Genomic DNA, 56264 nt, shown 5'->3' on the forward strand with positions numbered 1-56264 from the left:
GCGTACTCCAGGCAGGCCCGCCACAGGTCCCGACGGTCGAAATCCGGCCAGAGAACGTCCTGGAAGACCATCTCGGCGTACGCGCTCTGCCAGATCAGGTAGTTCGAGGTGCGCTGCTCGCCGCTGGGGCGCACGAAGAGGTCCACGTCCGGCATGTCCGGGTAGTAGGTGTACTTCGCGAAGGTCTTCTCGTTGACCTTGGACGGGTCGAGCTTCCCGGCCGCCACGTCCTGGGCGATGCGCTGCGCGGCGTCCGCGATCTCGGCGCGGCCGCCGTAGTTGACGCAGAAGTACAGCGTCATCGCGTCGTTGTCCTTGGTCTGCTCCTGGGCGACCTGGAGCTCCTGGACGACGGACTTCCACAGCTTGGGCATGCGGCCCACCCAGCGGATGCGGATGCCGAGCTCGTCCATCTCGTCACGGCGGCGGCGGATCACGTCGCGGTTGAAGTTCATCAGGAACTTCACCTCGTCCGGCGAGCGCTTCCAGTTCTCCGTGGAGAAGGCGTACAGCGAGAGGTTCTTCACGCCCATCTCGATACAGCCCTTGAGAACGTCCATGACGACGCCCTCACCGACCTTGTGGCCCTCGGTGCGCGGCAGACCCCGCTCCTTGGCCCAGCGGCCGTTGCCGTCCATCACGACGGCGACGTGCTCGGGCACCAGCTCGCGGGGGATCTTCGGGGGCGTCGCGCCCGAAAGGTGCGGCTCGGGGGTCTTGTACGTGCGCCGGTTACGGCCGCCGAGGATCCCGCGTACTGCCATGAGCTTCTCAGTCTCCCTGTGTCACTCGGACCCACCGGCGATTGGGGGGTGGGTCCTGTCCACGCACCGCGTCGTCTGCCCGACGCACCACGTCACTTCTCCACGTACCGCAGCGAGCGCAGTCCGCGCTCCAGATGCCAGTGCAGATAGGCGGACACCAGTCCGCTCCCCTCCCTGACATGGCGTGCCTCGCACGCGTCCGCCGTCGCCCAGTCGCCGCTGAGCAGCGCGCTCAGCAGGGCCAGGGCCTGTGCCGAGGGTACGACGCTGCCGGGGACCCGGCAGTCACCGCATATGACGCCCCCCGCCGCGACGGAGAAGAACCGGTTCGGACCGGGCATTCCGCACTTGGCGCAGTCCTCGAAGCTGGGCGCGTACCCGTTGACCGCGAGCGAGCGCAGCAGGAACGCGTCCAGGATCAGGTGGGGGGCGTGCTCGCCCCGGGCGAGGGTGCGCAGGCCGCCGACGAGCAGCAGATACTGCTGGACGGCCGGTTCGCCCTCGTGGTCGGTGAACCGCTCGGCGGTCTCCAGCATCGCGGTGCCCGCCGTGTAGCGGGCGTAGTCGGCGACGATCCCGCCGCCGTACGGGGCGATCGTCTCGCTCTGGGTGCAGAGCGGCAGCCCGCGGCCGACCAGCTCGCTGCCGCGCGCGAAGAACTGCACGTCGACATGGGAGAAGGGCTCCAGGCGGGCGCCGAACTTGGACTTGGTGCGGCGCACCCCGCGGGCGACGGCCCGCACCCGGCCGTGGCCGCGGGTCAGGATCGTGATGATCCGGTCGGCCTCGCCCAGTTTCTGCGTACGCAGCACGATGCCGTCGTCCCGGAACAAGCTCATGGCCCCATTGTCGCCCACCGGGGGCCCGCGGCGGGGGCCGTCCGCCCGGCACGGTGTTACGAGGGCGTACGGGCGGCCGCCGCCAGCAGGCGGGCGGTGTCCTCGGCGGGGAGCTGGAGGGCGCTGCCGACCGTGGTCAGCACCTGGCGCTCGGCGGCGCAGTAGGGTCCGTCGGCCAGGGCGATCCTGGCTCCCTGGAGGAGGACGGACTCGCGGCCGGCGGTGGCCAGGTGCGGGGCGAGCGGGGCCAGCACCTCGTGCAGCTCGATGGCGAGGGTCGGGCCGCAGGCCTCGGCGGCCGGGTCGGAGCCGGAGCCCCGCCCGGTGTCGGCGGCCAGCACCTCGGCCACGGTGAACAGCTGCTCCTGGGTGCAGTCGTCGAGCCCGGCGTCGCGCACGGTGGCGACGGCGGCCTCCAGGACCGTGCGGGAGGTGGTGCCCCCGGCGGCGAGGACGGCCAGGGTGACGGTGTGGACGGCCTCGCGGAGCATCGCCGAGAACCGGGTGGTGGTGGGGTGCTCCAGGGCCTCGGGGGCGTGGTGGGCGAGGCAGGCGGTGCACTCGACGACCGGCTCGGTCTCGCCCCGGCGGGCCAGGGGGACGCCGAGGACGGTGAGGCGGCGGCGGCCGGTGAGCCGGCGGTAGTTGCGGTCTCCCCCGCAGCCGGGGCAGAAGAAGGCGCCGTCGCCGACGGCGTCCCAGGTGGTGCGAACGCCGCAGAGGACCGGCCTCAGAGCGCGTTGTCCTTTGGCTGACCGCACGTCGCACACCTCCGTAACGCTCCGGCAACATTGCCGTGTGTTGGACGTGATGTTAGCCACATGCGTGATGTGACGTCAGCCTCTGGGACGTCACAACCCTCGGACATGGCCGAACCCCGACCACCCGGAGCGGGCGGTCGGGGTCCGTCAATGCTGTCGTACGAGGTCGAACCGGACGTCCGTACGGAGAGGGAACGCGACGGTCCAGGAGGCCGAGGAGGTCCCGGACGGGTCAGCGGGCCGCGCGGTTGACCGCGGAGACGACCGCCTTGAGCGAGGCGCGGGTGGTGTTGGCGTCGATGCCGATGCCCCACAGGACCTTGCCGTCGATCGCGCACTCGATGTACGAGGCGGCCTGGGCACTGGCGCCCTCGCTCATCGTGTGCTCGGTGTAGTCCAGCAGCCGGGCGTCGATGCCGATGGCCTGCAGCGCTTCGAAGAACGCGGAGATCGGGCCGTTGCCCGTGCCGCTCAGCACGGTGTCCGTGCCGTCGACGGTGGCGTCGACCGTCAGGGTGTCCTTGCCCTCGGTGTCGGTGGTGGTCCGGCCGGAGCGGATCTGTACGCGGCCCCATCGAGCCGCGGCGTCGTCCCCGTTCGGCAGGTACTCGTCCTGGAAGGTGGTCCAGATCTGGGCCGGGGTGACCTCGCCGCCCTCGGCGTCGGTCTTGGCCTGAATGATCCGGGAGAACTCGATCTGCATCCGGCGCGGCAGGTCCAGCTTGTGGTCGTTCTTCAGGACATAGGCGATGCCGCCCTTGCCGGACTGCGAGTTGACCCGGATGACGGCCTCGTAGGAGCGGCCGACGTCCTTCGGGTCGATCGGCAGGTACGGCACGGCCCACTCGATGTCGTCGACGGTCTTCCCCTGGGCGGCCGCGTCGGCCTCCATGGCGTCGAAGCCCTTCTTGATGGCGTCCTGGTGGGAGCCGGAGAAGGCGGTGTAGACCAGATCGCCCGCGTACGGGTGGCGCGGGTGGATCTCCATCTGGTTGCAGTACTCGCTGGTGCGGCGGATCTCGTCGATCTGCGAGAAGTCGATCTGCGGGTCGACGCCCTGGGAGAACAGGTTCATGCCCAGGGTGACCAGGTCGACGTTGCCGGTGCGCTCGCCCTGGCCGAACAGGCAGCCCTCGATGCGGTCGGCGCCGGCCATGATGGCCAGCTCGGCGGCGGCGACGGCGGTGCCCCGGTCGTTGTGCGGGTGGACCGACAGGCAGACGAACTCGCGGCGGGACAGGTTGCGGGACATCCACTCGAAGCGGTCCGCGTGGGTGGAGGGCGTCGAACGCTCCACGGTGGCGGGCAGGTTGAGGATGATCTCGCGCCCCTCCTCCGGCTGCCAGACGTCGCAGACGGCCTCGCAGACCTCCAGGGCGAAGTCCAGCTCGGTGTCGGTGAAGATCTCCGGGCTGTACTGGTAGCCGAAGGTCGTCTCCGGGCCCAGGATCTTCTCGGCGTACTCCATGACCAGCCGGGTGCCGTCCACCGCGATCTGCTTGACCTCGTCGCGCGAGCCGCGGAAGACGACGCGGCGGAAGGTGGGAGCGGTGGCGTTGTACAGGTGGACGGTGGCCCGGTGCGCGCCGGCCAGCGACTCCACGGTGCGCTCGATCAGCTCCTCGCGGGCCTGCGTCAGGACGGAGATCGTCACGTCCTCGGGGATCGCGCCCTCTTCGATGATGGAGCGGACGAAGTTGAAGTCGGTCTCGCCGGAGGAGGGGAAGCCGACCTCGATCTCCTTGTAGCCCATCGCGACCAGCAGGTCGAACATCTCGCGCTTGCGGGCCGGGGACATCGGGTCGATCAGGGCCTGGTTGCCGTCGCGCAGATCGGTGGACAGCCAGCGGGGCGCCACGGTGATGCGGTTGTCGGGCCAGGTGCGGTCGGCGATGTCGACGGCCTCGTAGCCGCCGTACTTGTGGACCGGCATCCCGGACGGCTTCTGCAGGTGCGTCGCATTGGTGATCGGGGTGGGACGGCCGACAGAATCACGGGCGGGATTCACGGTGTTGCCGGCAGGATTCACGGTGGTCATGGCGTAGGGCTCCTCGGTCCAGCGGGGGTCGGCCGACTGTGTCGCTGCAGCACCAGACTCCGCGGGGAGGGGGTCGGCCTACGACTACAGGCCCTCGCCGCGGCAGCTAAGGAGAAGCAGCCCGAAACGCATGATGCGGCGAGCGTAACCGAGTGTGGCCCGTGGTGTCGGTCCGTATCAGTATGCGGGACCGGGCATCGATGAGGAGTAAACGGTGACTCATCACTCCATTTCATCAATCGTCGTCGCAACCAGTGACAGAGCGGTGACGGAGTGCCACAGTCGTTTCATGCACCTTCGAACCGACGGCGAGCCCCGCCCCGTCTTCTGCACCATCGTTCCGCCCCACGTCCTCGATCACCTGTCCCGGTCGGCCGACGCCCGGCTCGCGGATCCGGCCCGCCGCACCCTGGAGGCCGACGGGCTGCGCCGCGACCGCCGTCGGCTGACGGCGCTCGCCGCCGCCCCGGCCGCGCCCGGCGTGGGAGCGGTCCCCACCAAGCCGCACCGCACCCTGTACGACTGCGAGAACCGCACCGGGCTGCCCGGCCGCCAGGTCCGCGCCGAGGGCGACAAGCCCACTTCCGACGCCAGCGTCAACCGCGCGTACGCCGGGCTCGGCGCCACCTTCGAGCTGCTGCTCTCGGCGTACGGGCGCAGCTCGATCGACGGCAAGGGCCTGCCGCTGACCGGCTCCGTGCACTACGGCGAGGAGTACAACAACGCGTTCTTCGACGGCGAGCAGATGGTCTTCGGGGACGGCGACGGCGAGATCTTCCTCGACTTCACCGTCGCGGTCGACGTGATCGCCCACGAGCTGGCCCACGGCCTGACGCAGTACACCGCCAACCTCCGCTACGAGGGTCAGTCCGGCGCGCTCAACGAGTCCGTGTCCGACGTCTTCGGCTCGCTGGTCAAGCAGTACTCACTGGGCCAGAGCGCCGAGCAGGCCGACTGGCTGATCGGGGCCGGGCTGCTGGCGCCCCGGGTCAGCGGGGACGCGCTGCGCTCGATGAAGGCCCCGGGCACGGCGTACGACGACGACGTCCTCGGCAGGGACCCACAGCCGGGCTCCATGGACGACTACATCGAGACGGACCAGGACAACGGCGGGGTCCACCTCAACTCCGGCATCCCCAACCGCGCGTTCTACCTCCTGGCCACCGCGCTGGGCGGCAACTCCTGGGAGCGGGCCGGGCAGATCTGGTTCGACGTGCTGACCGGCGGCGAGCTGACGGCGAACGCGGACTTCGCGGAGTTCGCCCGGCTGACGGTCGCGGCGGCGGGGAGCCGCTTCGGCGAGCGCGACGAGCGGGAGGCGGTTCTCAAGGCCTGGTCGGAGGTGGGCGTTCCGACCCGGACATGACCCGGCCCGCAGAGGAGGCGGGGTTGAGCGCGCGCAAGGCCCCCGATAGACAGGTCCCATGCGTATTCAGGTCAGCCGGACCGGCGGCTTCGCCGGCATCGCCCGCCGCCGTGAGATCGACACCGAGGGCCGGGCGGACGCCGCGGAGTGGCACGCGCTCGCCGAGGAGGTGCTCGGCTCCGCGCGGGACGCACCGCCGACGGGAGTGCCGGACGGCTTCCGGTACGCGATCACGGTCGGGGACCGCACCGGGTACTGCGCTGACCCCGATCTGACCGGGGCGCAGCGCACGCTGATCTCACGCGTCCTCAAGGAGGGCGCGTGAGATCGGCTCCCTTTTCCGGACGCTCCTGGGGGGTGTCTGACGATTCCCCCTAGAAGCCCAGCTTCCGCAGCTGCTTCGGGTCGCGCTGCCAGTCCTTGGCGACCTTCACATGCAGGTCCAGGAAGACCGGTGTGCCGAGCAGGGCCTCGATGTGCTTGCGGGACTTGGTGCCGACGTCCTTCAGCCGCTGGCCCTTCGGGCCGATGATGATGCCCTTCTGGCTGGGGCGCTCGATGTAGACGTTGGCGTGGATGTCCAGCAGCGGCTTGTCCGCCGGGCGGTCCGTGCGCGGCAGCATCTCCTCGACGACGACCGCGATGGAGTGCGGCAGCTCGTCGCGTACGCCCTCCAGCGCGGCCTCGCGGATCAGCTCCGCGACCATGACCATCTCCGGCTCGTCGGTGAGGTCGCCCTCCGGGTAGAGCGGCGGGCTCACGGGGAGCAGCGGGGCGATGAGGTCGGCGAGCAGGGCCACCTGGCCTGCCCCTCGCCCGTCTTCGCCCTTGCCCTTGCCCGAGGGAGTTCGTCCGGCCCCCTGCTCCTCCTTGACCGCCGAGACCGGAATGATCTCGGCCCACTCGAAGCCGAGCTCGTCGGCGAGCGCGGAGACGGCGAGGAGCTGTTCGGCCAGCGCCTTGGACTCGACCAGGTCGGTCTTGGTGATGATGGCGATCTTGGGGGTCTTCTTGATCCCCGCGAGCTCCTTGACGATGTACTTGTCGCCGGGGCCGAGCTTCTGGTCGGCGGGCAGGCAGAAGCCGATGACGTCGACCTCGGCCCAGGTCGTCCGCACGACGTCGTTGAGCCGCTCGCCCAGCAGCGTGCGCGGCTTGTGGAGGCCGGGGGTGTCGACCAGGATCAGCTGCGCGTCGTCACGGTGCACGATGCCGCGCACCGTGTGCCGGGTGGTCTGGGGGCGGTTGGAGGTGATCGCCACCTTCTGACCGACGAGAGCGTTCGTGAGGGTGGACTTGCCTGCGTTGGGGCGGCCCACGAAGCAGGCGAAGCCGGCCCGGTGGGGGGAGGTGGTCTCCGCTTGCGGGGCAGCGGATTCTTGGTTCGGTCGAGCGCTCATGGCGACCATTCTCCCCGATCGCGGCGGCGCCGCCGCACAGTGGTCCGGAGGGACCGGCTCCGGGGCCCGCCACGGACGCCTCAGTCCGTACGCGTACGGCGTCGGCGGGCCCGTGTCCACAGGGCCCCTCCGGCGGCGGCGAGCACGGCGAGCAGCCCGGCCATGAGCCACGGCACGGCCAGGAACGTCACGGCCGCCGACTCCCGGGTGCCCTTCGCGGTGGCGGTGAGTTCGACCTCGGCCCGGTCCAGCTGCGGCGCGCCGTCCCAGGTCTCGGTCAGCCGGACCTGCTGGCGGGGCAGCAGCTCGGCGGGGAGCTTCGTCAGGCCGCGCTCCAGCAGGGTCCGGCCGAAGAGGCCCTCGGCGCGCAGGGCGACGTCGGGGGTGAGGGTGACGTTGCCCCGGTTGTGCAGGGTGTACGAGATGACGGCGCGGCTCCGCCCGGCGCCCGGGACCAGCGGGCGGTCCTGCTCGATCCGGATGTCCTCGACGGAGAGCGCGGGCACGGTGGGCCCGTTCACCCGCAGGTGGATCCGGGCCCCGACGGCCCGGCGGACCCCGACGGCCAGGGCGCCGCGGCGGGCGGTCTCGACGCGTTCGTCCAGGGCGATCAGGGCGCCGGGGTGGTCGCCCGGCTCGGCGTTCTCCGGGACGGTGACGGTCAGGGGCACGGTGACCGAGGCCTTGGGTCCCACGGTGACGGTGTCCCGGTCGGTGCGGGCCCAGGCGCCGATGGAGCGCTGCTTCTCGTTCCGGTCGCGGACCGCGAAGCCGCCGTCGCGCGGGGTGTTGTAGGCGTCGGCCGCGTACAGCCGCAGGGTCAGCGGTTCGGCGGTCTTGTTGGTGACGGTGATCCGGTCGGTGAGCGTGGTGCCGGGGGCGGCGGAGAGGTAGAGGGAGGGGCGCTCGCCGGACGGGCCGGAGGCGGGCCGGACGGACCAGCTGCCGTTGTCGGCCGGGTGGGCGGCGGGCGCGCCGGGGAACAGCAGGAGGGCCCCCGTCAGGAGGAGTGCGGAGAGCTTGCGCATGATGCGGGACCCCCAGGACGTGTCCGGGTGGAGTGGGCCGGCCGGGTGCGCGCCCGGCCCACGGTGGATCAGGAGCGGGACCTCACGACAGGGTGGGGAACCGTGCTCCCGGCAAGGGGAGCGGGACCTCACGGGAGGTGCGGGCCTGTGCTCCCGGACAGCGGAGCGGGACCTCGCCCCGGAGCGAGTACCGGTGCTCCCGGGCAGGCACGGAACCTCACGCGAGGGTGCGGGCCTGCGCTCCCGGGCAGGAGCGGCCAGGAGCGGCGGAACCTCACGTGAGGGTGAGGGTCAGCACTCCCGCGTAGGAACCGGCCCCGGTGAAGGCCGGCACGTCCAGGGAGAGCCCCGCGTCCACGGTGAACTCCCCTCCGGTCGCGGTCCCGTCGGGCGTGGACGCCAGGGTGGCCCCGGTGCTGCCGACCGTTCCGGCGCTGCCCGCCGCGCAGGTGCTCGGGCTGCCGGGTTTCGTGGTGCAGGCCGGGGTCCAGCCGAGGGCGTCGGCGCTGATCCGCGCCCCGCCCGGACCCGTGAAGTCGGTGATCTTGCCGGTCAGGGACCAGCCCGCGGGGCCGCCGCGGAAGTCCTCGACGGTCACCGTGCGCAGATCACCGGTGGAGGCCCCGCCCCGGCCGAAGTCGACCCCCGACAGCTGGACGCTGTCGCCGGCCTGGGTCATGGACAGGGTGCCCGCCCGGACGGTCGTGGTGAGCTGCTGGCCGCCGTCGGGGATCTCACCGCCTCCGGTGACGGTGTACGCCTGGGGGCCCGCGCCCTTCTCGGCGTCCCAGGCCCCGCCCTCGTAGGCGACGATGCCGGTGGTGTCCGGGTCGCTGACGGTGAGCCGGGCGGTGAACGCCCCGGATCCGTCGGCGGTGGTCGAGGCGGTGTCGCCGGTCTGCGCGTCGCCGTCGCGGCCCGCCACGGTGATGCCCGCGCCCGGGGCGAACTCCGTGCCGGTGACGGTGACCTCGTCGCCCTGTTGCCCGGAGGCCGCGGAGAGCTGGATGGCGCGCTCGTTGACCTGGCCGGCGCCGTCGGTGGCGACGACGGTCTCGGACACGGGGGCGGGCGGGTCCGTCACCGTGCAGGGAGTGTCCAGCTCCATGATGTAGCTGGTGTGGATGTTGTAGTCGCCGGGCGACAGGGTGATCTCACCGGGCGCGGTGACGGTGAACGTGCCCGTCATGGAGAACGACGGGAAGGTGCCCTTGCCGGGGACCGGGTCGTTCTCCTTCGGCCCGGCGACGGTGATGTCGCCGCTCTGCGCGCCGCCCAGGGTGACCTTCCCGGTCGGCGTCATGATGTCGGCGGGCAGGTCGAGGTCGACGGGGTTGCTGGCGGCGGGCTCGACCACGGTGTAGGTCACGGCGACGGTGTCGCCGACCTGCGGGGCCGCGTTGTCGACGGTGATCTGTGCGGTCGTGGTGCCGTCGATGGGCGGGATGCCCGCGATGGGCGGCGGGACGCAGTGGGTGGGGAAGTCCACCGCGACGGAGTCCGTCGCGGCGGCCTGCGCCGGACTGCCCAGCAGCCCTCCCCCGGTGACGACGAGTGCGGTGACGGCCAGGGCGGCGGCCAGGCGGCGCCGCGGTTCGGTGGATCTTCGTATGGTCGGTCGCATGAATTCGGTGCCCTCCTGCGGAAAGCGGCACGGCGGCTCTTCCGTACCGGCAGGGGGCCATTGATGACCCGGGCGAAAAAGAAGTCAATGCAGACGAAACGCAATGACTGATGGGCCATCAGATGGTGTCAAGATCGGCGCTTGCCGGACAGCGCGACGCCCCGCACCGGGCGGGGTGGATTCTCGGGGTGCGGGGCATCGCTCCGGGCCCTGGCTCCGACGGCCGGACGTACCGGGAGGGGTTTCCTTTCAGCCGGCCGCCACGCGGAACCGCGCAGCCCGGCCGTGACGCGGACGCGGACGCGCTCAGCCCGCCGTCACGCGGACGCGCAGCGTGCCGTCCGGGCCTGCGAGCAGCACCGGGGTGTCCGGTCCGCCCAGGTCGCGCACCGCGGCCCGGTCGTCGTCGGAGGGCGTCCCGGCGGCGGAGACGACCGCCGCCGCCTCCAGCGAGGTGGCGCCGCTGGCCACCGCCATGGCGACGGCGGTCTGCAGGGCGCTGAGCTTCAGCGACTCCAGCGCCACCGTGCCCGCGACATACGTACGTCCCGTCTCGTCGCGTACGGCCGCGCCCTCGGGCACCCCGTTGCGGGCACGGGCGCTGCGCGCCAGGGTGACGATCTTGCGGTCCTCGGCGTCGAGCTCCGTGGTGTCGGTCATGACACGAGCATACGAAGCGGGCGGCGGCCCGCGCAGGTCACCCCGGCGCCGGGGGCGTCCGGCCGTCCCGGACCGTCATCCCGGCACCGGGTACATCGAGCCGCGCCGCCCCTCGGGCGAGGCGAGCCACTGGAGTCTGGCCTCGCAGCCGGTGCCGGGCAGCGGGGTGTGCAGCACGATCGCCAGGTCCGGCCGGGCGGGCACCCGCAGCTGGGTGGCCTCCAGGAGGAGGCGGCCGACCAGGGGGTGCTCCACCTCCTTGCGGTTCTGGCCCGCCGGCGCGATGTCGCGCCGTTCCCACAGCTCGCGGAACACGGAGCTGGCCGCTTTCGTCTCCTCGACCACGGCCCGGAACCCGTCGTCCCCCGGGCAGTCCGAGCAGGCCGCCCGGAACTGTGCCACCACCTGCGGGGCGAGCGCCGCCCAGCTCTTCCCCGTCCGCGCCCGGTAGACCGGGTCGGTGAAGAAGGCGACCAGGCAGTTCTGCCGGATGTCCGGGCGCATGCCGAGCACCGCGGCGGCCGCGTCGTTGTACAGGACGGTGTTCCAGTAGCGGTCCATGATGTGGGCCGGGTAGGGCATCCAGGCGTCGATGAGCCGGGTCAGCCCCTCGCACATGTCGGCGTCGGCCGGATCGACCTCGGCCGGTGGCGGGTTCAGCCCGGCCAGCACGTACAGATGGCGGCGCTCGGCGCTCCGGAGCCGCAGCACCCGGGCGACGGAGTCCAGCACCTGCGGCGAGACGGTGATGTCGCGGCCCTGCTCCAGCCACTGGTACCAGGAGACGCCCACCCCGGCGAGGACGGCGACCTCCTCGCGGCGCAGGCCCGGCGTGCGGCGGCGGGCTCCCCCCGGCAGGCCCGCCTCGTCCGGGGTGACGCGAGCCCGGCGGCTTCTCAGGAACTCGCGCAGTTCGGCGAGGCGGTGGGCCTTCGTGCCGTCCGTCGCCTGCCGGGCCGGTGTGGCCACGTACTCCCCCTGGTGTCCGTGCGTACGCCTGCCTGGTGGTGCGGGCAACAGGATAAGTTCCCGCTCCCCACGGATATTCCGGCCGCCGCAGGGTGGGACCCATGGCGATCGAAACCCCTTCCACCTCTGCTTCCCCCGCTTCCCCTCCAGCCCCCGCGCTCCCCACGACCACTCCGCCCAGGCTCTCGGGCCGGGCCCGGCTGGTCCTCTTCGTGCTGTGCGCCGCCCAGTTCATGGTGGCCCTGGACTTCTCCGTGCTGAACGTGGCGCTGCCGGTCCTCGGCCGGGACCTGGGGCTGAGCACCACGGGCCTCCAGTGGGCGATCACCGCGTTCGCACTGCCGTCGGGGGGCTTCCTGCTGCTCTTCGGGAGGATCGCCGATCTGTACGGGCGGCGCAGGCTGTTCCTCATCGGGCTCACCGTCTTCGGCGCCTCGTCCCTGCTGGCGACGCTGGCCTGGGACCCGGCCTCCTTCCTGGCCGGGCGGGCGCTCCAGGGGCTGGGCGCGGCGGTCATCGTGCCGACCGGGATGTCCCTGCTGACGACCACGTTCCCGGAAGGTCCGCTGCGCGACCGGGCGCTCGGGATCAGCGGGACCCTGCTGTCGCTCGGCTTCACGGTGGGCATGGTCGCGGGCGGGGTGCTGACCGAGACGCTGGGCTGGCGCTCCACGATGGGCCTGCTGGCGTTGGCATCGGTCGTGGTGCTGGTGCCGGCCCCGAAGGTCCTGGAGGAGTCGCGTACGAAGGACCGGCCCCGGCTGGACGTACCGGGCGCGGTGAGCGTCACCGGCGGTCTGCTGGCGCTGATCTACTCGCTGTCGACGGCGGCGGAGCGCGGCTTCGGCGGCGCGGACGTCCTGCTCACGCTGGTCCTCGGCGTCGTTCTGCTGTCGGCTTTCGTCGTGGTGGAGTCCCGCTCGGCGGCCCCGCTGGTGTCGCTGCCGATGCTGCGGCGGCGGACGGTGGCCTTCGGCAACCTCGGCGGTCTGATGACCTTCTCGATGATGAGCACGGTCGTCTTCGTCCTGACGCTGTACCTCCAGGAGGTCCTGGACCTCTCGCCGTTCTCCACCGGGCTGGTCTTCGGGGTGCAGGGCGTGCTGTCGGTGGTGGCCGGGATGTACGCGCCGAAGCTGATCGGCCGGATCGGCGCCCGCCGGACCCTGGCGCTGTCGCTGCTGGGCCAGGGCCTGTTCATCGGCGCGCTGCTGGGTCTGGGCACGGAGTCGGGCGTGTGGCTGGCCACGGCGGCGGTGTCGCTGGCGAGCATGTGCCATCTGGGCGCGATCATCGCGTACGGGCTGACCGTGACGTCCGGCATCCCGAACGAGCAGCAGGGCCTGGCGACCGGTCTGGTCACCACGACCCAGCAGGTGGGCCTCACGGTCGGCATCCCGCTGCTGGGGGTGCTGGCCACGACGCAGGACACCCTGTTCACCGGCGTACGGACGGTGGTGGCGGTCGCCGCGGCGATCCTGCTGGCGGCGGGCGCGGCGGTGGCGGCCGGTCTGCGGCGGAGCTGAGCGCCCGGACGGTACACGGCCGGGCCCGCTCCCCACGGGGGAGGAGCGGGCCCGGTCTCGTACGCGTACGTCCTACGGGCGGTCCAGGCGCAGCCGCTCCGCCTTCGGGAGTCCGGCGACCACCAGGTCGTAGGAGTCCTCGACCAGCTCGCGCAGCAGCCGGTCCGGGACGCCGGAGACGGTCACCGTGTTCCAGTGGCGCTTGTTCATGTGCCAGCCGGGCACGATCGCGGGGTGCGTCCCGCGCAGCCGGATCGCCTCGTCGGGATCGCACTTGAGGTTGACCGTGAGCGGCCGCCCGTCCAACGTGGTGAGCGCGAACATCTTGCCGAGCACCTTGAAGACGGAGATCTCCGGGCCGAACGGGAACTCCTCCACGCTCGCGTTGAACTCCAGGCAGAAGGCCCGCAGCCGCTCCGGCGTCATACCGCTTCCTTCTCCTCGGTCTCCTTGTGCTCGGGCTCCACCAGCACCGTGACGATCTTGTTCCGGCGGCCGGCCGGGGACTCCGCGGTGAGCCGGAGTCTGCGGCGGTCCGGCAGTTCGACGATCGCCGACGCGCCGGCGATCGGGACCCGGCCGAGCGCCTTGGCGAGCAGGCCGCCGACGGTCTCCACGTCCTCGTCGTCGTACGCGTCGAAGCCGAAGAGGTCGCCGAGGTCCCCGATGTCGAGCCGGGCGGTGACCCGGTAGCAGCCGTTGTCCAGCTCCTGGACGGGCGGCAGCTCCCGGTCGTACTCGTCGGTGATCTCGCCGACGATCTCCTCCAGGATGTCCTCGATGGTGACGATGCCCGCGGTGCCGCCGTACTCGTCGATGACGACCGCGACGTGGCTGCGGTCCTGCTGCATCTCGCGCAGCAGGTCCCCGGCGTTCTTGGTGTCGGGGACGAAGGCGGCGGGGCGCATCGCGGTGGAGACGGGGTCGGCCTCGGACTCGCGGTTGATGTGCGTCTTGCGGACCAGGTCCTTGAGGTAGACGATCCCGACGACGTCGTCCTCGTTCTCGCCGGTGACCGGGATCCGGGAGAAGCCGGAGCGCAGGGCGAGGGTGAGGGCCTGGCGGATCGTCTTGTAGCGCTCGATGGAGACGAGGTCGGTTCGCGGCACCATGACCTCGCGGACCAGGGTGTCGCCCAGCTCGAAGACGGAGTGCACCATGCGGCGCTCGTCGTCCTCGATGAGCGACTCCGCCTCGGCGAGGTCGACCATGGCGCGCAGCTCCGCCTCACTGGCGAACGGTCCCTTGCGGAACCCCTTGCCCGGGGTCAGCGCGTTGCCGACGAGGATCAGCAGCTGCGGGATCGGCCCCATGATCCTGGCCAGCGGCAGCAGGACGTACGCCGAGGCCGTGGCCGTGTTCAGCGGGTGCTGGCGGCCGATGGTGCGCGGGGAGACGCCGATGGCCACGTAGGACACGAGGACCATCACCGCCATCGCGACCCCCAGCGCCTCCCAGGTCTCGGGAAGCTCCTGGAGGCAGACATAGGTGACGAGGACCCCGGCCGACATCTCGCAGGCGACCCGCACCAGCAGGGCGACGTTGAGATAGCGGGTCGGGTCGGCCGCGATCTGCGCCAGCTTCGCGCTGCCGCGCCGCCCGGAGCGGACGGCTTCGTCCGCCCGGAAGCTGGAGGTGCGGGCGATGCCGGCCTCCGCGCAGGCGGCCAGCCAGCCGCCGGCGACCAGCAGGACGGCGCCGACGATCAGGGGCGCGCTCACGAGACGGTGGGGGCGGGGGACGCGCCGGTGAGCCCGTGCTCCCCGCGCCAGCCGTCCACGATGGCGGCCTGAAGACCGAACATCTCGGCCTTCTCGTCCGGCTCCTCGTGGTCGTACCCCAGCAGGTGCAGCACTCCGTGGACCGTCAGGAGCTGGAGCTCCTCGTCCATGGAGTGCTGCGTCGGGGCCTCTTCGCCCTGCTTCTTCGCGACCTCCGGGCAGAGCACGATGTCACCGAGGAGCCCCTGCGGGGGCTCCTCGTCGTCCTTGGCCGGCGGACGCAGCTCGTCCATCGGGAAGGACATGACATCGGTCGGACCGGGAAGGTCCATCCACTGGATGTGCAGCTGCTCCATGGCGTCGGTGTCCACCACGATCACCGAGAGCTCGGACAGCGGGTGGATCCGCATCCGGGCCAGTGCGTAGCGGGCGATGTCGAGGATCGCCTGCTCGTCGACCTCGGTTCCGGACTCGTTGTTGACATCGATCGACATGGTGCGCTGCGACTACTTCCCTTTACGGCGGTCGCGTCGGCCGTCTGCGCGGCCTTCCGCCTGACCGTCCTGCTGACCGTTTCGGCTGTCGTACTTCTCGTACGCGTCGACGATACGGCCGACGAGCTTGTGCCGGACGACATCCTGGGAGGTGAGACGCGAGAAGTGCACGTCGTCCAGGCCCTCCAGGATGTCCTGGACCTGCCGCAGCCCGCTCCTGGTGCCGCTCGGCAGGTCGACCTGGGTGACGTCACCGGTGATGACGATCTTGGAGTCGAAGCCGAGGCGGGTCAGGAACATCTTCATCTGCTCGGCGCTGGTGTTCTGCGCCTCGTCGAGGATGATGAACGCGTCATTAAGAGTTCTCCCCCTCATATAGGCCAGCGGCGCCACCTCGATCGTGCCCGCCGCCATCAGCCGCGGGATCGAGTCGGGGTCGAGCATGTCGTGCAGGGCGTCGTAGAGCGGGCGCAGATACGGGTCGATCTTGTCGAACAGGGTGCCCGGCAGGAAGCCGAGCCGCTCCCCCGCCTCGACCGCTGGCCGGGTCAGGATGATCCGGCTGACCTGCTTGGACTGCAGGGCCTGGACGGCCTTGGCCATGGCGAGGTAGGTCTTGCCGGTGCCCGCCGGGCCGATCCCGAAGACGATCGTGTGCTGGTCTATCGCGTCGACGTACCGCTTCTGGTTGAGCGTCTTGGGGCGGATGGTACGGCCGCGGTTGGAAAGGATGTTCTGTGTGAGCACCTCGGCGGGCGTCTCGCCCCCGGGCTCTCCCCCGCCGCTGCCGGCCGCCCTGAGCATGGCGATCGACCGTTCCACTGCGTCCTCCGTCATCGGCGCTCCGGTGCGGAGCACGAGCATCATCTCGTCGAACAGGCGTTGGATGAGAGCGACGTCGGCGGCCTCGCCCGTGGCACTGATCTCGTTGCCCCGGACATGGATGTCGGCCGCCGGGAAAGCCTCTTCGATCACGCGCAACAGCGAGTCACCCGATCCGAGGAGCATCACCATGGGGTGTGCGGCCGGGATCCTGATCTGGGCACGCGCCTGCGGCTGTGTGGGTGTCTGAGTCATGGGCCGGCCCTCGGGCCTGCGCATACCTCCCGTTGCAGGGTTCTCGCTGCTCGACAACCTCTGGATTACCAAGCCTACGACCTGGCGGTGACAACGCAGAGTGCTTTTACCGACCGTGTGTACGACCCGGACGCCGACCGTGCGTACGACCCGGACGGGCGTCCGGTCACTGGCGGAAGCCGATCGTGGGCACCGCGCGCCGCAGCGGCCAGGCGCGGGCCGTGGTGGGCAGGAGGTCGTCCAGGAAGGCGTAGCGCTCCAGGGCGGCGGGCTCCTGGTCCGCGCAGGTGCGGATCAGCTGCCACCAGGCGGCGACCTCGGCCCAGCCGGGGGCGGAGAGCGAGCCGCCGAACTCCTGGACCGAGAGGGCGGCGGTGAGCCCGGCGAAGGCGAGCCGGTCGGCGAGCGGCCAGTCGGCGAGGGTGCCGGTCACGAAGCCGGCGACGAACACGTCCCCGGCACCGGTGGGGTCGAGGGCCTCCACCTCGATGGCGGGCACCGCCGCGGCGGCGCCGGTACGGCCGTCGACGGCGTACGCGCCCTCCGCGCCCAGGGTGACCACGGCGAGCGGGACGCGTTCGGCGAGCACGTGGGCGGCGGCGCGCGGGCAGTCGGTGCGGGTGTAGCGCATCGCCTCCTCGGCGTTGGGCAGGAACGCCTCGCAGTGCGCCAGGTCGGGCAGGGCGTCCAGGTCCCAGCGGCCGGTCTCGTCCCAGCCGACGTCGGCGAAGATCAGCGCGCCGTTCCGGGCGGCGGCGGCCACCCAGGGCTCGCCCCGGCCCGGGGTGAGCGAGGCGATGGCGGCGCGGGCCCTCGGCGGGCAGTGCGGAAAGGCCGGACCGGGGGCGGGGGATCCGGCGGGGGCGGGGGAACCGGTGGCGGCGGGGGTTTCGGCGGGCCCAGAAGACCCGCCGGTTCCGGCAGTTCCGGCAGGCCCAGCGGTTCCGGTGAAGGCGGCAGGCGCGGCGGGTCCGGCAGGCGCGGCAGTTCCGCCGGGCACGGGCGCCTCGTGGCCGTGGGAGACCATCGTGCGCTCGCCCTCGTACGCCATGGAGACGGTGACCGGGGAGTGCCAGCCGGGGACGGTGTGCGACATCGACAGATCGATACCCTCGCCCTGTTCGAGGGCGTCCCAGCAGTACTCCCCGTAGTGGTCGTCGCCGAAGGCGGCGGCGAGGGAGGTGCGCAGGCCGAGGCGGGCGAGGGCGGTGGCCATGTTGGCGACGCCGCCGGGGCTGGAACCCATCCCCCGGGCCCAGGACTCGGTGCCGCGCACGGGGGCGCTGTCCAGGCCGGTGAAGATGATGTCGAGGAAGACCGGGCCGGTCAGGAAGACGTCACAGGCGGGGTCCTGCGGGGCACGCAGCCCGTCCAGCGGGTCGATGTCCGGCATGTCAGCGCTCACCTTGCACTCCCCGGTCGTGGCGGTTGCGGCCAGTGTGCCCGATTCCCGCCCTTGGATGCGGGGCCGGCGCCGAGGCTGTGTGCACAGATCCACGGCGCCGAAGAATCTCGTCGACCGACGGCCTGGGCCGGCGCCACGGGATCGACCACATCGGGGTGAAGGGCGCGCACAGCCGCACGGCACGTATAATTGTTCGATTCCGTTTCCCCTTGCGGTGTCCTAGGTCAACCGGATTAGCGTGACGGTGTGAAGATCGTCGTGCAGGTCAAACTGATGCCGGACGCCGCACAGGCACCGGCCATCGGCGCGACCCTGCGCATGGCCAACGAGCGGGCGAACTGGGTGTCCGGTGTGGCATTCGAGCAGGGTGCGCCGCGTGCGTACGAACTGCGCAAGCACACCTACGCCGACCTGAAGTCGGCCGGTCTCGGGGCGCAGGCGGCTCAGCACACGATCAAGAAGGTCAGCGACGCCTACACGACTCTGCGGGCCAACATCCGGGCAGGGAACCTGGGCAGACCTGGATCGAGACGCCGTGCCAAGGCGGAGTCCAAGCCGATCGCCTTCCGTCCCGAGGCCGCGCACCCGTTTGACGACCGGTGTCTGTCCTGGCAGTACGACGCACAGACCGTGAGCATCTGGACCACGGCGGGGCGACTGAAGAACGTGCGCTTCGCCTGCTCCGCCGGTGCGCTCAAAACGCTCCGCGAATACCGAAGGGGCGAGTCGGACCTGATCGAGCGCGACGGCGTGTTCTACCTGATCGCGGTGTGCGAAGTCCCCGAGGCCCCTCTCAACGAGGACCCGTCCGGGTTCATCGGCGTGGACCTCGGCATCGTCAACATCGCCACCACCTCCACCGGCTACCGGGCCGCCGGGCGCGGCCTGAACCGGCACCGCAAGCGACAGGCCGAGCTGCGCCGCAAGCTCCAGGCCAAGGGCACCAAATCCGCCAAGCGCCGATTGAAGCAACGTGCCCGCAAGGAAGCGCGGCACGCGGCGAACATCAACCACATCATCTCGAAAAAGATCGTCACGACCGCTGAACGCACCGGCCGCGGTATCGCCCTGGAAGACCTCACGGGCATCCGCGAACGGGTACGGCTCCGCAAGGACCAGCGGACACCACTGCACACCTGGGGCTTCCACCAGCTCGGCACCTTCATCGAGTACAAGGCACACCGGGCCGGGGTGCCGGTGGTGTACGTCGACCCGGCGTACACCAGCCGGCAATGCTCCCGGTGCGGCTACACCGACCGTAAGAACCGCGTCGGCCAAGCAACGTTCGCGTGCCGCGCCTGCGGCGTCACCCTGCACGCGGACGACAACGCGTCCCACAACATCGACCGCAAGGGCGAAGCCGTGTGGACAGCGGGGCGTGAGTCACGCGCCCCAGCCACCCCCTAGGTGGCAGGACGGAGGAGACAACCCAGCAGCCAGCTGGACTCCACCTCCAAGCCCGGCCCTTCAAGGCCGGGCCAAGTTGACGAACGCCCATGTCCTCGTGACGCATGGCGTCTGACTGCGGCACCGCGGGGTCACGGAGATCAGCCTGCCCGCGTTGCGCCGCCAGCGCCTGGTCAGGAGTGCGTTCCGGACGGCCGGCCCGTCAGGCCCGGGTCAGTCGAACGCGTACGCCTCGACCTCGGACAGATAGCGCGCCCGGCGCTCCTCGTCGTGGTCGAGGAAGGCCGCCTCGAAGGAGTTGCGGGCGAGGGTGCGCAGCTGTTCCCGGTCCAGGCCGAGCGCGTCGCGCACGGCGTCGAAGTTGTCCCCGGCGTAGCCGCCGAAGTAGGCGGGGTCGTCGGAGTTGACCGTGCAGAGGAGTCCGGCGTCCATCATCCGGGGCAGCGGATGGTCCGCCAGCGTGTCGACCGTGCGCAGCCTCACGTTGGAGAGCGGGCAGAGTGTGAGCGGCACCCGGTCGGCGACCAGCCGCTTCACCAGCTCCGGGTCCTCCAGGCAGCGCAGCCCGTGGTCGACGCGCTCGACGCCGAGGACGTCCAGGGCCTGACTGATGTATTCCGGCGGGCCCTCCTCCCCGGCGTGGGCCACCTTGCGCAGACCGAGGGCGGTGGCCTCCTCGTACACCTCACGGAACTTGGCGGGCGGGTGGCCGACCTCGGCGGAGTCCAGGCCGATCGCACTGATCCGGTGCAGATAGGGCTTGGCCGCGTCCAGGGTGCCGAGCGCCGCTTCGGCGGACAGGTCACGCAGGAAGCACATGATCAGCTGGGTGGAGACGCCGTGCTTCTCCTCGCTGCGCTCCAGCGCCCGGCCGAGGCCCTCGATGACCGTGCCGATCGGGATGCCCCGGGCGGTGTGGGCCTGCGGGTCGAAGAAGATCTCGGCGTGCCGGACGCCCTGGGCGGCGGCGCGGGTGAGGTAGGCGTCTGCGAGTTCGGCGAAGTCGTCCTCGGTGCGCAGGACGGCCATCAGGGCGTAGTAGAGGTCCAGGAAGGACTGGAGGTCCTCGAACTCGTAGGCGGCGCGCAGTTCGTCGGCTGTGGCGTACGGCAGGGCCACCCCGTTGCGCTCCGCGAGAGCGAAGGCCGGCTCGGGTTCGAGGGTGCCTTCGATGTGGAGGTGGAGTTCTGCCTTGGGGAGGTGCACGGTGTCTCGCAAACGGTGGTGCGGTTGTTGACGGTGCTGGTGTGGTTGTTGACGGTGTTGATGTGGTTGTTGACGGTGCTGGTGCGGTTGTCTCAGTGGTGGTGGCGGGTGGGGACCGGGACCCGGATCAGGTCCTGGGCGATGGTGAGTTCGCCGTCGAACCCGGCGGCGCGGGCCTGGGTCTCGAAGGGTTCCGGGTCGCTGTAGCGCTGGGAGAAGTGGGTCAGCACGAGGTGGCGCACGCCCGACTCCTTCGCCACCCGGGCGGCCTGTCCGGCGGTCAGGTGGCCGTGGTCGACGGCGAGCTTCTCGTCCTCGTCGAGGAAGGTCGACTCGATGACGAGCATGTCGCAGCCCTCGGCGAGCGCGTACACCCCGTCGCAGAGCCGGGTGTCCATGACGAACGCGAACCGCTGCCCCCGCCGGTGCTCGGAGACCTGCTCCAGGGTGACGCCACCGAGGGCGCCCGTGCGCTGGAGGCGGCCGACGTCCGGACCGGCGATGCCGTGCTCCTTGAGGAGGGCGGGCAGCATGCGGCGGGTGTCGGGCTCGGTGAGGCGGTAGCCGTACGACTCGACGGGGTGCGAGAGCTTCGCGCTGTCCAGGGTGTACGCGGGGGTGGCGGCGAGGACTCCGCCGGCTCCGGCGACCGGGGCCCGGTTCAGCTCGACGGTCTCGCGGTAAGCGGTGGCGTACCGCAGCCGGTCGAAGAAGTGCTGCCCGCTGGCCGGGTAGTGCGCGGTCACCGGGTGCGGCACCTGGTCGAGGTTGATCCGCTGGATCACCCCGGCGAGCCCGAGGGAGTGGTCGCCGTGGAAGTGGGTGATACAGATCCGGTGGATGTCGTGCGCGGCGACCCCGGCCCGCAGCATCTGGCGCTGGGTGCCCTCGCCGGGATCGAAGAGGATGCCCTCGCCGTCCCAGCGCAGCAGATAGCCGTTGTGGTTGCGGTGCCGGGTGGGGACCTGACTGGCGGTGCCGAGCACCACCAGCTCGCGTACGGACATGGGGGAGGCTCCGTTATCCGGGAGGCCACTGGAGGCCGCGGCCGCCCAGGACGTGGGCGTGCGCGTGGAAGACGGTCTGGCCGGCGCCGGAGCCCGTGTTGAGGATGATCCGGTAGCCGCTGTCGACGACCTTCTCGTCGGCGGCGACCGCTCCGGCCTCGCGCAGCACGTCCGCGGCGATCTGCGGCTCGGCGGCGGCGAGGGAGGCCGCGTCCGGGTAGTGGACCTTGGGGATGACCAGAACGTGGGTCGGGGCCTGCGGGTTGATGTCGCGGAAGGCGACGGTGGTCCCGCTCTCGCGGACGATGGTCGCCGGGATCTCTCCCGAGACGATCTTGCAGAACAGGCAGTCGGGCTGCGGCTCTCCCGCCATGGCCGGGCCTCCTCGTCGCTGGTGATCAGTTACACGGGCATGCTATCGCCGGACCCCGCGCCACCGGGGCCGTCCGGCCCGGGGTCACCCCCAGCGCCCCGTACGTCCCAGCAGCAGCGCGGTCGCGGCCGTCCCCGCGGTGGACGTACGCAGCACGCTGCGGCCGAGACGGTAGGGGCGGGCGCCCGCCTCGGCGAAGGCCGCCAGTTCCTGCGGTGAGACGCCGCCTTCCGGTCCGACGACGAGCACGATGGAGCCGGTGGCGGGGAGTTCGGCGGTGGCGAGCGGCGTGCTGTCGTGGTCGCGGTCCTCGTGGAGGACCCCGGCGAAGTCGGCGTCGGCGAGCAGCGCGGCGACCTGCTTGGTCGTCAGCGCGTCGGACACCTCGGGGAAGCGCACCCGGCGGGACTGCTTGCCCGCCTCCCTCGCCGTACTGCGCCACTTCGTCAGGGCCTTGGCGCCCCGCTCGCCCTTCCACTGGGTGATGCAGCGGGCCGCCTGCCAGGGCACGATCGCGTCGACGCCGGTCTCGGTCATCGTCTCGACGGCCAGCTCGCCCCGGTCGCCCTTGGGGAGCGCCTGGACGACGGTGATCCGGGGTTCTGGCTCCGGCTCCTCCTGGACGGCCGCGCGGACGGTGACGGTGAGCCGGTCCTTGCCCTCGGCGGCGCGCACGACGCCGTCCGCCCAGTGGCCGAGGCCGTCGGTGAGGACGAGCTCCTCACCGGGCTTGAGCCGCTTGACGGAGACGGCGTGCCGCCCTTCGGTTCCCTCCAGGACGAACTCCGGCCCGGTGGGCATCCGCTCGACGACGAAGACCGGTGCGGTCACCGGGGGCTCCTCATGCTCAGGGCCGTCCGGGCGGCCTCCAGTTCGGCGGCGAGCAGTTCGATCAGCTCGCCGGCGGGCAGTTCGCGGGCCATCCGGTGGCCCTGTCCGGCCCACAGGGCCATGCCCTGGGCGTCCCCGGCCTTGGCGGCGGCCCGGCGCAGCCCGCTGGTGACGTAGTGGACCTGGGGGTAGGCGGCGGGGGCGTACGGGCCGTGTTCGCGGACGAAGCGGTTGACCAGGCCGCGGGCGGGCCGCCCGGAGAAGGCGCGGGTCAGCTCGGTGCGGACGAACAGCGGGTTGGTCAGGGCCTGCTTGTGCAGCAGGTGCGCCCCGGACTCCGGGCAGACCAGGAAGGCGGTGCCGAGCTGGGCGGCGTCCGCGCCCGCCGCGAGGACGGCGGCGATCTGTGCGCCGCGCATCAGGCCGCCGGCGGCGATGATCGGGATCTGCACGGTCTCGCGGACCTGGGCGATGAGGGAGAGCAGTCCGGTGCCGGTGTGGCCGGCCTGCGGGTCGTCGCGGTGGGTGGACTGGTGGCCGCCCGCCTCGATGCCCTGGACGCAGACGGTGTCGGCGCCCGCCCACTGGGCGCTCTGGGCCTCCTCGGCCGAGGTGACCGTGACGATGGTGTGCGTCCCGGCCCTGGCGAAGGCGTCGAGGGTGTCGCGGGTGGGGCAGCCGAAGGCGAAGGAGACGACCGGAACCGGGTCCTCCAGCAGGATCGCGACCTTCGCCTCGTAAGCGTCGTCGCCGCTGCTGTCCGGGTCGCCGAGCGGGGTCTCGTACCAGGCGGCCTCGCCCGCGAGCTGGTGGCGGTAGACCTCGACGGCGCTGGGGTCGGCGAGTACGGGCTGCGGCATGAAGAGGTTGACGCCGAACGGCCGGCCGGTGAGCCGGCGCAGCTGTTTGATCTCGTTGTACATCCCGTCCGCCGTTTTGTACCCGGCGGCCAGGAATCCGAGCCCGCCGGCATCGGCGACGGCCCCGGCGAGCTGGGGTCCGGACGCGCCGCCCGCCATCGGGGCCTGCACGATCGGATACCGGCAGAGATCGGTCAACTCGGAGGACATGACCGCATCGTGCCACGTGCCCGTGCACGGAGCCGAATCAGCCAGCCGGCAGCCTGACCGGTTCTCCCGCTGTACGCAGCACCGCCCGCCGGTACAGAACCGGCGGGCGGTGCGGTGAAAGGGGGAAAGCGGTTCAGCGACCGTTGAACGCGTCCTTCAGCCGGGAGAAGAGCCCCTGCTGACCTGGCTGGAACTGACCCAGGGGCCGCTCCTCGCCGCGCAGCTTGGAGAACTCCCGCAGCAGCCGCTCCTGTTCCGCGTCGAGCTTGGAGGGGGTCATCACCTCGACGTGCACGATCAGGTCGCCCCGGCCGCCACCGCGCAGATGCGTGATCCCGCGCCCGTGCAGGGGCACGGACTGGCCGGACTGGGTGCCGGGCCGGATGTCGATCTCCTCCACGCCGTCCAGCGTCTCCAGCGGGCACTTGGTGCCGAGGGCCGCGGCCGTCATGGGGATGGTGACCGTACAGTGCAGGTCGTCGCCGCGCCGCTGGAAGACGGCGTGCGGCAGCTCGTGGATCTCCACGTACAGATCGCCGGGCGGGCCGCCGCCGGGGCCGACCTCGCCCTCACCGGCGAGCTGGATGCGGGTGCCGTTGTCGACGCCCGCGGGGATCTTGACCGTGAGCGTGCGCCGGGAGCGGATGCGGCCGTCGCCGGCGCACTCCGGGCAGGGGGTGGGCACGACCGTGCCGAAGCCCTGGCACTGCGGGCAGGGCCGCGAGGTCATGACCTGGCCCAGGAAGGACCGGGTGACCTGCGAGACCTCGCCGCGGCCGCGGCACATGTCACAGGTCTGGGCCGAGGTGCCGGGGGCCGCGCCCTCGCCGCTGCAGGTGTTGCAGACGACGGCCGTGTCGACCTGGATGTCCTTGGTGGTGCCGAAGGCCGCCTCGTTGAGGTCGATCTCCAGCCGGATCATGGCGTCCTGGCCGCGCCGGGTCCGCGAGCGGGGCCCGCGCTGCGCGGCGTTGCCGAAGAACGCGTCCATGATGTCGGAGAAGTTACCGAAGCCGCCGGCTCCGAAACCGCCCGCGCCACCGCCGCCACCGCCGTTGGCGGAGAGCGGGTCACCGCCGAGGTCGAAGACCTGCTTCTTCTGCGGGTCCGACAGCACCTCGTAAGCGGCGTTGATCTCCTTGAACCGCTCCTGGGTCTTCGGGTCCGGGTTGACATCCGGGTGCAGCTCGCGGGCGAGCCGACGGAATGCCTTCTTGATCTCGTCCTGAGATGCGTCGCGGCGCACGCCGAGTACGGCGTAGTAGTCCGTGGCCACTTACGACTCCGCCAGGATCTGTCCGACGTAACGTGCCACTGCGCGTACCGCTCCCATCGTTCCGGGGTAGTCCATGCGGGTCGGTCCGACCACGCCGAGTTTGGCGACTGCCTCGTCGCCCGAACCGTAGCCGACCGCGACGACGGACGTGGAGTTGAGCCCCTCGTGGGCGTTCTCGTGCCCGATTCGTACGGTCATGCCGGAGTCCGTTGCCTCACCGAGCAGCTTCAGCAGGACGACCTGTTCCTCCAGTGCTTCCAGCACCGGCCGGATCATCACCGGGAAGTCGTGTCCGAAGCGGGTGAGATTGGAGGTGCCGCCGATCATCAGCCGCTCCTCCGTCTCCTCGACCAGGGTTTCGAGGAGGGTGGAAAGAACCGTGGAAACCGTCCCCCGGTCCTCGCTGTCGAAAGATTCCGGCAGCTCCTGCACCAGCCGCGGGACATCCGCGAAGCGGCGTCCGACGACCCGGCTGTTGAGCCGGGCCCGCAGATCCGCGAGCGATGCCTCGCCGAACGGGGCAGGACAGTCGATCATACGCTGTTCGACCCGGCCGGTGTCCGTGATCAGGACGAGCATCAGCCGGGCGGGGGCGAGCGCCAGCAGTTCCACGTGCCGCACCGTCGAGCGGGTCAGCGAGGGGTACTGCACGACGGCGACCTGCCGGGTCAGCTGCGCGAGCAGCCGCACCGTCCGGCCGACCACGTCGTCGAGGTCGACCGCGCCGTCGAGGAAGTTCTGGATGGCCCGGCGCTCGGGTGAGGACAGCGGCTTGACGCCCGCGAGCCTGTCGACGAAGAGGCGGTACCCCTTGTCGGTGGGGATGCGGCCCGCGCTCGTGTGCGGCTGGGCGATGAAGCCCTCGTCCTCCAGCACCGCCATGTCGTTGCGGACGGTGGCCGGGGAGACCCCCAGCCGGTGCCGCTCGGTCAGCGCCTTGGAGCCGACGGGCTCCTCGGTGCCGACGTAGTCCTGGACGATGGCGCGCAGCACTTCGAGTCTGCGTTCGCTGAGCATCGCGCACACCTCCAGCTGTTTTCCTCCGGATCTCTCCGGTATCCGACTGGCACTCGGTACGTTCGAGTGCCAGCAATCCCCGCGGCCAGTGTACGGGGGTGGGGTGGGGCCGGGGCAAGGGCGACCGGCCCGCTCCCCCGAGACCGCGCAGGTCGTTGCCGATAGCGTCGTGGTATGGACGTCTCTTGGGAAGACTTCGGCTGGGAGCGGTTGGGCAACGGTATCGGCAGACGGCGGCTCCCGGGCTGGGACGCCACCGTCGCGCTGGTCGCCGGGCCGGACGGCGTACTGCTGTACGACACGGGCTCCACGCTGCGCGAGGGCGTGGAACTGCGGCGGCAGGCCGAGGCGCTGCTCGGGCGGAGAGTGACGCATATCGCACTGAGTCACCCGCATTTCGATCATGTGCTGGGCACGGCCGCGTTCGCCGGGGCGCAGGTGTACGGGGCGGTGGGCGTCGGGGCCCTGCTGCGGGACGGGGCCGAGGAGCTGTGCGCCTCGTCGGTGCGTCACGGGGTCCCGGAGGACGAGGCTGCCCGGTCGGTGGACACGCTGGTGGTCCCGCACCACGAGGTGTGCGGCGACTGGACGCTCGACCTGGGCGGCGGCCGGCAGGTGCTGCTGGCGAACGTGGGCCCCGGGCACAGCGGCCATGACCTCGCGGCGCTGGTGCCGGGCACGGACGGCGAGCCTCCGGTGGTGTTCTGCGGCGACCTGGTCGAGGAGTCCGGCGAGCCGCAGGCGGGCCGGGACGCGATCGCCTCGCGCTGGCCGGCCGCGCTGGAGAGGCTGCTGGCGCTGGGCGGCGAGGACGCGCTGTACGTACCGGGGCACGGTGCCGTGGTGGACGCGGCGTTCGTGCGGGCGCAGCGGGCGTCGCTGGCGGAGCGGTTCGAGGTGGACCTCGACGAGAGGTGAACCCCGGTGGGACCTCTGGACCACATAGGAACGTTCCGGGGTGATCCAGGGTCGTCACCGGGGCGTCCCGGTGATCATGGCCGGGTCCGCGACGCCCCGGGCGGGCGCGGCGAATATCGTCGAGCCATGCGCAGCTACCAGCCGGACCTGACCCCGCCGTGGAAGCGGTCCGCCCCCGTGCCCGAGGTGCCCGCCGAACCCGATCTGGTCGTGGAGGAGATCGCCACCGGCTTCTGCGGGGCGGTGATCCGCTGCGAGAAGACGGCCCAGGGGCCGACGGTGACCCTGGAGGACCGCTTCGGCAAGCACCGGGTGTTCCCGATGGAGCCGCGCGGTTTCCTGCTGGAGGGCAAGGTCGTCACGCTGGTGCGGCCGGGCCCCGGCGGTCCCGTGCGTCCCACCCGTACGGCATCCGGTTCGGTGGCGGTGCCCGGGGCGCGGGCCCGGGTGGCGCGGGCCGGGCGGATCTATGTGGAGGGCCGGCACGACGCGGAGCTGGTGGAGCGGGTGTGGGGCGACGACCTGCGGATCGAGGGCGTGGTCGTGGAGTACCTGGAGGGCGTGGACGACCTTCCGGCGATCGTCGGGGAGTTCGCGCCGGGGCCGGACGCCCGGCTGGGGGTGCTGGTGGACCATCTGGTGCCCGGATCCAAGGAGTCCCGGATCGCCGAGCGGGTGACCGGCGCGCATGTGCTGGTGGTGGGGCACCCGTACATCGACGTGTGGGAGGCGGTGAAGCCGTCGTCGGTGGGGATCGGTGCCTGGCCGGTGGTGCCGAGGGGGCAGGACTGGAAGACGGGCGTGTGCCGGGCGCTGGGGTGGCCGGAGAACACCGGGGCGGCCTGGCAGCACATCCTGTCCAGGGTCCGCAGCTACAAGGACCTCGAACCCCAACTGCTGGGCCGGGTGGAGGAATTGATCGACTTCGTCACCCTTCCGGACTGATTCCGAGGTCTGGTCCGGCCTGATCCAGGTCTGATCCAGGTCTGGTCCGGGGTCTGGTCCGGGGTCTGGTCCGGGGTCTGGTCCGGGCCGGCCGAAGAGGATCACGTGCCGATCCCTATGAATGCCCGCGTCCCACCCGCACCATCGGTTTTCGAGGGGGGAGAACGGGCAAGCGGTCCACGGGCCGAGAGGTTACGGGGAGCCGGAGGGCTCACGGGGGAAGGCGCGGGGCGATGGTGCGCGGGACGTGGCAGGAAAGCGCGGACAACGAGGCGGCCTCGGCCGTCTTCCACCTGATGCAGCAGCTGATCGACCGGTACCGGGTCAACCGGCCGGTGATGCCGCTCGTGGTGGCCCAGGCGGCGGACGCCGGGGCCGGGCCGGAGATCGACGCCCGGGTGGAGCAGATCGTCCACCAGGTGCACCGGGCCAACGAGCTGCGCCGGGTGCCGGTGCGGCTGCTGGAGGGCGAGGGGGCCACCCCGTACGAGGCGGCGCTCGACATGGTGCGCACCCTCTCCGGGAAGCCGTGGGAGACCCGCGAGAACACCCAGTACAAGACCTTCGCCTTTCCCCGCTCCCGGCTGCTCGGGGCGATCGAGCAGGCCACCGCGACAGTGGTCGAGCAGTCCGACGGGAACACTTCCGAGGTGCGTGAGGAAAGGATTCTGGAGCAGCTGAGCCGGCTGCGCTGGCGGTCCGGCCGGCCGCGCCGGGGCACCCGGTGGGAGACGCTGCGGCAGTCGGTGCGGCCCGAGACGTTCATCGGCGCGCTCTTCATCACCCTGCTCAGCGTGCTGCTCGGGGAGATCGGCTGGCTGCTGACGGTGCTGGTGGCGGCCGTCGCGCTGCTCGGGCTCGTCGTGGTGAGCCTGGCGAGCCGGGCCGCGCCGCCGCTGCTGTGGCTGCGCCGGGCCAGCCGGTGGCTGGCCACCACCTCGTCCCTGGCCGCGTCCAGCACCGGCCACCCCTCGGACGGCTGGTCGTGGTTCTCGCCGAGCGGTTCGTGGCGGGTGATCCGGGCGCGGGCGGCGGCGGTCGCGGAGCGGGTGGCGGACGCGGGGGCGGGCGACGAGCACGCCCGCCAGTTCCATCTGGAGCTGCGGGTGCAGGCGTTGCTGGAGGACCTGCGGCACAACTACCGCCCGCGCTCCCTGGACTGGCGGCGCAGCAAGCGCACGGTCCCGCCGGTGGTGCTCCTGCCCCGGGCCACGCAGGACAACGGCGGCATCCTGCTGATCAACGCGATCAACAACGTACGGTCGCGGCGCAGCGAGGTGGATCCGCTGCTGCTGCTCGCCTCGCTGCCGGCCCCGGAGATCATGCGGCACACCCCGCCGCTGCCCCCGGAGCGGCCGGGTCCGGGTGCGTCGGCCGGTTCCTCGGGGGCTCGGGCCCGCTACGAACGCTGGGTCGACGATCTGAGTCTGGGCCAGTCGCCGGTGGCGGCCGCGACCCTGGCGTGGGTGCTGCTGCTCCCGCTGTCCACCGAGAAACTGACCCATGAGCACGCGCACGCGCAGCTCGTCACCCACCGGGTGCGGCGGACCTGGGCGTGGTGGGTGATGTCGCGGGCGAGCATCGCCGTGCTCGTCGTGGGCAGTCTGCTGGGGGCGTTCCTGTGGGCCGGGCACTGGCGCGATACGTACTGCCACGGGCCGCTGACCGACCGCAGCACGGACGCGGTCCGGGCCGGTCCCGAGGGCGGCCGGGAGTGCGTCGGGGTGGCGACCGCGCCCGAGGTGTTCTTCGCCCGGGGCAACGCTCTGGAGCTGAACGGGGCCGGGAAGGGCATCACGTTCGAACGGATCGAGCAGGCGATCCGCGAGGAGAACGACGACATCGAGCCGGGCGACGCGTATGTGACGGTCGTGTACGCCGGTCCGCTCACCGCCACGGGCAGGAACCGGGAGGCGACCCGCAAGGGCCTGGAGGAGCTGACCGGCGTCTATCTCCAGCAGCACGCGGTGAACAAGACCGTGGGCCGGTCGGTGAAGCTGCGGGTGCTGACCGCCAACGGCGGTGAGGGCATGCTGCGGCAGATCACCGCCGTACGGAAGATCATCGAGGTGGCCCGGCGGGACCCGTCGGTGGTCGGGGTGGTCGGTCTGGGCCGCAACACCTACGAGAGCGACGACGCGACGGGGCTGCTGCGCGATGCGGGGCTGCCGCTGGTGAACACGACGAACTCCAGCGGCGATCTGCCCCGCCGGTTCCCCAACTACTTCGGCCTCGCGGCGACGGACGAGGAGCAGACGTACGCGCTCGGGCTGGTCGCCCGGCAGGTCGCCGAGGAGCTGGACCGCCCGCACGCGATCGTGCTGTCGCGCGGGGACCGTAACGGGGATCTGGACCGGTACACCGCCGAGCAGCGGGCCGCGGGCAAGAAGATGCTGCGGACGTCGGGCTTCTCGCTGGGCCGGGACGTGTCCTACGACCTCGCCGGCGGGGCGAGTCTGAACGCCCCGCTGACCAGCATCTGCCAGGCCGAGCGGGTCCCGGACGCGCTGTATTTCGCGGGGCGCGTCGAGGACGTGCCGACGCTGATGGCGGGTCTGTCGGGCACCACCGGGTGCTCGGACCGGAGGATGACGGTGTTCACCGGGGACGATCTGGCGAAGGGCACGTTCGACGACAGCACGTCCATTGCGGCGAACGTCACGCTCTACCACAGCTCGCTCGCCCCGCTGGACCGGGGAAAGAACCTCGGTTTCTACGGGGACGCCTACCGCACGCTGCGGGCGCTGCACCCCGACGGGGAGATCGCCGCCATGGCCTCGGGGCGTCCGGCGTACGAGGACGAGCTGTTCGCCAGTGGGCAGACCGTCATCTCCTACAGCGCGACGGCGGCCCTGTACGACGCGGCGGCGCGCGGCGACAAGCGCCGGAGCGCGGCGGAGACGTGGGCGACGCTGCACACGGTGGACCTCAACAACATGCCCACGGGGACGATCTCGTTCAGCCGGGCGAGATCCTCGGTCTCCGACAACGTGCACGGTCTCAACATCGTCAAGGTGGTCCGCCCCGGGCCGAGCGCCGAGCGGACCCATGTCTGCGGCAAGCCCGCCGGGGTCGCGCCGCCGCTGACGGCGAAGGACTGCAAGCCGTGAGGCCCCGCGTCCGGCTCAGTCGACCAGGTCGCGGACGACGGCGTCGGCCAGGAGCCGCCCGCGCAGGGTGAGGACCGCGCGGTTCTTCCCGTACGGTTCCGGGTCCAGCAGCCCGTCGGTCAGGGCGCGGCGGGAGGCGGCGAGGCCGTCGGGTTTCAGGAGGTCCAGCGGGCAGCCCTCGCGCAGCCGCAGCTCCAGCAGGATCCGCTCGACCCGGCGGTCCTCCTGGCCGAGGATCTCGCGGCCGGCGCCGGGCGAGCGGCCCTCGGAGAGCGCCTGGGCGTAGGCGCCGGGGTGCTTCACGTTCCACCAGCGGACCCCGCCGACGTGGCTGTGGGCGCCGGGTCCCGCGCCCCACCAGTCGGCGCCGCGCCAGTACAGCTCGTTGTGCAGGCAGCGGCCGGCCTCGGTGGTGGCCCAGTTGGAGACCTCGTACCAGTCGAAGCCGGCGGCGGCGAAGGCCTCGTCCGCGATGAGATAGCGGTCGGCGTGCGCGTCGTCGTCGGTCATCGGGATCTCGCCGCGCCGGATGCGGCGGGCGAGCTGGGTGCCCTCCTCGATGATCAGGGCGTACGCGGATACGTGGTCGGGGCCCGCACCGATCGCGGCGTCCAGGGTGGCCCGCCAGTCGTCGTCGGACTCGCCGGGGGTGCCGTAGATCAGGTCGAGGTTGACGTGGTCGAAGCCCGCCGCGCGCGCCTCGGCGACGCAGGCCTCGGGGCGGCCGGGGGTGTGCGTGCGGTCCAGGATCTTCAGGACGTGCTGCTTGGCGCTCTGCATACCGAAGGAGACCCGGTTGAAGCCGCCCTCGCGCAGGGCGGAGAGATAGGCGGGGTCGACGGACTCCGGGTTGGCCTCGGTGGTGATCTCCGCGTCCTCGGCGAGCCCGAACTCGTCCCTGATCGCCGCCAGCATCGTCACGAGATCGGCGGCGGGCAGGAGCGTGGGGGTGCCGCCGCCGACGAAGACCGTGCGGACCGGGCGCGGGTCGTCGCCGAGGACCTTGCGGGCCTGGCGGACCTCTCCGATCAGGTGGGCGGCGTAGTTGTCGCGGGAGGCCAGCGCCCCGCCGGAGCCGCGCAGCTCGGTGGCGGTGTAGGTGTTGAAGTCGCAGTAGCCGCAGCGGGTGGCGCAGTACGGGACGTGCAGGTAGAAGCCGAGCGGGCGGTCGGCTGCGCCTTCCAGGGCGTGGCGGGGCAGCGCCCCGTCGTCGGGCACGGGCTCACCATCGGGCAGTACGGAAGGCATACCGTCCATTGTCGCTCGCCGTGGAGGCTTCCCCTACCGGGTCTCTTCTCCGCCTGTTCCGCACCCCGCGTGCGGCACCAGCAGGGCCACGTCGTCGGGGGCTGCTCGGCGAACTCGTGCACGGCCCGCCGGATCCGCTCGGCCGTCGCCTCGGCGGGCGGGGCGGCCGGACACGTGGGTGTCCGGACGCCCCGCCCGTGCACCCCGGGGCCGAGCCCCCGGGGCGGTTCGTGACAGGTCGTGACAGGTCCTGCGCCTCGCGTCTACGCCTCGCGCGAACCCGCGTACATCTCGTCGATGAGCCCCTGGTACTCCCGCTCGACGACCGGCCGCTTCAGCTTGAGGCTGGGGGTCAGCTCGCCGTGCTCGACGTCCAGGTCGCGCGGCAGGAGGCGGAACTTCTTGATGGTCTGCCAGCGCTGGAGGCCCTCGTTGAGGCGCTTGACGTACCCGTCGATCAGCTCGACGGTCTGCGGGGCGGCGACCACCTCCGCGTACGACTTGCCCTCCAGTCCGTTCTCGGCGGCCCAGCCGAGGACGGTGGGGCCGTCGAGCGCGATGAGCGCGGTGCAGAAGTTACGGTCCGCGCCGTGCACCAGGATGTTGGAGACGAACGGGCAGACCGCCTTGAACTGACCCTCGACCTCCGCCGGGGCGACGTACTTCCCGCCGGACGTCTTGATCAGGTCCTTCTTGCGGTCGGTGATGCGGAGGTAGCCGTCGACCGACAGCTCCCCGATGTCCCCGGTGTGGATCCAGCCGTCCGACTCCAGGACCTCTTCGGTCTTGTCGGGCAGCTTGTGGTAGCCCTCCATGACGCCGGGGCCGCGCAGCAGGATCTCGCCGTCGTCCGCGATGCGCACCTCGGTCCCGGGGAGCGGCTTGCCGACCGTGCCGGTGCGGTAGGCCTCACCCGGGTTGACGAAGGAGGCCGCGCTGGTCTCGGTGAGTCCGTAGCCCTCCAGGATGTGGACGCCCGCGCCCGCGAAGAAGTAGCCGATGTCCGGGGCGAGGGCGGCGGAGCCGGAGACGCAGGCGCGGAGCCGGCCGCCGAAGGCCTCGCGGATCTTGGAGTAGACGAGGGCGTCGGCGACCTTGTGCTTGGCGCCGAGCGCGAAGGGGACGGACGCCTTGCCGGTGCGGCGGAAGTTGTCCTGGGAGACCTTGGCGTACTCGCGGGCGACTCCGGCCGCCCACTGGAAGATCTTGTACTTGGCGCCGCCGCCCGCGCGGGCCTTGGAGGCGACCCCGTTGTAGACCTTCTCGAAGATCCGGGGCACGGCGGCCATGTAGGTCGGCTGGACCACCGGCAGGTTCTCGATGATCTTGTCGATGCGGCCGTCGACGGCGGTGACGTGGCCGACCTCGATCTGACCGGAGGTGAGGACCTTGCCGAAGACGTGGGCGAGCGGCAGCCAGAGGTACTGCACGTCGTCGGCGTTGATCAGCCCGGTCGAGACGGTGGCCTTGGCCATGTACGACCAGTTGTCGTGCGGCAGCCGTACACCCTTGGGGCGGCCGGTGGTGCCCGAGGTGTAGATCAGGGTGGCGAGCTGGTCGGCGGTGATCGCGGCGACCCGCTCGGTGACCGCGTCCGGGGTCTTGGCGAGGAGCTCGGCGCCCTGGGCCTCCAGCTCCGCGAGAGTGATGATCCAGCCCTCGGGGTCGTCCTCGGCGGGCTCGACGCCGGCCGGGTCGATGACCACGACATGGGCGAGGTCGGGCAGGTCGGCACGGGTCTCGCGGGCCTTGGCCAGCTGCTCGGCGTCCTCCGCGATGAGGATCCGGCTCTCGGAGTCGGCCAGGATGAACGCGGACTCCTCGGAGTTCGTGGAGGGGTAGATCGTCGTGGTCGCGGCGCCCGCGCACATCACCCCGAGGTCGATGAGGATCCACTCCACCCGGGTGGCCGAGGAGAGGGCGACCCGCTCCTCCGGCCGCACGCCGAGCGCGATCAGCCCGGCGGCGATCGCGTAGACCCGCTCCGCGGCCTGGTCCCAGCTCAGCGACTTCCAGTCATCGGGACCCTCGCCCGAGGCCGACGGCACCGGATAGCGGTACGCCTCCCCGTCCGGCGTCGCCGCCACGCGGTCGATGAAGAGGGCCGCCACGGAGGGCGGCCGGTTATCGATCAAGGTCTGTGTGTCGCTCACGACGTCCTCCGGGCCTGCGGCATTGCTACGACCGGCTTCTTTGATACGGGCGACTGCTGCTGTCCTGCTGCTGTCGTCCTACTGCTCTCGCCCTGGCACTGGTCCTGCTTGCTCTCGTCCTGCTTGCGCTCGTCCTGGCTCGACCTGCGCTCGTTCTGGCTCTCGTCCTGCGCTCGTCCTGCTGCGCAACCTGCTTGTTCGGCTTGTTTAACTGGCCGGTAACCATCGAGTCGTGATCAGAGTAGAGCGCACTTGTCCGCCACGTAAGAGGCAACGTGCCGCCGCTTTCATAACGAAAGGGCCCCCATGCCAATGCTGCGGCACGGGGGCCCTCCGGACTGCTCATCGACAGGCGTCGGCGCGGGCTACTTCTTGCCCTTGCTCTCTCCCGCTGACTCGTCGGTCGACAGGACGGAGATGAAGGCGTCCTGGGGAACCTCCACGTTGCCGACCATCTTCATCCGCTTCTTGCCCTCCTTCTGCTTCTCCAGCAGCTTCCGCTTACGGGAGATGTCACCGCCGTAGCACTTGGCGAGGACGTCCTTGCGGATGGCGCGGACGGTCTCACGGGCGATGACCCGGGCGCCGATGGCGGCCTGGATCGGCACCTCGAAGTTCTGCCGGGGGATGAGCTTCTGCAGCTTGGCGACGAGCCGTACGCCGTACGCGTACGCCTTGTCCTTGTGGGTGACCGCGGAGAACGCGTCCACCTTGTCGCCGTGCAGCAGGATGTCGACCTTGACGAGGTGGGCCGACTGCTCGCCGGTGGGCTCGTAGTCGAGGGAGGCGTAACCCCGGGTCTTGGACTTCAACTGGTCGAAGAAGTCGAAGACGATCTCCGCGAGCGGCAGGGTGTAGCGGATCTCGACCCGGTCCTCGGAGAGGTAGTCCATGCCGAGCAGGGTGCCGCGCCGGCCCTGGCACAGCTCCATGATCGCGCCGATGAACTCGCTCGGGGCCAGCACCGTGGCGCGGACGACCGGCTCGTGCACCTTGTCGATCTTGCCCTCGGGGAACTCGCTCGGGTTGGTGACGACGTGCTCGGTGCCGTCCTCCATCTCGACGCGGTAGACCACGTTGGGGGCGGTGGCGATCAGGTCGAGGCCGAACTCGCGCTCCAGCCGCTCGCGGACCACGTCCAGGTGGAGCAGGCCGAGGAAGCCGACGCGGAAGCCGAAGCCGAGCGCGGCGGAGGTCTCCGGCTCGTAGACCAGGGCGGCGTCGTTGAGCTGGAGCTTGTCCAGCGCCTCGCGCAGGTCCGGGTAGTCCGACCCGTCCAGCGGATACAGCCCCGAGAACACCATCGGCTTCGGGTCCTTGTAGCCGCCCAGCGCCTCGGTCGCCCCGTTGTGCAGGGAGGTGATCGTGTCACCGACCTTGGACTGCCGGACGTCCTTCACCCCGGTGATGATGTAGCCGACCTCGCCCACGCCGATGCCGTCGGCCGGGGTCATCTCCGGGGACGACACCCCGATCTCCAGCAGCTCGTGGGTGGCGCCGGTCGACATCATCCGGATGCGCTCGCGCTTGTTGAGCTGACCGTCGATGACACGGACGTAGGTGACGACACCGCGGTACGAGTCGTAGACCGAGTCGAAGATCATCGCGCGGGCGGGGGCGTTCGCGACGCCGACCGGGGCCGGCACGTCCCGCACGACCCGGTCGAGCAGCGCGTCCACGCCGATCCCGGTCTTGGCGGAGACCTTGAGCACGTCCTCGGGCTGGCAGCCGATGAGGTTGGCCAGCTCCTCGGAGAACTTCTCCGGCTGCGCGGCGGGGAGGTCGATCTTGTTGAGCACCGGGATGATGGTGAGGTCGTTCTCCATCGCGAGATAGAGGTTGGCCAGCGTCTGGGCCTCGATGCCCTGCGCGGCGTCGACCAGCAGGACGGTGCCCTCGCAGGCGGCGAGCGAACGGGAGACCTCGTAGGTGAAGTCCACGTGGCCCGGGGTGTCGATCATGTTGAGGACATGGGTGGTACCCGTGTCCACGCCCGTGTTGGGCGCCCAGGGCAGCCGGACCGCCTGGGACTTGATGGTGATGCCGCGCTCGCGCTCGATGTCCATCCGGTCGAGGTACTGAGCACGCATCTGCCGCTGGTCGACCACTCCGGTCAGCTGAAGCATCCGGTCGGCGAGGGTCGACTTGCCGTGGTCGATGTGCGCGATGATGCAGAAATTGCGGATCAGCGCCGGGTCGGTACGGCTCGGCTCGGGCACGTTGGAAGGAGTCGCGGGCACGCAGGGTCCTGATTCTTGAGACGCCGAACGCCGTGTCTCGGGTCGATGTCGGGTCGGTCGGATCGATACGCAGACTCCATCGTCCCACGCCTGCGGGACCGCGACCGGTTTGGGCCGGTCGGAGAGTGACTGCTACCGTGGACAGCTGTGCCTCGTGGCTCTCACGAGCGGCGTGGCTCACCTAGAAGATCCAACGAACCTGAAAAGGCTCTTTCGTGGCGAACATCAAGTCCCAGATCAAGCGGAACAAGACCAACGAGAAGGCGCGCCTGCGCAACAAGGCCGTCAAGTCGTCGCTCAAGACCGCGATCCGCAAGGCCCGCGAGGCCGCCGCTGCCGGTGACGTCGAGAAGGCCACCACGGCCGTCCGCGACGCCTCCCGTCAGCTCGACAAGGCTGTCTCGAAGGGTGTCATCCACAAGAACGCCGCCGCCAACAAGAAGTCGGCGCTGGCGTCCAAGGTTGCCTCCCTGCAGGCCTGAGCTTCTTCCCGAAGCTCACTGATGTGATCGCCGGAACGGACCAGCGGGCCCTCTCTCCCGCCCCTGACCGGCACCCCGCGCCGCACACCGAACCTGCGTTCGCCACGCGGGTGCGGCGCACCTGAAGTGTGACCCGGAAGCCCCGGTCCCCGATCTCCCCAGATCGAGGACCGGGGCTTCCGTGCGTACGTGCTACGCGCTCCAGCCCGGCCGGGGGGATATTCAGCCCGGCGAGGGGCGCAACCAGCCCGTCCGGCGCTTGAGGACGGAACCGGCGATCCCGCAAGAGCTTGCGCACCACGGCGAACGCACACCACCCCAGCCGCCCGTCCGGGGGGAACATTCAGCCCGGCGAGGGACACACCCAGCCCGTCCGGCGCTTGAGGACGGAACCGGCGGCCACAGGGCCCCGCACCCAGCGGCGAACCCGGGGCTCGGGAGCCGGAGGACTCGGGGCTCAGGCGCCCGTTTCGGGGCCACGAGAAAGCAACGGGGCCAGGGGCACAGGGCACCGGCTCGGGGGGCCGGGGCTCAGGGGTCCGCCTACCGCCCCGCCTACCGCCCCGCCCGCGCGGCTCGGGCGACAACGACGACGGCCTTCTCCAGGGCGTACTCAGGATCGTCCCCCCCGCCCTTCACCCCCGCATCCGCCGCAGCCACGGCCCGCAGGGCCACCGCAACCCCGTCCGGCGTCCACCCCCGCATCTGCTGCCGCACCCGGTCGATCTTCCACGGCGGCATCCCCAGCTCCCGGGCGAGGTCGGCCGGCCGCCCGCCCCGCGCGGAGGACAGCTTCCCGATCGCCCGCACCCCCTGCGCCAGCGCACTGGTGATCAGGACGGGCGCGACCCCGGTCGACAACGACCACCGCAACGCCTCCAGCGCCTCCGCCGCGCGCCCCTCGACCGCCCGGTCGGCGACGGTGAACGACGAGGCTTCCGCCCGCCCGGTGTAATAGCGCCCGACGACCGCCTCGTCGATCGTGCCCTCGACGTCCGCGATCAGCTGGGACACCGCACTCGCCAGCTCCCGCAGATCGCTGCCGATCGAGTCGACCAGCGCCTGGCAGGCCTCCGGCGTCGCGGACCGCCCGTGCGTCCGGAACTCCGACCGTACGAAGGAGAGCCGCTCGGCGGGCTTGGTGGTCTTCGGGCAGGCGACCTCCCGCGCCCCCGCCTTGCGCGCCGCGTCCAGCAGCCCCTTGCCCTTGGCTCCGCCCGCGTGCAGCAGGACGAGCGTGATCTCCTCGACCGGCGCGCCGAGGTACGCCTTGACGTCCTTGACGGTGTCGGCCGAGAGATCCTGCGCATTGCGCACGATCACGACCTTGCGCTCGGCGAAGAGCGAGGGGCTGGTGAGCTCGGCGAGCGTGCCGGGCTGCAACTGGTCGGACGCCAGATCACGTACATCCGTGTCGGCGTCGGCAGCACGCGCGGCCGCCACCACCTGCTGCACCGCACGGTCCAGGAGGAGGTCCTCCTGGCCCACGGCGAGGGTGAGGGGGGCGAGCGGATCGTCGGTGGAATTCTTCCTGGTGGCCATCGCGATCCAGCATCCCACGCCCCGCTGACAACCCCGCCGGCTCCGACAGCCCCGGACGGCCCGGGGTACGGGGTACGGGGCACGGACACCCGTACCGGAGAATGACCGGGTGAGCGACGTGAGACATGTACTGGTGCTGCCCGACCGCGACTCCGCGGAGGAGGTGGCCGGGGAGCTGGCGGACCGCTTCGGGGTCGCCGAGGAGCCCCAGCTCGTACGGGACGCGCTGGCCGGTGAGGACGACGCCGAGGACGCCCAGTGGCTGGTGGTCGTGGAGGACGCGGCCGGGCGACTGGACCCGGCCGCGCTCGACGCGTTCGCCGCGGAGTACGAAGGCTGGCTGGAGAAGCCGTAGCCGCGCCGGACGATCCGACGCGGGCGGCTCAGCCCTTGGGCACGATCTGGATGTCCAGGTCGATGACGATGCTGGGCCCCACCGCGGCGATCCCGCGCGCCAGCATGGTCTGCCAGGTGAGGGTGAAGTCCTCGCGGTGCAGTTCGGTGGTGGCCCGGCAGGCGGCACGTGTCTCGCCCTCAATGCCGTTGCCGATACCGAGGTACTGGGTGTCCAGCGTCACGGTACGGCTGACGCCGTGCAGGGTCAGCGCACCGGTGACACCCCAGCGGCTGCCGCCCCGGTGGACGAAACGCTCGCTGTAGAACTCCAGCGTCGGGTAGCGGCCGACGTCGAGGAAGTCGCCGGAGCGCAGGTGGTCGTCACGCATCTGCACATTGGTGTCGATCGACGCAGCGTCGATGATCACGTGCATGGCGGAGTCCTCCATGCGGTCGGCGATCCGGACCGCCCCGGCGAAGGTGTTGAACCTGCCGTGGATACGGGCCAGCCCGATGTGCCGGGCGGTGAAGCCGATCTGCGAGTGGTTCGGCTCGATGTCCCAGTCGCCGGGATCGGGCAGCTGCGGGGGCTGCGCCACCTGGAGGGTCACGTCGCCCAGGGAGGCGTGCGCCCCCTCGGTCACCGTCGCCGCCCCGTGGAACGGGGTGAAGCCCTCAGCCGTGATCGCCAGCCGGTAGTCGCCCGCCGGGACCGTGGCGAGAACACTGCCGAAGGGGTCCGTCTCGCCGCCTGTCACCCTGCGGCCCACGCTGTCGGTCACGACGAACTCGGCCTGCTGGACCGGTTCGTTGACCGGGTCCAGCACCCGGCAGCTGAGCACGCCCGCGGTACGGGGTACCTGGAATCCGGCGAGGGCCCCACCGCGCCCACCCGCCTGGCCTCTGTTTCCCAGCCAACGGCCGAACATCACTTACGTACCCCCAGGGGCGCTTCGCACATCGGGCCCTGACAGATGGACGTCGCTGTCGGATCAGCGGCCCGCCGACGAGCATGCATTCGATCACTATTGAGGCGTTCGAGGCAAACGGGGGCCCCGGGAGGTCTTGTACCGAGCTGTTACGAGGTGTAATGAGCTGTGCCGACGTATGGCGAGGTGTGACGGGCTGTGGGCAGGTGTTACCGAAGGTCCGAATTATCTGTTCCGCTTGTACGGATCACTCGTCCGGGACGTCCGCGGGGGTCACCGGCCAGAGCTGCTCCCCGGCACCGTGACTGCCTCCCGGACCTCGGGAACCCGGGAGAGCCGCACCCCGAAGTGGTCCCGGTAGGCGGCCAGCACCTCCTCGTCCGTAGCCAGTTCCGTACGGTGCCGATCCCCGCCGACCGTGGTGACCAGGGCCCGTCCGCTCAGCGTCACCCGCCCGGTCTCCGTGTACCGGGAGCACACCAGGGACCGGGTGAAATGTGAGTCCGGCGACGTGCGGTGGTACCAGACCCCGCCCCGGAACTCCGGCAGCGTCCGCGGCCTCGGATCGAGCCGGAACTGCCGCGAGCCGCCACGCAGCAGATCCAGGTCCCCCTGCGGCGCCTCACGGAACCGGAACACGCCCCGGGGATCCTGCTGCTCCGTCCGGTCGTCGAGCGCCAGCGGCCACAACGCGTTGTCGCCGAAGCCGACGTCCGCCAGCCAGGGCCCCGTACCGTCCTCGGTCTCCACCCTCAGCGCCATGTGGTCGTACGGAATGCCCAACCGGCCGCCGTCGCCGTAGACCCGGGCCTGGAGCAGGGTCACCCGGAAGCCGACGGAGCGCAGCAACGCCGCGAAAGCGCCGTTAAGTTCGTAGCAGAAGCCGCCGCGCCCACCGGTCACCTTGTCCATGAGCGCCCGTTCCTCCAGCACGATGTCCTCGCCCAGATGGACCGAGAGGTTCTCGAAGGGAACGGAGAGCAGATGCCGGTGCTGAAGGTCGCGCAGCGCCTCGATATCGGCCCGCACCGGCCGGTCCGCACCGATCCGGGTGAGATAGGCGTCGACGGCGGCGTCGGTGATGCCACCGCCATCGCTGTCGGGTTCCGGGACGGAGGTGCCGGACTTGGTGGGTGTCTGCGAGGTCATGGGCCCAGTCTGCGCCCGCTCCCGCCGCGAGAACCACCGGTCCTAGGACCCTTGCCCGAGGACCCTTGCCCGAGGCGCGACGCGGTGACCGCCCCCTAGCGTGGCGGGCATGACCCAGACCGAGACCGGGCCCGAGCCCGAGCCCGCACGCAGCCGGGAAGAGCGCAAGCGGGACGTCCTGGACCACCTGCGGCAGGACACAGACGCATGGGTGGCGACGGCTTCCCGGGACGGCGTCCCCACTCTGGTGCCGCTGTCGTTCCTCTGGGACGAGGAAACCGGCACCCTGGTGATGTCGACCCGGCGAACCAATCCGACCGCCGTCAACGTGACCCCCGGCGGCCCGATCAGCGTCACCCTCGGCCCCACCCGCGATGTGGTGCTGATCGAGGGCGAGGCGGGAATCGTGGAGGGGACGGACCTTCCGGCCCCGGCGGCGGACGCCTTCGCCGCCAAGCTCCGGTGGGATCCGCGCAGCCGCCCCCGCTGGGTGTTTCTGCGCATCACCCCCCACACCGTGCGCGCCTGGCGCGAGGTGAACGAACTCGCCGACCGCGACCTGATGCTCACCGGCACGTGGCTGGCCTGACCCACGCGACCCGACCCCGGGACCGGCGCAGGACAAGGGCGGGGCAGGACAGACAGCGCGCACGGCTGGACAGCGCGCACGGGCGGGCGGTGTGCGAGCCGGGTGGGAAGGGCAGGGCAAGCAGGCGCGGGAGGGGCAGCGCGAGCGGGCTGGCGGGCGGGCTGGACAGCAGGTTCGGGCGGGGCGCCGAACAGCACGCGCGGGCAGGGCGGGCTCCGGCGGTGTCATGACCGGCCCACCGCCCTCAGCTCCTTCCCCGCACCCGTCACCGCGATCGGCCCATCGGTGTCGGTGCGCAGGACCCGGGCCCCTGCCGCCCTGAGGGCGCCCACCGTACGGGCCGAGGGGTGGCCGTACGGGTTGTCCGCGCCGCAGGAGATGAGCGCCAGCCTCGGCCGTACGCTGTGGAGGAGCCCGGCGTCCTGGAAGGCCGAGCCGTGGTGAGCCACCTTGAGGACGTCCACCGGGCCCGACGCCTCCCGGCCGCGCAGCAACTCCCGCTGGGCCGGGGGTTCGAGATCCCCGAGGAGCAGCAGCGTCAGCCCTCCGGCCGCCCGTACGCGCAGGGTGACGCTGGAGTCGTTCGGCTCCCGCGCCGCCGCTCCCGCTCCCCCGGGCCCATGGCGCGGCCAGAGGACCCGCCAGTCGACCGGACCCGCCCGACGGTGCTCACCGGCCACGGCCCGCACCGTCGGAACCCGCGCCGCGGCCGCCGTCCGCCGCACGAACGCGGCCTGCTCGGGCGGCTCTTCGAGGCTCGTCGTCTGGATCGCGCCCACCGCCCTGCCCCGGAGCACGCCCGGCAGCCCACGCACATGGTCGGCGTGGAAGTGGGTGAGGACCACGAGCGGGACCCGGGTCACTGCGAGGTCGCGCAGGCACCGGTCGACCGCACGGGGGTCGGGTCCGGCGTCGACGACCACACCCGTGCCCTCCCCCGCCATGAGCACCATCGCATCGCCCTGCCCCACGTCGCAGAGCGCGAACGCCCAGTCGGGCGGCGGCCAGCCGGTCATGATCCGGGTCAGCGGAACCGGCCGCAGCACCGCCAGCACGAGAATCAGCCCGGTGGCCGCGCAGATCCAGGGGCGACGGACCAGCCTCGGGGCCAGCAGCACGGCCGGCACCGTGAGGCCGGCCAGCAGCGCCGCGCCGGACCACCCTCCCGGCCACGGCACCTCCGCCCCGGGAAGGCCCGCCCCCGTGCGGGCGACCTTGGCGATCCACCTGACCGGCCAGCTCGCGATCCCGGCCAGCAGCTCGGCCACCGGCGGGGCGACCGGGGCGACGGCGAGGACCGCGAACCCGAGTACCGTCGCCGGTGCCACCGCGAACTCCGCCAGCAGATTGCACGGGATCGCCACCAGGCTGACCCGCGAAGCCAGGACCACCACCACGGGTGCGCACACGGCCTGCGCGGCCGCCGCCGCGGCCAGCACCTCGGCGAGCCTGCCCGGCACCCCCCGCGCCCGCAGAGCGACGCTCCACCGCGGCGCGAGCGTCAACAGCGCACCGGTGGCCAGGACCGACAGCAGGAAGCCGTAGCTCCGGGCGAGCCAGGGGTCGTAGAGCACCAGAAGGACGACAGCCGCCGCCAGGGCGGGGATCAGGGATCTCCGACGGCCCGTTCCGATCGCCAGGAGCGTGATGAGACCGCAGGCCGCCGCGCGGAGCACGCTCGGTTCCGGACGGCACACGACGATGAAGGCGAGCGTCAGCGCACCGCCGATCAGCGCGGTCCCCCGCAGGGAGATCCCCAACAGGGGTGCCAGACCGCGCCGTTCCGCGCTCAGTGCCGCTCCCGGCGGGCCGATGAGGAGAAAGAGCAGAATCGAGAGGTTCGCTCCGGAAACGCTCAACAAATGCGTCAGGTCAGTCGCCTTGAAGGCGTCGTGGAGTTCGGACGGGACTCTGGAGGTGTCACCGACCACCAGCCCCGGCAACAGCGCACGCGCATCCGCGTCCAGTTCGTCCGTCGCCTCCCGCAGCCCGGCGCGCAGTCCCCCCGCCGCGCGCTGGACCCATGTCGGGGGCCCGGTGATCTGGGGTGCCCCCTTGTCGTCCACCCGCAGGACCGCCGCGAGGCGTTCGCCCTCGTGTGCGGGGGGCGAGAGCCGGCCGCCGAGCCGAAGTCGGGTGGACGGCAGCAGCTTCTGCCAGTCCGCCCGGTGATCGCCCGCCGCGACCATGAGCAGCACCGGTGTACGGACCCGGGTGCTCGGGCCGTCCGCCGTCCGCACCTCCATGACCTCGGCGTCGATCAGGAGAAGGGCCGGGGCACTGTGGTTGCCCCGTACCGCCGGGCGGGTCGTCCGGGGGTCCGAGATCACCCGGACGTCGGCGTCGATCCGCGCGTACTCCGCCGCAAGCCCGGGAACGGGACCTCGCCGTACATCGGCCCCGTGGAGTCCGGCCACTGCCGCGCCCGCCGCCGCGCACAGCAGCACGGCTCCCCCGGCGGCGACGGCCCGGCACCGTCCGGCCGCCCTCGGCCGCCGAGAGGTGCGTGCGGCCACCGCCAGCAGAACGAGCGCCGGTACCAAGCAGGCGACGGTCAATGCCGCCACCCACCGCCCCGGCAGCCCCAGCGCCACCGCAGCGGCCGCCCAGACCGCCAGGGCGGGCGGTACCAGCCGCAGGTCCGTGGGCCCCTCCCGCGGCGATCCGGCCCCGCTCCCGGTGGTGTCCCGGTCCGCGCCCGCGCCCCGGGGGCCGAGCCGGGCCTCTCGGCTGCTCATGGCCGTACGAGCGGCTGGAGGTCGGCGAAGCGGCGGTCGCCGATCCCGTTGACCAGCCGGAGCTCGTCGACGGACCGGAATCCACCGTTCTCCGTGCGGTAGTCGATCATGTGCTGGGCCAGCACGGGTCCGATCCCCGGAAGGGTTTCGAGCTGCTCCGCGGTCGCCGTGTTCAGGCTGAGCGGCGCCGAACTTCCGGGCCCGCCCGGCGCGCCGGCCGGCCCGTTGGCCCCGGCTCCACCGCCACCGGCCGCCCCGGAGACCGGCGGACCCGGTGGAAGGCCCACGACGACCTGTTCACCGTCCATCAGGACCCGCGCCCGATTGAGCCCGGTCACATCCGTGCCGGCACGCACTCCGCCCGCCGCCTCAAGCGCGTCCGTCACCCGCGAGCCTGCCGGAAGCCGACGGACCCCCGGCCGGTGCACCTTGCCGCTCACATCGACGACGATCTGCCCACTCCCGCCGCCCCCGCCCGCGATCGGCGGCGCCCCGGCTGCCGGACGGGGTACCGGGTCAGGGGCGCCGGACCGTAACGGATCCGGTAGCGACGCAGGGGCCGCCGCTTCGTCCGCGACCGGTTCCGGGGCACGCACGGTCTGGGGGCGTACGGACCAGAAGTGGAACACCGCGACGGCCACGGCGGCGAGCAGCACCAGGCCGAGCACCACCGGCGTGCGCGGCGCCATCCCGCACCGGAGGCGCACCCACAACGGCAGCCGCTCCCGGACAGCCGATACGAGACGGCGCGCCCTCGGCATACCACCGGACACCTCTCCCGCAGTCTCGGAGGCGGGGACGGGCTCACGCACCGGTGCGGGGGCCGATTCACGTACCGGCGGTACAGGGCCGGCATCGCTCCCGAGCCCGGAGACTCCTCCCGCCATCAGCGCATCCGCCCGACGCCGTGCGGCCGCTGCGGCAAGGGCGGAACGCCCCCGCGCGGACGGCCGCCCACCGTGGCGTACACCGGAACGAGAACCGGGACCCGTCCCCGCCCGGCCACCCGGGCGGATGCCGGAACCGTGCCGCACCCGTGCAGGCGTCCGCCCCGGCCACGCGTCGGGCGGAGGCGGAAGCGTGGATGTGGATGTGGATGTGGACGGCGAATCGGAGGACGGGACGGGCGGGACGGAAGTGGAGAGGGCATCGGGAGCCGACGCCCGAGAAGATCGAAGGGCCATGCCTCACGACGTTAGGCACATCCGCCGGAACCCGCTGAGCAGCATCGATTCCTGTGGACAGTCCGGCAGTTGTGGACAACTCGGCCACTCCACGGAGTGAAATTCCGCACCGCGCACACCACGCACACCACGCACACCACGCTCACCGCAGCGAGATCACCGCGCCGAGCAGCCCCGGCCCCGTGTGCGCCCCGATCACCGCGCCGACCTCGCTGACATGGAGGTCGACCAGACCGGGGACGCGTTCACGCAGCCGCTCTGCCAGGCGCTCCGCGCGCTCCGGGGCGGCGAGGTGGTGGACGGCGATGTCCACCGGGGCAGCACCCGCCCGCTCGGCGACGATCTCCTCCAGTCGCGCAATGGCCTTGGACGCCGTCCGCACCTTCTCCAGCATCTCGATCCGTCCCCCGTCGAGCTCCAGGATCGGCTTCACCGCCAGCGCGGATCCCAGCAGGGCCTGTGCCGTGCCGATGCGACCGCCCCGGCGCAGATAGTCGAGAGTGTCGACATAGAAATACGCCGAGGTGCCTGCGGCCCGCTTCTCCGCGGCCGTCACCACTTCGTCCAGGCTGCCGCCCGCCTCGGCGGTCTCCGCCGCCGCGAGAGCGCAGAACCCCAGGGCCATGGCGACCATGCCGGTGTCCACCACCCGTACCGGGACGGGTGCGTCCTGCGCCGCGAGCAGCGCGGCGTCGTACGTGCCCGAGAACTCCGACGACAGGTGCAGCGACACCACCGCGTCCGCCCCGCCGTCGGCCGCCGTCCGGTAGGCCGCGGCGAAGACCTCGGGGCTGGGGCGGGACGTGGTGACGGAGTGGCGTTTCTGCAGAGCCAGGGCGAGCGAGCGGGCCGAGATCTCCGTGCCCTCCTCCAGCGCCTGGTCGCCCAGGACGACGGTCAGCGGCACCGCGGTGATGCCGTGCCGTTCCATCGTCGGGCGCGGCAGGTAGGCCGTTGAATCGGTGACGATAGCGACATGGCGGGACATGAGCCGGAGGTTACCTGGCGTGGTGGGAGTGCGGCAGCCCGGCCCCGACCCTCTGATCATTCATCGCCGCTTCGGATCCGATTCGGAACGTCATTCTCGGCCGCTTCGGAACGCATTCGGTCGGGTCGTACGCATACCGGAGCCGGCGTGCGTGCGTCAGTTCGTCGTTTCGGGCCGGGTCGACTTCTGCCAGGGGTGGGTCGTGCGCAGCCGCGGGTCCGCTGCGGTGATCGCCTGCGGGCTCTCCTCGCGGGCCGGTCCGGCCCAGGCCTCCTCCGCCGTGCTGCTGTTCCCGGCCGAGGGGCCCGTCGTGGCGGCGGCACCCGCGCCGGATGTCTGCGCCTGCTCGTCCACGGTCCAGTGCCGCAGCGCGCCGGCCTCGATGTCGATCTGCGCGTTCAGCGCGTCCAGGTCGTCGTCGGCGAACTGCCGCGCCCGGTCCCGCGCCGCCCAGCGAAGCGATTCCGCCGAGTGCGTGATCCGCTGTGTGCGTTCCTTCAGCCTGGGCAGCAGGCCCGCGACCGTCGCCCGGTCCGGCTCGCGCTCCAGCCTCTTCAGCTCGTCGTCCAGCTCAAGACCGTGCTCGCTCAGCCTCCGGAACAGCGCCACCGACTCCGCCAGGGACGCGTCCTCGGCGACTCCCGCGTGCAGGGCGTCCTGGGTGGCCCGCATCGAGGTGCGCAGCGCGAGCCGGAGCTGTGCGAGCTCGCCCGCGACGCCCGTCTGCCCGAAGCTCTTGGCCCGGAGCGTGGTGTCCTCCACGGTGCGACGGGCCTGGGTGATCGTGCGGTCCACGCCGCGCTTGGCCGCGCCGACGGCCTTCACGGTCGCGTAGACACCCAGCGCGACGAACGCGACCAAGAGCAACGCCAGGATCGTGATCGCGGCTTCCATGAATGCCCCTCGATGTCTCGATGCGGCCGCCGATACCGGTCGCCCCCTCCACCGTAAACGGAACGGGCAGGCCGAGGGTTCCTTCGGAACCCCCAACCTGCCCGTAGGGGATGGCCCTCATCGCGCAGAGAGAACGTCACCCGGCCACTGTCACGCAACGGCCGTCACACAGCCACCGTCACGCGGGGACGATGTTCACCAGCTTCGGCGCGCGCACGATCACCTTCCGGATCCCTGCCCCGCCCAGCGCCGCGACGACCGCCTCGTCGGCCAGGGCCAGCGTCTCCAGCTCCTCGTCGGTGATGGAGGGCGAGATCTCCAGGCGGGCCCGGACCTTGCCCTTGACCTGGACGACGCAGGTGACGGTCTCGTCCACGACGTACGCCGGGTCCGCCACCGGGAAGTCCTGGTGGACGACCGACTCGGTGTGGCCCAGCCGTCGCCACAGCTCCTCCGCGATGTGCGGGGCCAGCGGGGCGATCAGCAGGACCAGCCGCTCGGCGACCGAGCGCGACAGCGGACCGCCGGCCTTCGTCAGGTGGTTGTTCAGCTCGGTGACCTTGGCGATGGCCGTGTTGAACCGCATCCCCGCCATGTCCTGGCCGACCCCGTCGATGGCCTTGTGCAGGGCGCGCAGCGTGTCCTCGCCGGGCTCCGTGTCGACGACGGTGATCTCACCGGTCTCCTCGTCGACCACGTTGCGCCACAGGCGCTGCAGCAGCCGGTACTGGCCGACCACGGCCCGGGTGTCCCAGGGGCGCGATACGTCCAGGGGGCCCATCGCCATCTCGTACAGGCGCAGGGTGTCCGCGCCGTACTCCGCGCAGATCTCGTCCGGCGTGACCGCGTTCTTCAGGGACTTGCCCATCTTGCCCAGGACGCGGCTGACCTTTTCGCCCTCGTAGTAGAACGCGCCGTCGCGCTCCTCCACCTCGGCGGCGGGGACGGCGATGCCCCGGCTGTCGCGGTAGACGAAGGCCTGGATCATGCCCTGGTTGTACAGCTTGTGGAACGGCTCGGCGGAGGAGATGTGGCCCAGGTCGTGCAGCACCTTGGACCAGAAGCGCGCGTACAGCAGGTGCAGTACGGCATGCTCGGCGCCGCCGACGTACAGGTCGACGCCACCGGTGGGCTGTCCCTCGCGTGGGCCCATCCAGTACTGCTCGATCGACGGGTCGACCAGCTGCCGGTCGTTGGTCGGGTCCAGGTAACGCAGCTCGTACCAGCAGGAACCGGCCCAGTTGGGCATGGTGTTGGTCTCGCGGCGGTAGCTCCGCGGGCCGGCCCCGTCGCCCAGGTCCAGCGTGACGTTGACCCAGTCGGCGTTGCGCGACAGCGGGGTCTCGGGCTGTGCGGTCGCATCGTCCGGGTCGAAGGTGCGCGGGGAGTAGTCCTCGACCTCGGGCAGCTCCAGCGGCAGCATCGACTCGGGCAGCGGGTGGGCGATGCCGTCCTCGTCGTACACGATCGGGAAGGGCTCGCCCCAGTAGCGCTGCCGGCTGAACAGCCAGTCGCGCAGCCGGAAGTTGACGGTGCCCTCGCCGACGCCGTGTTCCTTCAGCCAGTCGGTGATCCTCACCTTGGCCTCGACGACACCCAGGCCGTCCAGCGAGATCTCCTCGTTCGCGGAGCCGACCAGCTTCGCGTCGTACGAGCTGAACGCGTCGTCCCACGTGGAGGGGTCGGTTCCGCGGTCGTCCGACGGCTGGACGACACAGCGCATCGGCAGCTCGAAGGCGCGCGCGAAGGCGAAGTCGCGCGCGTCGTGCGCCGGTACGGCCATGATCGCGCCGGTGCCGTAGCCCATCAGGACGTAGTCGGCGATGAAGACGGGGACCTTCTCGCCGCTGACCGGGTTGGTCGCGTACGCGCCGGTGAAGACGCCGGTCTTGTCCTTGGCCTCGGCCTGCCGCTCGACGTCGGACTTGGCGGCGGCCTGCTTGCGGTACGCGGTGACGGCATCGGCCGGGGTCGCGTGGCCGCCGGTCCACACCGGGTGGGTGCCCTCGGGCCAGGCGGCCGGGATGATCCGCTCGACCATGTCGTGCTCGGGCGCCAGCACCATGTACGTCGCGCCGAACAGGGTGTCCTGGCGGGTGGTGAAGACGGTGATACCGCCCGCGGTGTCCACCGGGAACTCGACCCGGGCGCCCTCGGAGCGTCCGATCCAGTTGCGCTGCTGCAGCTTGATGGCCTCGGGCCAGTCCAGCCCGTCCAGATCGTTCAGCAGCCGGTCGGCGTAGGAGGTGATGCGCATGTTCCACTGGCGCAGCTTGGCCTTGAAGACGGGGAAGTTGCCGCGCTCGGAGCGGCCGTCGGCGGTGACCTCCTCGTTGGCCAGGACGGTGCCCAGACCGGGCGACCAGTTCACCGGGGCGTCGGAGGCGTACGCCAGGCGGTACTGGCTCAGCAGGTCGGCGCGCTCGGTGGCGCTCAGCGCGCTCCACTCACGGCCGTCGGGCGTCGCGCGCGTGCCGTTCTCGAACTGCTCGACCAGCTCGGCGATCGGGCGGGCCCGGTCGGCCTCGGTGTCGTACCAGGAGTTGAAGATCTGCAGGAAGATCCACTGCGTCCACTTGTAGTACTCGGCCTCGATCGTCGCGAAGGAGCGGCGGTTGTCGTGGCCCAGACCCAGCCGGCGCAGCTGGGCCTTCATGTTCTCCATGTTGGCCTCGGTGGAGACCCGGGGGTGGGTGCCGGTCTGGACGGCGTACTGCTCGGCGGGCAGGCCGAAGGCGTCGAAGCCCAGCGTGTGCAGCACGTTGTGGCCGGTCATCCGCTGGTGGCGGGCGTAGACATCGGTGGCGATGTAGCCCAGCGGGTGTCCGACGTGCAGGCCCGCACCCGAGGGGTACGGGAACATGTCCATGATGAACTTCTTCGGCTTGGCGGCCAGCTCCGGGTCGCCCGCCAGGTCACCGGTCGGGTTCGGCGCCTCGTACGTCCCCTCGGCGTCCCAGAAGTCCTGCCAGCGTGCCTCGATGTCGGCGGCCATCGCCGCCGTGTAGCGGTGCGGCGCAGCCGTCTCGACTGCGGAATTCGTCTCGCTCATGATCCTCAAAGCTCCATCGATCGTCATCTGCCGGGAAACGAAAAATCCCCTCGCACAGGAGGGGACGCCGCGCTGACTCCGACCAGGTGTTCTCACCGGTCGGGGCTGTTCAGCGCGGCCCGCTAAGCAGAAGGCGTACGGCACGCATGGCGTCAGGGTACCGCACGGGCCCGGAAGGGAGCGGGGAGCAGCCGGAGGGCGGACAACGCGCGCGCGAGCTAGAACCTCGCCTCCATTAACCACTCTCCGCAGTCGAAACGTTACGTACTGATCGGGTTCGACTCACTGGCGGGACTGCTGATGGCCCTCACGACCGCGACCGGCGCTCTTCGCGGCGCCTTTCGCGCACCCTCCCCCAAGGCCGCCCGGCTCCGGGCGGGCGCCGGGCCCCCGGCACACGGGCGGAATCGCGGGCCGGTGGCGCGCGCTGCACGCGCCGGCATACCCGGCCTGGTGCCCCGCGCTGATCCACGGCCCGTACGCGGGGCGTACGCCCGCCACCTGGGTGGTCGTGATGCACGGCCTCCCCCTCCCGGCCGCAGGCGCGCCGGGCCCCGCCGGAGCCGACCCGGACCGAGCCGATCCGGATAAAAGAAGCGGGCCACCCGATCCGGGTGGCCCGCTTCTTCGCTTCCGATCTTGTGGAGCTAAGGAGAATTGAACTCCTGACCTCCTGCATGCCATGCAGGCGCTCTACCAACTGAGCTATAGCCCCTCGCTGTGCGCCGCCCGGTTTCCCTTGGCGACATCGAGAACATTACACGGTCACCCCGGTGCTTCACCAAATCACTTCCGGCCCACGCCGATATGCCCGAATCATCCCGGACGGTGGGTCGCCGGCCGCAGGTCAGGCGGTCGCGAAGGAGTAGAAGCGCTTGAGGGTGCAGTGCTCCTCCAGGAGCCGTCCGTAGATCGGCTCCCCCTCCAGCTCCCGGTAGGTCTCGATGGGGTCGCCTTTTATGATCAGCGCCCGCGCGCATTCCTCGCACCAGTACTGGTACTCCGCGTTGACCGGGTCCATGTCCCTGACGATGGGCGTACCACTGCCGCACCAGTCGCACTTACGCCTGTGTGCACCCATCAGTCAGCTCCAGCTGTGGCCGCAGGCCGTGCACACGTAGGAGACCCCTCCGTTGTCACCCAGAACCTGGGCCACATGGGACGAACCACAGGACGGACAGCCGAGACGGGATCGATCTTCGAACGGTACGGGGCCGGGGCGCGAGGCGGCGACAAGAGGCTGGTCGGGGACGTGTTCGCGACTCGCAGGCATCGCGCTCCCTCCCGATCGGTACATCGCCCCCTCCGGCGTTCCGATTCTGCCATGACCCCGCAAGGGGGTCAGCCCGCCCGATGCGCCCTATGCAGAAGATCCCGCCCCCTGACGGGGACGGGATCCTGATTGTGGAGCTAAGGAGAATTGAACTCCTGACCTCCTGCATGCCATGCAGGCGCTCTACCAACTGAGCTATAGCCCCGCTGTTCGCTGTGTTTCTCTGCGTTTCCGCGCTGCGAACAAGAAGAACTTTAGCCTGCGACCTGCCGGAAAGTGAAATCCGGCCCGGGGCCGCCCGGAGACGGCCCGCGAACGGCCCCTCAACGGCGTCCGGTCCATCGGCTCCGTCGGCTAGTCGTCGTCGCCGAGCACCGGCTCCGGGAGCGTGCCGGCGTTGTGTTCCAGCAGACGCCAGCCGCGCGCACCCTCCCCGAGGACGGACCAGCAGCAGTTGGACAGCCCGCCGAGCCCTTCCCAGTGGTGCGCCTCCAGGCCCAGCAGCCGGCCGATCGTCGTCCTGATCGTGCCGCCGTGGCTGACCACGACGAGCGAGCCGTTCTCCGGAAGCTTGTCGGTGTGCTCCAGAACGACCGGGGCCGCCCGGTCGGCGACCTCGGTCTCCAGCTCGCCGCCGCCCCGGCGCACGGGCTCACCGCGCTTCCATGCCGCGTACTGCTCGCCGAACCTCGCGACGATCTCCTGGTGGGTCAGCCCCTGCCAGGAGCCCGCGTACGTCTCACGGAGTGCGGCGTCGTGGGCGACGGTCAGACCGCTGACGGCGGACAGCTCGGCAGCCGTGGCCGCCGCCCGCCGCAGGTCGGAGGCCACGATGGCGTCCGGCTTCAGCGAGGCGAGCAGCCGGGCGGCACGGCGTGCCTGCCCGACGCCGGCCTCGGTGAGCTCGATGTCCGTGGAGCCCTGGAAGCGGCGTTCCAGGTTCCACGCCGTCTGGCCGTGCCGCCAGAGGACGATCCTGCGGCCCCTGCCGCTGCTGCTGCCGTTCAGCTCTGGTCACCTTCCGTGCCGCCGTTGAGCTGTGCGTGCTCCTCGGCCTTGCCACGGGTCTTGATCGCGTCCTCGGGAAGGGCGATCTCCGGGCAGTCCTTCCACAGGCGCTCCAGCGCGTAGAAGACGCGCTCCTCGCTGTGCTGGACATGGATGACGATGTCGACGTAGTCGAGGAGGATCCAGCGGGCGTCGCGGTCGCCCTCGCGGCGCACCGGCTTGACGCCGAGCTCCTTCTGGAGCTGCTCCTCGATCTCGTCGACGATCGACTTGACCTGACGGTCGTTGGGAGCCGAGGCCAGCAGGAAGGCGTCGGTGATCGACAGCACATCGCTGACGTCGTAGGCGATGATGTCGTGCGCGAGCCGGTCGGCGGCCGCCTGAGCGGCGGCGTTGATGAGCTCGATGGAGCGGTCCGTGGCGGTCACATGCAGGCTTTCGTCGGCGGTCGGATGCAACCTCCAGGGTCTCACGGACCGCCGACAGAGCCCTACTGCGTTTCACCGCCGGGCTTCGGGCGGCTGCCGACCGGGCTTCACGGCAGTCGCCGACCGGCTTTCACGCGGTCACCGGCCGGCCCGCTCGGGGTCACCGGCCGATGCCGGAGCGTCGACCGGAGCCCCCGAGCGGGCCGGCGGGCTACTGGACCTCGTAGTCCTGACCGAGGACCGCGGACACGTCGGCGTTGGCGGCCGGCTCGCCCTTCTTCACACCGCCTGCGGAAAGACCCAGGGTCTTGGCCACCTCGACGGCTTTCTCCTTGTCCTCGGCGGACCGGTAGAGCACGACGGACGACGCCTCGGACCCTGCCTCGCCGCTGTCCACGAAGGCGTAACCGCCGTTGACCAGCTGGACCCGGGCGGCTTCCGCGGCCTTCTCGTTCCCGGTGGCGTTACGGACGGCGACCCGGAGCGGAGCGCCCGCCTCGGGAGCCTTCACCGTGCCGCCGAGGATGTCCTTGACCACGCCGCGGGTGTCCGCCTCGGTGAGCGTGCCGTCCTCCTGGACCGGCAGCAGGGCCGTCCTGTAGTCGCCGACCTTGGCACGCGAGGCCAGCTTGGCGAGCGAGGCGCCGAGGTCCTTCTCGGGCAGCGACGGGTCGAGGACCTGGAGCAGCGTCTCGATGGTGACGGTCGCGGCCTCGGGGTCCTCGGAGATCTTGCGCAGGGTGGCCCGCATGACCTCGCCGAACCGCGTCAGCTGCTTGGCCTCGGGCTCGCCCGGCGCGCGGTACGTGGCGTACGCGACGGCCGTCGGACCGCTGAGCGTCTGGCCCTCACCCTTGTTCACCAGGGGCGAGGCGCCCTTCTTCGCGTCGGGCACCTCGGTGTCGGTGTCGACCTCGATGTTGCCGACCAGCTCGACGAGGTTCTCCAGGTACGGGGTGTCCAGCCGCCAGGTGCCGGTGATCCGGGTGCCCAGGAGGGTGTCGATCGACTCCCTGGTACCGGTCCTGCCGTCGTCCTCGACGGACTTGCCGAGCGTGGTGGTGGTCCCGTCGTCGGAGGCGACGGCGAGGGAGTTGGGCAGCAGGACGGTGGTGCCCTGCTTGGTGGTGGCGTTGTCGACGAGCAGCGCCGTCGAGGTGCCGCCCTTCTTCGTGTCGTGCAGGTGCACCACGATCACGTCGCGCTGCTGGGCGCCGGCGGCCACGGCCTTCTTCTCGTCCGATCCGGACAGGCCCGGGATCATGTCGGCGGACCAGAGGTAGCCGGCCCCGCCGACGACGACGAGTGCGGCGACCACGATCAGGGCGACCATACGGTTGCGGCCCTTGCGCCGCGCCTCCTCGCGCCGCTCACTGCGGCTCTCGGTGAACTTCAGCCAGTCGATGACGTCTTCGGAGTCCTCGTCGGGCTCCTCGATGAACGAGAACTGCTCGGTGCGGTAGTCGGGCTCGGGCTTGCGCTGCCCCGGAAGCGCCGGCTCCGACCCCGCCTCCGCTGCCTCCGGTGACTGCTGGGGCTGCTGGGGCTGCTGGGGCTGCTGGGGCTGCTGGGCGGGAGCCTGCTGCGGGGCCTGTTCCGGTGCGGGGGCCGCGCCCTGCTGCGGGACGCCCCAGTACTGTCCGGTGTCGACCGCGGCGGGCTGCTGCCCGGTGGCGTAGCCGTAGTCGGTGGAGGAGCCGTAGCCGTACTCCTGGTCGGCACTCCGGCCCTGCTGCGTCCGGGGTGCCTGGCCCTGGTACTGACCGGCGTAGGGGTCGTAACTCTGGGGCTGCTGCTGGGGGTTGCCGTACGCGTCGTAGCCGTAGCCGTAGCCGGCGTCCTGGGCCTGGTGTCCCTGACCCGGCTGGGCGGCGTACGGGTCGTAACCCTGACTCTGCTGACCCTGCTGTTCGTACTGCTGGTCGTACTGCTGGTGGCCCTGCTGCTGGTAGACCGGCTGCCCGTACGCGTCGTAGCCGACGATCTGCGGCTCTTGGTAGTACGGGTCGTACGGGTTCTGTCGGTCGTTCACCGGTGCCCCTTTCCGTGGCTCATTCGCCGCGGTACAGCTGGCGCTTGTCGATGTAGCGGACCACTCCGTCCGGCACCAGATACCAGACCGGCTCCCCCTGCGCGACCCTCTCACGGCAGTCCGTGGACGAGATCGCCAGCGCGGGCACCTCCACGAGGGAGACGCCGCCCTCGGGCAGCCCGTCGTCCGTGAGCACGTGACCCGGGCGGGTCACACCGATGAAGTGGGAGAGCGAGAACAGCTCCTCCGCGTCGCGCCAGGTGAGGATCTGGGACAACGCGTCGGCGCCGGTGATGAAGAAGAGGTCCGCCTCGCCGTGTACCTCGCGCAGGTCCCGCAGCGTATCGATGGTGTACGTCGGTCCGCCACGGTCGATGTCACTGCGGCTGACGGAGAACTGCGGGTTGGACGCGGTGGCGATGACCGTCATCAGATAGCGGTCCTCGGCCGGGGAGACCTTCTTGTGGCTCTTCTGCCACGGCTGCCCGGTCGGGACGAAGACGACCTCGTCGAGATGGAACTGGGCGGCCACTTCACTGGCCGCCACCAGGTGTCCATGGTGGATCGGGTCGAATGTCCCGCCCATCACGCCGATACGGCGCTTGTCGGGGCCGGTAGGCACTTCCTGCTCTCCCATGCGTGCAGAGCCTACTGGCACAGTTGTACGCCCCGACTCAGCGGTCGCGGTTGAAGCGGGTGGTGACCCACAGCAGGAACATCAGCGCGAGGAAGGCCCCGACGCCGATGAGGTAGGGGTTGAGGCTTTCGTGATTACCGCCCTCGCCGCCCTCGGAGGCGAGAGTGACCAGCTGGTGTGCGGTGCTCGTGAGGCTCATCTTCGGCAGGACCTATCGATCGTGAGTCGGAAGGAAGACGTCGGTCACATCGTATGCGGGAGCTCCGGGCACGCTCACGGCGACTCAGTCGTTGTTGTCGTCGTTGCGGTAACCACGCAGCAGGAGCCAGGCGAGCAGCACTGCTCCGAGGATCGAGACCAGCAGCACGATCCGAAGGGTGTCGCCCGGCCCCTGCTCCTCGGACGCGGCGACGAGCAGTGCGGCGGTGTGCGGCATTCGGGCGCTCCTCAAAGTTATCCACAGCCCCCCGCACACCGTAGCGCCAGCGCATACGCTGGGTTTTGTCCGGGGGACGAGCAACGTCTCGTAC

At 71.2% G+C, this 56264-nt stretch carries 50 protein-coding genes and 2 tRNA genes (1 of these 52 running past the window's edge); 10 read left to right on the forward strand and 42 right to left on the reverse strand.

Features of this window, described 5'->3' with window-relative positions:
• The 4 genes from ACGF2Y_RS06670 to leuA form a co-directional block, all read right to left on the reverse strand.
• Window positions 1-764, reverse strand: the 5' portion of a protein-coding gene (locus ACGF2Y_RS06670) for an isoprenyl transferase (RefSeq protein WP_392943594.1). The gene continues 82 nt to the left of window position 1, outside the view; the window shows 764 of its 846 coding nt (coding positions 1-764); its start codon is at window positions 762-764; its stop codon lies off the left edge, out of view.
• A 92-nt stretch (window positions 765-856) separates the two neighbouring features.
• Entirely contained in the window at window positions 857-1603 is a 747-nt protein-coding gene (gene recO, locus ACGF2Y_RS06675; RefSeq protein ID WP_026237355.1) for a DNA repair protein RecO, read from the reverse strand.
• Window positions 1604-1659: 56 nt separating this feature from the next.
• Complete coding sequence (locus ACGF2Y_RS06680; RefSeq protein ID WP_392943595.1) at window positions 1660-2364, reverse strand: TerB family tellurite resistance protein; 705 nt, start codon at window positions 2362-2364, stop codon at window positions 1660-1662.
• 232 nt (window positions 2365-2596) lie between these two features.
• On the reverse strand, window positions 2597-4402 hold the full coding sequence (leuA, locus tag ACGF2Y_RS06685) for a 2-isopropylmalate synthase (RefSeq protein WP_392943596.1): 1806 nt from the start codon (window positions 4400-4402) through the stop codon (window positions 2597-2599).
• 289 nt (window positions 4403-4691) lie between these two features.
• Here leuA and ACGF2Y_RS06690 point away from each other — a divergent pair, with 289 nt between their 5' ends.
• Both ACGF2Y_RS06690 and ACGF2Y_RS06695 read left to right on the forward strand, forming a co-directional pair.
• On the forward strand, window positions 4692-5768 hold the full coding sequence (locus ACGF2Y_RS06690; RefSeq protein ID WP_392943597.1) for a M4 family metallopeptidase: 1077 nt from the start codon (window positions 4692-4694) through the stop codon (window positions 5766-5768).
• Between the two features lie 58 nt (window positions 5769-5826).
• Complete coding sequence (locus tag ACGF2Y_RS06695; RefSeq protein ID WP_392943598.1) at window positions 5827-6093, forward strand: protealysin inhibitor emfourin; 267 nt, start codon at window positions 5827-5829, stop codon at window positions 6091-6093.
• A 49-nt stretch (window positions 6094-6142) separates the two neighbouring features.
• Here ACGF2Y_RS06695 and ACGF2Y_RS06700 read toward each other — a convergent pair whose 3' ends face one another.
• From ACGF2Y_RS06700 to ACGF2Y_RS06720, 5 genes are all read right to left on the reverse strand, one after another.
• Window positions 6143-7177: a GTPase Era gene (locus ACGF2Y_RS06700; RefSeq protein ID WP_392943599.1), complete on the reverse strand. Its 1035-nt coding sequence runs from the start codon at window positions 7175-7177 to the stop codon at window positions 6143-6145.
• A gap of 71 nt (window positions 7178-7248) precedes the next feature.
• Window positions 7249-8196: a WxL protein peptidoglycan domain-containing protein gene (locus tag ACGF2Y_RS06705; RefSeq protein WP_392943600.1), complete on the reverse strand. Its 948-nt coding sequence runs from the start codon at window positions 8194-8196 to the stop codon at window positions 7249-7251.
• Window positions 8197-8470: 274 nt separating this feature from the next.
• Window positions 8471-9820, reverse strand: a complete 1350-nt coding sequence (locus tag ACGF2Y_RS06710; RefSeq protein ID WP_392943601.1) for a beta-xylosidase — start codon at window positions 9818-9820, stop codon at window positions 8471-8473.
• A 306-nt stretch (window positions 9821-10126) separates the two neighbouring features.
• On the reverse strand, window positions 10127-10480 hold the full coding sequence (locus ACGF2Y_RS06715) for a cytidine deaminase (RefSeq protein ID WP_073867906.1): 354 nt from the start codon (window positions 10478-10480) through the stop codon (window positions 10127-10129).
• A 75-nt stretch (window positions 10481-10555) separates the two neighbouring features.
• The gene (locus ACGF2Y_RS06720; RefSeq protein ID WP_392943602.1) at window positions 10556-11449 is read right to left on the reverse strand and encodes a helix-turn-helix transcriptional regulator; all 894 of its coding nucleotides are present in this window, start codon (window positions 11447-11449) and stop codon (window positions 10556-10558) included.
• Between the two features lie 101 nt (window positions 11450-11550).
• On the opposite strand from ACGF2Y_RS06720, the gene ACGF2Y_RS06725 reads away from it, so the two are divergent.
• Window positions 11551-12975: an MFS transporter gene (locus ACGF2Y_RS06725; RefSeq protein WP_392943603.1), complete on the forward strand. Its 1425-nt coding sequence runs from the start codon at window positions 11551-11553 to the stop codon at window positions 12973-12975.
• 72 nt (window positions 12976-13047) lie between these two features.
• Here the strand turns inward: ACGF2Y_RS06725 and ACGF2Y_RS06730 are convergent, their stop codons facing one another.
• From ACGF2Y_RS06730 to ACGF2Y_RS06750, 5 genes are all read right to left on the reverse strand, one after another.
• Window positions 13048-13401: an MmcQ/YjbR family DNA-binding protein gene (locus tag ACGF2Y_RS06730; protein ID WP_392943604.1), complete on the reverse strand. Its 354-nt coding sequence runs from the start codon at window positions 13399-13401 to the stop codon at window positions 13048-13050.
• Window positions 13398-14696: a hemolysin family protein gene (locus ACGF2Y_RS06735; protein WP_392943605.1), complete on the reverse strand. Its 1299-nt coding sequence runs from the start codon at window positions 14694-14696 to the stop codon at window positions 13398-13400. The genes ACGF2Y_RS06730 and ACGF2Y_RS06735 overlap by 4 nt, the downstream gene beginning before the upstream one ends.
• On the reverse strand, window positions 14693-15190 hold the full coding sequence (gene ybeY, locus ACGF2Y_RS06740) for an rRNA maturation RNase YbeY (protein WP_003969265.1): 498 nt from the start codon (window positions 15188-15190) through the stop codon (window positions 14693-14695). Before ybeY ends, ACGF2Y_RS06735 begins: the two co-directional genes overlap by 4 nt.
• Before the next feature lie 12 nt (window positions 15191-15202).
• Window positions 15203-16267, reverse strand: a complete 1065-nt coding sequence (locus tag ACGF2Y_RS06745) for a PhoH family protein (RefSeq protein ID WP_392943606.1) — start codon at window positions 16265-16267, stop codon at window positions 15203-15205.
• 166 nt (window positions 16268-16433) lie between these two features.
• Window positions 16434-17672 (reverse strand): carbohydrate kinase family protein, encoded by a 1239-nt coding sequence (locus tag ACGF2Y_RS06750; RefSeq protein WP_392943607.1) that lies wholly within the window; start codon window positions 17670-17672, stop codon window positions 16434-16436.
• Window positions 17673-17918: 246 nt separating this feature from the next.
• Here ACGF2Y_RS06750 and ACGF2Y_RS06755 point away from each other — a divergent pair, with 246 nt between their 5' ends.
• A complete protein-coding gene (locus ACGF2Y_RS06755) occupies window positions 17919-19079 on the forward strand; it encodes an RNA-guided endonuclease InsQ/TnpB family protein (RefSeq protein ID WP_392943608.1) in 1161 nt (386 codons plus the stop codon).
• Window positions 19080-19292: 213 nt separating this feature from the next.
• On the opposite strand, the gene ACGF2Y_RS06760 is transcribed toward ACGF2Y_RS06755, so the two are convergent.
• The 7 genes from ACGF2Y_RS06760 to hrcA form a co-directional block, all read right to left on the reverse strand.
• On the reverse strand, window positions 19293-20285 hold the full coding sequence (locus ACGF2Y_RS06760) for an adenosine deaminase (protein ID WP_392943700.1): 993 nt from the start codon (window positions 20283-20285) through the stop codon (window positions 19293-19295).
• Window positions 20286-20377: 92 nt separating this feature from the next.
• On the reverse strand, window positions 20378-21292 hold the full coding sequence (locus ACGF2Y_RS06765; RefSeq protein WP_392943609.1) for a ribonuclease Z: 915 nt from the start codon (window positions 21290-21292) through the stop codon (window positions 20378-20380).
• A 13-nt stretch (window positions 21293-21305) separates the two neighbouring features.
• Entirely contained in the window at window positions 21306-21665 is a 360-nt protein-coding gene (locus ACGF2Y_RS06770) for a histidine triad nucleotide-binding protein (protein ID WP_392943610.1), read from the reverse strand.
• 84 nt (window positions 21666-21749) lie between these two features.
• Entirely contained in the window at window positions 21750-22496 is a 747-nt protein-coding gene (locus ACGF2Y_RS06775; RefSeq protein WP_392943611.1) for a 16S rRNA (uracil(1498)-N(3))-methyltransferase, read from the reverse strand.
• Window positions 22493-23566 carry a nitronate monooxygenase gene (locus tag ACGF2Y_RS06780; protein WP_392943612.1) on the reverse strand — a complete coding sequence of 358 codons (1074 nt, stop codon included), beginning with the start codon at window positions 23564-23566 and terminating at the stop codon, window positions 22493-22495. Before ACGF2Y_RS06780 ends, ACGF2Y_RS06775 begins: the two co-directional genes overlap by 4 nt.
• 133 nt (window positions 23567-23699) lie before the next feature.
• The gene (gene dnaJ, locus ACGF2Y_RS06785) at window positions 23700-24842 is read right to left on the reverse strand and encodes a molecular chaperone DnaJ (protein WP_392943613.1); all 1143 of its coding nucleotides are present in this window, start codon (window positions 24840-24842) and stop codon (window positions 23700-23702) included.
• Window positions 24843-25859: a heat-inducible transcriptional repressor HrcA gene (gene hrcA, locus ACGF2Y_RS06790; RefSeq protein WP_392943614.1), complete on the reverse strand. Its 1017-nt coding sequence runs from the start codon at window positions 25857-25859 to the stop codon at window positions 24843-24845.
• Window positions 25860-26033: 174 nt separating this feature from the next.
• Here hrcA and ACGF2Y_RS06795 point away from each other — a divergent pair, with 174 nt between their 5' ends.
• The 3 genes from ACGF2Y_RS06795 (at window position 26034) to ACGF2Y_RS06805 (ending at window position 30832) form a co-directional block, all read left to right on the forward strand.
• Window positions 26034-26777: an MBL fold metallo-hydrolase gene (locus ACGF2Y_RS06795; protein WP_392943615.1), complete on the forward strand. Its 744-nt coding sequence runs from the start codon at window positions 26034-26036 to the stop codon at window positions 26775-26777.
• 126 nt (window positions 26778-26903) lie between these two features.
• Window positions 26904-27722, forward strand: a complete 819-nt coding sequence (locus ACGF2Y_RS06800; protein ID WP_392943616.1) for a DUF3097 domain-containing protein — start codon at window positions 26904-26906, stop codon at window positions 27720-27722.
• Between the two features lie 233 nt (window positions 27723-27955).
• Window positions 27956-30832 carry a hypothetical protein gene (locus ACGF2Y_RS06805; RefSeq protein WP_392943617.1) on the forward strand — a complete coding sequence of 959 codons (2877 nt, stop codon included), beginning with the start codon at window positions 27956-27958 and terminating at the stop codon, window positions 30830-30832.
• A gap of 15 nt (window positions 30833-30847) precedes the next feature.
• On the opposite strand, the gene hemW is transcribed toward ACGF2Y_RS06805, so the two are convergent.
• The 3 genes from hemW to lepA all read right to left on the reverse strand — a co-directional run bounded on the left by hemW (window position 30848) and on the right by lepA (window position 36473).
• Complete coding sequence (gene hemW, locus ACGF2Y_RS06810; protein WP_392943618.1) at window positions 30848-32089, reverse strand: radical SAM family heme chaperone HemW; 1242 nt, start codon at window positions 32087-32089, stop codon at window positions 30848-30850.
• A 254-nt stretch (window positions 32090-32343) separates the two neighbouring features.
• Window positions 32344-34233, reverse strand: coding sequence for an AMP-dependent synthetase/ligase (locus tag ACGF2Y_RS06815; protein ID WP_392943619.1), 1890 nt, complete (start codon window positions 34231-34233; stop codon window positions 32344-32346).
• A gap of 365 nt (window positions 34234-34598) precedes the next feature.
• Complete coding sequence (gene lepA / locus ACGF2Y_RS06820; RefSeq protein WP_392943620.1) at window positions 34599-36473, reverse strand: translation elongation factor 4; 1875 nt, start codon at window positions 36471-36473, stop codon at window positions 34599-34601.
• A 215-nt stretch (window positions 36474-36688) separates the two neighbouring features.
• Between lepA and rpsT the strand changes: the two genes are divergently transcribed.
• The gene (rpsT, locus tag ACGF2Y_RS06825) at window positions 36689-36955 is read left to right on the forward strand and encodes a 30S ribosomal protein S20 (RefSeq protein WP_007449624.1); all 267 of its coding nucleotides are present in this window, start codon (window positions 36689-36691) and stop codon (window positions 36953-36955) included.
• 555 nt (window positions 36956-37510) lie between these two features.
• Here the strand turns inward: rpsT and holA are convergent.
• Window positions 37511-38497 (reverse strand): DNA polymerase III subunit delta, encoded by a 987-nt coding sequence (gene holA / locus ACGF2Y_RS06830; RefSeq protein WP_164612057.1) that lies wholly within the window; start codon window positions 38495-38497, stop codon window positions 37511-37513.
• Window positions 38498-38606: 109 nt separating this feature from the next.
• On the opposite strand from holA, the gene ACGF2Y_RS06835 reads away from it, so the two are divergent.
• Entirely contained in the window at window positions 38607-38852 is a 246-nt protein-coding gene (locus ACGF2Y_RS06835; RefSeq protein ID WP_103533582.1) for a hypothetical protein, read from the forward strand.
• 28 nt (window positions 38853-38880) lie between these two features.
• On the opposite strand, the gene ACGF2Y_RS06840 is transcribed toward ACGF2Y_RS06835, so the two are convergent.
• Both ACGF2Y_RS06840 and ACGF2Y_RS06845 read right to left on the reverse strand, forming a co-directional pair.
• Window positions 38881-39762 carry a YceI family protein gene (locus ACGF2Y_RS06840; RefSeq protein WP_392943621.1) on the reverse strand — a complete coding sequence of 294 codons (882 nt, stop codon included), beginning with the start codon at window positions 39760-39762 and terminating at the stop codon, window positions 38881-38883.
• Window positions 39763-40035: 273 nt separating this feature from the next.
• Window positions 40036-40911 (reverse strand): arylamine N-acetyltransferase, encoded by an 876-nt coding sequence (locus tag ACGF2Y_RS06845; RefSeq protein ID WP_392943622.1) that lies wholly within the window; start codon window positions 40909-40911, stop codon window positions 40036-40038.
• A 109-nt stretch (window positions 40912-41020) separates the two neighbouring features.
• Between ACGF2Y_RS06845 and ACGF2Y_RS06850 the strand changes: the two genes are divergently transcribed.
• Window positions 41021-41500, forward strand: coding sequence for a pyridoxamine 5'-phosphate oxidase family protein (locus ACGF2Y_RS06850; RefSeq protein WP_392943623.1), 480 nt, complete (start codon window positions 41021-41023; stop codon window positions 41498-41500).
• A 224-nt stretch (window positions 41501-41724) separates the two neighbouring features.
• Here the strand turns inward: ACGF2Y_RS06850 and ACGF2Y_RS06855 are convergent, their stop codons facing one another.
• The 15 genes from ACGF2Y_RS06855 to ACGF2Y_RS06925 all read right to left on the reverse strand — a co-directional run bounded on the left by ACGF2Y_RS06855 (window position 41725) and on the right by ACGF2Y_RS06925 (window position 56170).
• The gene (locus ACGF2Y_RS06855; protein ID WP_392943624.1) at window positions 41725-44238 is read right to left on the reverse strand and encodes a ComEC/Rec2 family competence protein; all 2514 of its coding nucleotides are present in this window, start codon (window positions 44236-44238) and stop codon (window positions 41725-41727) included.
• Window positions 44235-44999, reverse strand: a complete 765-nt coding sequence (locus tag ACGF2Y_RS06860; RefSeq protein WP_392943625.1) for a helix-hairpin-helix domain-containing protein — start codon at window positions 44997-44999, stop codon at window positions 44235-44237. Before ACGF2Y_RS06860 ends, ACGF2Y_RS06855 begins: the two co-directional genes overlap by 4 nt.
• A 565-nt stretch (window positions 45000-45564) precedes the next feature.
• Window positions 45565-46410, reverse strand: a complete 846-nt coding sequence (locus ACGF2Y_RS06865; RefSeq protein WP_392943626.1) for a DegV family protein — start codon at window positions 46408-46410, stop codon at window positions 45565-45567.
• Window positions 46411-46566: 156 nt separating this feature from the next.
• Window positions 46567-47304, reverse strand: coding sequence for a hypothetical protein (locus ACGF2Y_RS06870; RefSeq protein WP_392943627.1), 738 nt, complete (start codon window positions 47302-47304; stop codon window positions 46567-46569).
• Between the two features lie 178 nt (window positions 47305-47482).
• On the reverse strand, window positions 47483-50356 hold the full coding sequence (gene leuS, locus ACGF2Y_RS06875) for a leucine--tRNA ligase (RefSeq protein WP_392943628.1): 2874 nt from the start codon (window positions 50354-50356) through the stop codon (window positions 47483-47485).
• Between the two features lie 642 nt (window positions 50357-50998).
• A tRNA-Ala gene (locus ACGF2Y_RS06880) sits at window positions 50999-51071 on the reverse strand.
• A gap of 132 nt (window positions 51072-51203) precedes the next feature.
• Window positions 51204-51437 (reverse strand): hypothetical protein, encoded by a 234-nt coding sequence (locus ACGF2Y_RS06885; RefSeq protein WP_003969224.1) that lies wholly within the window; start codon window positions 51435-51437, stop codon window positions 51204-51206.
• A 3-nt stretch (window positions 51438-51440) separates the two neighbouring features.
• On the reverse strand, window positions 51441-51629 hold the full coding sequence (locus tag ACGF2Y_RS06890; RefSeq protein ID WP_392943629.1) for a hypothetical protein: 189 nt from the start codon (window positions 51627-51629) through the stop codon (window positions 51441-51443).
• Window positions 51630-51761: 132 nt separating this feature from the next.
• Window positions 51762-51834: transfer RNA gene (locus tag ACGF2Y_RS06895), tRNA-Ala, on the reverse strand.
• Window positions 51835-51983: 149 nt separating this feature from the next.
• The gene (locus ACGF2Y_RS06900) at window positions 51984-52637 is read right to left on the reverse strand and encodes a histidine phosphatase family protein (RefSeq protein ID WP_392943702.1); all 654 of its coding nucleotides are present in this window, start codon (window positions 52635-52637) and stop codon (window positions 51984-51986) included.
• Entirely contained in the window at window positions 52634-53065 is a 432-nt protein-coding gene (rsfS, locus tag ACGF2Y_RS06905) for a ribosome silencing factor (RefSeq protein ID WP_050360133.1), read from the reverse strand. The genes ACGF2Y_RS06900 and rsfS overlap by 4 nt, the downstream gene beginning before the upstream one ends.
• A gap of 211 nt (window positions 53066-53276) precedes the next feature.
• Window positions 53277-55097: an LCP family protein gene (locus ACGF2Y_RS06910; RefSeq protein WP_392943630.1), complete on the reverse strand. Its 1821-nt coding sequence runs from the start codon at window positions 55095-55097 to the stop codon at window positions 53277-53279.
• Window positions 55098-55116: 19 nt separating this feature from the next.
• A complete protein-coding gene (gene nadD, locus ACGF2Y_RS06915) occupies window positions 55117-55734 on the reverse strand; it encodes a nicotinate-nucleotide adenylyltransferase (RefSeq protein ID WP_392943631.1) in 618 nt (205 codons plus the stop codon).
• 37 nt (window positions 55735-55771) lie between these two features.
• The gene (locus ACGF2Y_RS06920) at window positions 55772-55933 is read right to left on the reverse strand and encodes a hypothetical protein (RefSeq protein WP_392943632.1); all 162 of its coding nucleotides are present in this window, start codon (window positions 55931-55933) and stop codon (window positions 55772-55774) included.
• Window positions 55934-56017: 84 nt separating this feature from the next.
• A complete protein-coding gene (locus tag ACGF2Y_RS06925; RefSeq protein WP_392943633.1) occupies window positions 56018-56170 on the reverse strand; it encodes a hypothetical protein in 153 nt (50 codons plus the stop codon).
• Between the last annotated feature and the right edge of the window lie 94 nt (window positions 56171-56264).

The organism is Streptomyces sp. NPDC048142 (assembly GCF_043202835.1).
In the GTDB taxonomy this organism is placed as follows: domain Bacteria; phylum Actinomycetota; class Actinomycetes; order Streptomycetales; family Streptomycetaceae; genus Streptomyces.

What these genes read in the sequence shown, in the direction of transcription:
- ACGF2Y_RS06800 (WP_392943616.1), top strand. Translation starts at nt 26,904, where the DNA reads ATGCGCAGCTACCAGCCGGACCTGACCCCGCCGTGGAAGCGGTCCGCC.
- ACGF2Y_RS06795 (WP_392943615.1), top strand. Translation starts at nt 26,034, where the DNA reads ATGGACGTCTCTTGGGAAGACTTCGGCTGGGAGCGGTTGGGCAACGGT.
- leuA (WP_392943596.1), bottom strand. Translation starts at nt 4,402, where the DNA reads ATGACCACCGTGAATCCTGCCGGCAACACCGTGAATCCCGCCCGTGAT.
- ACGF2Y_RS06925 (WP_392943633.1), bottom strand. Translation starts at nt 56,170, where the DNA reads ATGCCGCACACCGCCGCACTGCTCGTCGCCGCGTCCGAGGAGCAGGGG.
- hemW (WP_392943618.1), bottom strand. Translation starts at nt 32,089, where the DNA reads ATGGACGGTATGCCTTCCGTACTGCCCGATGGTGAGCCCGTGCCCGAC.
- holA (WP_164612057.1), bottom strand. Translation starts at nt 38,497, where the DNA reads ATGGCCACCAGGAAGAATTCCACCGACGATCCGCTCGCCCCCCTCACC.
- ACGF2Y_RS06705 (WP_392943600.1), bottom strand. Translation starts at nt 8,196, where the DNA reads ATGCGCAAGCTCTCCGCACTCCTCCTGACGGGGGCCCTCCTGCTGTTC.
- ACGF2Y_RS06765 (WP_392943609.1), bottom strand. Translation starts at nt 21,292, where the DNA reads ATGTCCGTACGCGAGCTGGTGGTGCTCGGCACCGCCAGTCAGGTCCCC.
- ACGF2Y_RS06715 (WP_073867906.1), bottom strand. Translation starts at nt 10,480, where the DNA reads ATGACCGACACCACGGAGCTCGACGCCGAGGACCGCAAGATCGTCACC.
- nadD (WP_392943631.1), bottom strand. Translation starts at nt 55,734, where the DNA reads ATGGGAGAGCAGGAAGTGCCTACCGGCCCCGACAAGCGCCGTATCGGC.
- ACGF2Y_RS06840 (WP_392943621.1), bottom strand. Translation starts at nt 39,762, where the DNA reads ATGTTCGGCCGTTGGCTGGGAAACAGAGGCCAGGCGGGTGGGCGCGGT.
- ACGF2Y_RS06770 (WP_392943610.1), bottom strand. Translation starts at nt 21,665, where the DNA reads ATGGCGGGAGAGCCGCAGCCCGACTGCCTGTTCTGCAAGATCGTCTCG.
- ACGF2Y_RS06845 (WP_392943622.1), bottom strand. Translation starts at nt 40,911, where the DNA reads ATGACCTCGCAGACACCCACCAAGTCCGGCACCTCCGTCCCGGAACCC.
- ACGF2Y_RS06850 (WP_392943623.1), top strand. Translation starts at nt 41,021, where the DNA reads ATGACCCAGACCGAGACCGGGCCCGAGCCCGAGCCCGCACGCAGCCGG.
- ACGF2Y_RS06860 (WP_392943625.1), bottom strand. Translation starts at nt 44,999, where the DNA reads ATGCCGAGGGCGCGCCGTCTCGTATCGGCTGTCCGGGAGCGGCTGCCG.
- recO (WP_026237355.1), bottom strand. Translation starts at nt 1,603, where the DNA reads ATGAGCTTGTTCCGGGACGACGGCATCGTGCTGCGTACGCAGAAACTG.
- ACGF2Y_RS06865 (WP_392943626.1), bottom strand. Translation starts at nt 46,410, where the DNA reads ATGTCCCGCCATGTCGCTATCGTCACCGATTCAACGGCCTACCTGCCG.
- ACGF2Y_RS06780 (WP_392943612.1), bottom strand. Translation starts at nt 23,566, where the DNA reads ATGTCCTCCGAGTTGACCGATCTCTGCCGGTATCCGATCGTGCAGGCC.
- ACGF2Y_RS06700 (WP_392943599.1), bottom strand. Translation starts at nt 7,177, where the DNA reads ATGGTCGCCATGAGCGCTCGACCGAACCAAGAATCCGCTGCCCCGCAA.
- ACGF2Y_RS06885 (WP_003969224.1), bottom strand. Translation starts at nt 51,437, where the DNA reads ATGGGTGCACACAGGCGTAAGTGCGACTGGTGCGGCAGTGGTACGCCC.
- ACGF2Y_RS06730 (WP_392943604.1), bottom strand. Translation starts at nt 13,401, where the DNA reads ATGACGCCGGAGCGGCTGCGGGCCTTCTGCCTGGAGTTCAACGCGAGC.
- hrcA (WP_392943614.1), bottom strand. Translation starts at nt 25,859, where the DNA reads ATGCTCAGCGAACGCAGACTCGAAGTGCTGCGCGCCATCGTCCAGGAC.
- ACGF2Y_RS06920 (WP_392943632.1), bottom strand. Translation starts at nt 55,933, where the DNA reads ATGAGCCTCACGAGCACCGCACACCAGCTGGTCACTCTCGCCTCCGAG.
- ACGF2Y_RS06855 (WP_392943624.1), bottom strand. Translation starts at nt 44,238, where the DNA reads ATGAGCAGCCGAGAGGCCCGGCTCGGCCCCCGGGGCGCGGGCGCGGAC.
- ACGF2Y_RS06690 (WP_392943597.1), top strand. Translation starts at nt 4,692, where the DNA reads ATGCACCTTCGAACCGACGGCGAGCCCCGCCCCGTCTTCTGCACCATC.
- ybeY (WP_003969265.1), bottom strand. Translation starts at nt 15,190, where the DNA reads ATGTCGATCGATGTCAACAACGAGTCCGGAACCGAGGTCGACGAGCAG.
- ACGF2Y_RS06805 (WP_392943617.1), top strand. Translation starts at nt 27,956, where the DNA reads ATGGTGCGCGGGACGTGGCAGGAAAGCGCGGACAACGAGGCGGCCTCG.
- ACGF2Y_RS06710 (WP_392943601.1), bottom strand. Translation starts at nt 9,820, where the DNA reads ATGCGACCGACCATACGAAGATCCACCGAACCGCGGCGCCGCCTGGCC.
- leuS (WP_392943628.1), bottom strand. Translation starts at nt 50,356, where the DNA reads ATGAGCGAGACGAATTCCGCAGTCGAGACGGCTGCGCCGCACCGCTAC.
- ACGF2Y_RS06695 (WP_392943598.1), top strand. Translation starts at nt 5,827, where the DNA reads ATGCGTATTCAGGTCAGCCGGACCGGCGGCTTCGCCGGCATCGCCCGC.
- ACGF2Y_RS06890 (WP_392943629.1), bottom strand. Translation starts at nt 51,629, where the DNA reads ATGCCTGCGAGTCGCGAACACGTCCCCGACCAGCCTCTTGTCGCCGCC.
- ACGF2Y_RS06725 (WP_392943603.1), top strand. Translation starts at nt 11,551, where the DNA reads ATGGCGATCGAAACCCCTTCCACCTCTGCTTCCCCCGCTTCCCCTCCA.
- ACGF2Y_RS06745 (WP_392943606.1), bottom strand. Translation starts at nt 16,267, where the DNA reads ATGACTCAGACACCCACACAGCCGCAGGCGCGTGCCCAGATCAGGATC.
- ACGF2Y_RS06870 (WP_392943627.1), bottom strand. Translation starts at nt 47,304, where the DNA reads ATGGAAGCCGCGATCACGATCCTGGCGTTGCTCTTGGTCGCGTTCGTC.